Raw genomic sequence first — 54,597 nt, 5'->3', positions numbered from 1 at the left:
AAGACAAAGAGCATCTTGGCCTCTTCGATCCCCTTCTCCGTCAGCTCCACCCTTCGTTTGCCGGAGCGTTCGATAAGGCCCAACTCCTCAAGACTTGAGAGGTGATAGCGGACTGTCCTCGGGTCAAGGGGCATGTCCCGCATGGCCAGGGTGTTCTGGAGGTCTACGGCGTTCTGGGAGCTTTCGGAGAAGTAGAGAACCCGCAGGATCTCCACCTGCGTCGGCGGATAGCTCTGTTTCATCGGTCTTCCTCCGTTATACGAATTCGTTGTGGGCATGACAGGCAGAAAGGATGCTCGCTGCAGAGCCTCCAATCAATGGAGGTAGTGTACCCGATTCCCAACGGTTTGAACAGCCAAAACAAGGAAACGGACTTCCGAAATGCAAGGCACACCCCTCATGCAGCACCCATTTCGGCTTTTCCTGCAATCTGCTACTCACCAAAAGAAAAACCACCCGAACAACCAAAAAGAGCCCATTTTGAAGTGGATTTAATAAAAAAATGGCGATCGGGGCAAACGAAGCGCGATTTTTCTTCGGAAAACCCTTGACAGCCCACGAAAAGCGATGTACATTCGTTTCCAGAAAACGGAAATGGACTTCCGTTTTGACATGGATTCCGCAGCAAGGGGGCATAGAAGATGGACAAGATCTCGCTTCTTGTTTCTACAGGGAACCTCGGAGATAACATCATCGAGGAGAAATCATTCTACAAAGGCGTGCAGCACGATATCGACTGTTTCGCGGCAGACGCCGGTACGGCCGATGCCGGACCGACCTTCCTCGGCGCCGATATGGCGCATAACCCCATCGAATGGGAGCGTCACGATCTCAAGGTTTCCTTGATCGAGAGCCGGAAAAAGAACGTCCCCTTCATCGTCGGATCCTGCAGCACCACGGGGACGGACAGAGGTGTGGATCTCTACGCCGGATTGATCCGGGAGATCGCCGAAGAACATAAGCTGGCACCCTTTACCATGGCCTGCATCTACTCCCAGGTGGATATCGAGGCCATTCGGAAACGGATGTACCAGGGCAAAACGGAGCCTCTGGGTGCCGACTACGAGCTCACCGACGAGGTGCTGGACAGCACCAGCAACATGACAGCAAGCATGGGTGTCGAGCAGATCATCCACGCCCTCGAACAGGGGGCGGATGTCGTAATCGCCGGACGGGCCTGCGATGATGCGGTCCTGGCGGCCTATCCGATCTACAGGGGCTTCCCCCGAGGCATCAGCCTCCACATGGGCAAGGCAGCGGAGTGCGCCTCCCTGGTCTGTTGGCCCCAGATGGTCAAGGAGTCCGTTATCGCTACAGTCAAAGAAGACCATTTCACCATCGAACCCATGCATCCCCGGCAACGGGCCACCCCGCACAGCGTGGCCGCCCACTCCATGTACGAACGGACCGACCCGTTCATCCAGGGCGCCCCCGGCGGAACGCTGGACATGCACGGAACCCGGTATGTCGCCGAGACAGACCGTATCACCGGGGTCTACGACAGCGTCTTTGTCCCCTCCGAAGACGGGAGCTACAAGGTCAAGCTGGAAGGGGCCGGCCTGGTGGGATCCCGGGTCTACCACCTCGTAGGCATACGGGACACCCGGGCCATTGCCAACCTCGATGGGATCCTCGCGGACACCCGCACCAAGGTCTCGCAGATCATCGGCGCCGAAAGGGAAGGTCAGTACGAGCTCTTCCTCCATGTCTACGGGAAAAACGCCATCATGAAAGATCTCGAACCGGTGGAACGGACGGAAAGCCACGAGGCCGCCGTGGTGATCGAGGTGATCTCCATGGACGAGGAGCTGGCCACATCGGTGGCAAAGTGTGCCAAGTTCCGGCTCTTCTACATGAGCTACCCCGGCCAGATGAATTCCTCCGGCGGATCGGTGGGGCTGATCACCGACGAGCCGCTCTATCCCAGGAACAAGTGCTACAGGTGGACAGTGGACCATCTGCTCACTCTGGAAAACCCCCTGGACAGCGAGATCTTCCGCTACACCTTCGAGACGGTGAACGGGTAAGGGAATCCATCATGACAGCGACCGAGACTCGGGCCCCCTTCTATCTGCAGCGATTGGCAGGGTATTTCGAGGGAAGAAGCTATCTGTCGTTTCCGGAAGAGGTTCGGCGGAAAGCCCGTCGTGTTCTGGTGGACTTCCTGAGTGAGCTGGCTGTGGGATATCGGGAAGGCCCGCTGGCCAGGGTGCTCAACCCCTGGCTCATCGAGCAGGGCGGCCGCCCCGAAGCCACCCTGCTCGGCGAGGATGTCCTGCTGCCCGCCGGCAACGCCGCCCTGGGAATGGGGGTCATGGGGCACGCCATCGAACTGGACGACGGACACCGGTGGGGCACCAGCCATCCTGCCGTCGCGGTATGCCCTGCGGCCCTGGCGGCGGGCGAGCGGGACAGCGCCGCATTCCCGGAGATCCTTGGGGCCATCGTCACAGGCTACGAGGTGATGCTCCGGGCGGCCAGGGCGATCAACCCCTCCCACCTCCGGCGGGGATTCCACTCCACAGGCACCTGCGGGAGCCTCGGCGCGGCGGCCGCCGCCGCATCCATCGCCGGGCTGGACGCGGAACGGACCGCCTTCGCCATCTCCTTCGGCGGACTGCAGAGCGCCGGTCTCCAGGAGATGCTCCACGACCACCCCTCATCCAAGCCGCTTCAGCCGGGACGGTCCGCCCAGTCGGGAATCCTGGCGGCGGAGCTGGCCCGCCGCGGCGCGGGGAGCCCCCGCTCCCTCTTCGAGGGGGAACATGGGTGGCTCAAGGCCATGTCGGGAAGCGAATACAGCGAGTCCGCCCTGGTCGGCGAACTGGGCGAGCGGTGGGAGATCCTCCAGACCTACACCAAACTCTACCCCACCTGCAGGCACTGCCACGCCACCATCGATCTTGCCAGAGAGGCCTACAGGGAACTGCAACCAACCCTGGAGGATATCGCAGGCGTGACCGTATGGACCTACAGTCTCGGAGCCGCGGAGGTGGGACATATCCACTGCCCCCAGAGCTACGAGCAGGCCATGTTCAGCCTCCCCTTTTCGGTGGCCCTCGCCTTCGACCGGGGGAATGTCACCCTCTCCGACTACGGAGAGGCTACGCTCGCAGATCCGTGGCTTCAGGCGGTGGCGGAAAAAGTAGAGATCCGCATCGACGCGGAGATGGACGCCCGGTATCCGGAAGAACGGGGAGCGAGGATCGACGTCGTCCTCCGTGACGGCAGACGTTTTCAAAAAGCGATCCCCGTGGCGAAGGGAGAGCCGGAGAACCCCGTGGACGACAACGAACTCTACAACAAGCTGGGCGCCATGCTCGCCCACTGGTATCCCCCTTCTTTCCTGGCGGAACTCTGGGAACAGGTGGTGGAGGCCCCGCCGGAAAGCACGGACTACAAGGAGATTGTGACCCTGTTCGGGAGGTATTGCAGGCCATGAAGACCAAAAACATCTGCGAACTCGCACGGACCATCAGGAGCAAGAACGCCGGCAGTTTCATGGTAACGCTGGAGATCATCTTCGACGACCGGGAGATCTACAACCGGGTCAAGGAAAGCGGGGTTATCGACCGGAAGGCCGTGGCACAGGCCTATAACGTACCGGAGGAGAAGGTGCTCAACTTCATGTATTTCGACCCCGGCATGGGGATCAAGGCGAACTTCCGCCGTCCCCTGACCAGCGGAGGCCCCGGCGAGACCGACGTCTACGGCTGCCAGCAGTACGCCCCCCTGTTCAGCCTCGAGATCCCCTGGGAGGCGTAACGGCCGTGGCGACGATAGCCGAAGAACTCGCCGCCTTTGCGGAAGACCTGCAGCTGGACAGCCTTCCGCGGGACACCGTCGATCTGGGCAAACGCTGCCTCCTGGACACACTGGGGGCTTTGCTCGCCGGCTGCCACAAGTCGGAGACCGGCAGAATCGCGCGAAGCTATGCAGAAGACCTGGGAGAACGGGGACGCTGCACCGTCGCCGGGGTTGCCGGACAGACAAATGCAGCTACCGCCGCACTGGCAGGCGGAATGATGGCCCACGCTCTGGAACTGGACGACGGATCCAAGCACGCCACCTACCACCCCGGTTCGTCCATCGTACCTACAGCCCTCGCTCTCGCCGAGGAACGCTCCTTAAGCGGACGCGAACTCCTGGAAGCCATCATTGCCGGGTACGAGACGTCACTACGTATCGGCACCGCCATCAATCCTTCCCACTATCTTCGGGGTTTCCACCCCACGGGAACGGTGGCCGCCTTCGGCACCACCACCGCCGCTGGAAAGCTGCTGGGCCTGTCGGCCGAAGAGCTCGCCAACGCCTTTGGGCTGGCGGGAAGCCTGGCCTCGGGGATCAACCAGTACGAGATCGAGGGCTCGCTGGTCAAGCACCTCCACCCGGGCAACGCGGCGAAGAACGGGATCCTCGCCGCACGGCTCGCCGCCAAGGGATGCACGGGACCGAAGCAGGTCGTCGAAGGAAAGCTGGGATTCTGCCACTGCTTCGCCGACGAAGCACGGCCTGAAACGATCACCGATCAACTGGGAAGCGACTGGCATCTGCGGCGAATCTACGTCAAACCCTTCTGCTCCTGCCGCTACGTCCACTTCGCCGTGGAGGCCATGCAGCACATCCTGGACGAACAACCGCTCTTCCCGGAGGGGATCAAGGCCATCAGGATCCGGACCCACAGAAACGCAAAGCAGGGATCGGACATCCCGGAGGTCCACTCCGTACTCCACGCCCGTCTGAGCATCCAGTACGGCCTGGCGGCGGTGCTGCTCTGGGGCCACGCGGGACTCGACGCCTACGCCGAGGAGGCGGTCAGGGACCCCCGTATCCCGGAGATCGCAAAGAAGGTACAGATCGAGGTCGACCCGGAAATCCAGCGGAACTACCCAAATCCGCGCTCCATGGCCGTTGAGGTGGAGACAACCGAAGGAACGCGCTACCGCCACCGTGTGGACCATGCCAAGGGCTCTCCGGAAAACCCCATGAGCCGGGAAGAGCTCTTCGGGAAGTTCCGGGAGATCACGGCAGGACCGGTGACGGCGGACATCCAGGACAACCTGATCGAGCAAACCATGGCAATGGAAGAAGCCTCTTCCGTAACGCCGCTGACCGCTCTGCTCGCGCCTGGATCTCCCGATAGGGACACAACAAGAAGCGAAAGGAGCAGACATCATGGCACGGACCATCAATGAAGAGCTCTCCGCATTCGCGGCGAACCTGAAGTACGAGGACATCCCCGCAGAGGTACTGGACCATCTGAAGATCGTCCTGCTCGACGGATACGGCTGCGGCCTCTTCGGCTCCACCACACCGTGGATGCAGATCTACCGGGATACCCTGACGGCCACCACGGACCGAAAGGAATCCAGCATCTGGGGAACAGGAGACAAGACCTCTGTACTGATGGCCATGATGCTCAACGGTTCGGCCATCAACTCCTTCGAACTTGACGACACCCATACCGACGGCATCATCCACGTCTCCACCGGTGTCCTGGGCTGCATCACCGCCTTTGCCGAGATGATGGGGAATCTCTCCGGCAAGGACTTCCTCACCGCAGCAGCTCTGGCCTTCGAGATCTCCTGCCGCGTCGCGGCGCCGGTGGGCATGGAGATCGCCCACCAGGGATTCAACAACACCGGATCCTGCTGCCCCTTCGGCTCCACCGCAGGCGTGGGGCACATGCTTGGGCTGAACACCGAACAGATGATGAACGCCATGGGCATCGCCGGCAACTGGGCCGGCGGACTGCAGGCCGTTCAGTTTTCGGCCATGGCCAAACGAATCGTACCCTCCAAGAGCTCCGAAGGCGCCATCCTCGGTGCTCAGCTGGCGAAAAACGGCTTCACCGGGATCACCGATGTCTTTGAAAACAAGTTCGGCGGATTCTACAACTGCTTCACCGACGACGTCTACGACAAGGACCGGATATGCGGTGATCTGGGCACCCGCTGGGAACTGATGGGCATCGGCCTCAAGATGTACTCCACCTGCCGGAGCAAACACACCACCATCGGGGCTCTCAGGCGCTTCCGGGAGGAACACCCCGATATCGGTCCGGAGGATATCAAGAAGGTCACGGCCCACACTACCAGCATCACCAGAAAGTACTCCGTGGACGCCGACGCCATCACCAGCGTTGTGGCCGCCCAGCTGAGTCATCCCTATGTCTGCGCCGTCACCCTCCTTGAGGGAAATGCCTTCATCGACCAGTTCACCGAGGAAAAGATCAGGGATCCCAGAATCCTTGAGCTGGCCAGAAAGGTAGAGGTTGTGGACGACGAGGAGATCGAAAACCTGCCCCGGGCCTACCGCTATACCGTCAAGGTGGATGTGGAAACCGCGGACGGCCGGATCTTCAATCTCAGGGAGACCTACCCGAAGGGACACCCCAACAACCCCTTCACGGAGGCGGAACTGCGTTACAAGTTTACGTCACTGGCCGGCAGGGCCTTTCCGGAACCGGAGCGGCAGGAACGGATCATCACCACCGTGCGGAATATGGAAGAGCTCGATTCGGTCACGGCGTTCACGGGACTTCTCGGTACCGGATCGTAGGCTCCGGGCGGATCTGGAGGCAGGAGGGAAGAACATGGGGAAAACCGCGGTTGAACAGATCATCGGCGCCCACTGCGGACAGGATGTCGTCGCCGGAGACTACGCTGTGGTCTCGGTGGACCTTGCCATGAGTCACGACAGTACCGGACCGATCGCCATCAGGGCGTTCCGCGAATTCGGAACGGAACGCGTCAGCCACCCTGAGCGGATCGTTTTCATCCTGGATCACGCTACCCCCAGCCCGAACGAACGGGTCAGCGGGCTGCATTCCATGATCCGGGAGTTCGCCTCGGCGCAGGGCATCAGGCTCTACGACGTCGGCGAGGGCGTCTGCCATCAAATCGTGGTGGAAGAAGGCCTGGCGGCGCCGGGGCAGTTCGCCGTCGGTACGGACTCCCATACCTGTACCTACGGGGCGCTGAACGCCCTCTCCTTTGGTATCGGCTCCACCGACATGAGCGGCGTCTTCCTGACGGGGAAGCTGTGGCTGAAGGTACCCCAGACGATGAAACTCCGCTACCACGGGGAACCCCACCCGGTGGTTACGGGCAAGGATCTCATGCTGGCCACCATCGGCAGGATCGGTTCCGGCGGCGCCGATTATCTGGCCCTGGAGTTTTCCGGGGAAGCCATTGACTCCCTGCCCGTTCCCGAGCGGCTGACCATGGCCAACATGAGCATCGAGTGCGGTGCCAAGGCCGGCATCATGCCCGCCGACCGGGTACTCAGAGAGTGGCGGGCTTCGCTGGGACACAGAGGGGGCACACCGGTGGCAAGCGACCCCGACGCTGAGTACGCCGCGACCCTGGACCTCGATGCCGGCTCCATAGCGCCCCAGATCGCCAAACCACACACCGTGGACAATGTCGCCCCCGTCACAGATGTGGAGGGCACCCCGGTACAGCAGGTATTCATCGGGACCTGCACCAACGGACGCCTGGAAGACCTTCGGACGGCGGCACGCTATCTGGCATCCCGTCAGGTCGCGGAAGGGGTGCGGCTCCTGATCTGTCCTGCCTCGCGCAAGATCTTTCAGTCAGCCGCCGCGGAAGGTCTGTTGGAGACCTTCCTGAAGGCAGGGGCCGTCATAATGCCTCCCGGCTGCGGCCCCTGCCCGGGGACCCACCTGGGGATCCCCGGCGACGGCGAAACCGTGCTCTCCACCGCAAACCGGAACTTCAAAGGACGTATGGGCAACAACAAAGCCGCCATCTACCTGGCCTCGCCGGCCACCTGCGCCGCCTCGGCCGTAGAGGGCAGAATACGTGACCCGCGGGGCTTCGACGTCAAGGGGGTGCGGCACTGATGGCAAAACGGATTGTCGGTAACGCCCATATCTTCGGTGACGATATCAACACCGACTACATCATCGCCGGAAAGTACACGAAGACACTCGACTACTCCAGTCTCGCCGACCATCTCTTCGAGGATATCGATCCCGGGTTCGCCCGCAAATGCGGCGAAGGGGATCTGGTGGCGGCCGGGCGGAACTTCGGCTGCGGTTCCTCCAGGGAACAGGCACCCATCGCCCTGAAACACGCCGGCGTCGGTGCCGTTCTGGCCCGTTCCTTCGCCCGGATCTTCTTTCGCAACGCCATCAACCTCGGCCTGCCGGCCCTGCTCTGCGACACCCGGGATATCGAGGCCGGCGACAGGCTCAGCCTGGACATTGAAGCAGGAAATGTAACCAACCACAGCCAAAACAGGACCTACCGCGTGGAACCGCTCCCCCCCATCATGGTCGCCATCCTCGACGAAGGCGGACTGGTTCCATACCTCAAACGGCACGGCGACTTCGTTACAGGCCAGAGATTGCAAACATAGAGAGAGCGATGCCATGAAAGGAGTGATGCAGTGCCCGGTTTTCCAGTCGGATACAGAGGCGGTTGCGTGGTACGGACGGTTCTAAAGCACAGGTTTCCGACCAAAGACATGCAAGGAGGGTTACTCAGAATGACACGGAACAAGTTCCTATTGGCGCTGCTGGTTATTGTAGCGGTCTTCGCTTTGAGCGCTACGGCGGGAATGGCGCGGGATACCCAATATCTGAATATGGGCAGCACCTCGTCCACATCCGGCCTCTACTCCTGGTGTGTGGCCACGGCTTCGGTGATGAACAAGGCCGATATCGGCGTCAATGTCACCGTCGTCGAAAGCGGTGCAGCCCTGGACAATCTGCGGAGGATGCACGACGGCATCTTTGATTTTGCCCTCTGTGTCGACCTCCCCTCGGCCATGCAGATGTACAAGGGGATGGACACCTTCGAGGGCGAACAGTGGAAGGAAGTACGCTGGCTCTTCGTGCGGAATATCATCGCCGACCGTGTCTATGTCCGCAAGGATTCCGGCGTCGAGTATTTCTCCGATCTCGCAGGCAAGCGGTTCAGCCCCGGCATCCCCGGTTCGTCCGGTGCGGGGTACATGATGAAGATCGACGAGGTTCTGGGAACGGAGATCGACTTCCTTCCCGCGGCCTACGGGGACGCCATCAACCTTCTCAAGCAGGGCAGGATCGTGGGGCTCCAGAAGTCCAGCTCCATCAACGCCATCGACTCCTCGCTCATCGAAGTGAACCTCACCACACCCATTACCGCTATCGGATTCAAAAAGGAGAATATCGAGAAGGTCCGCGAGACCTACCCCTATCTCAACTTTCTGGAAACGCCCAAAGGCAAGATCAAGCAGCTCCCCGAGGTCGGCCCCATTTGGGAAGAGTGTCCCATTGTGGGCGCTGTGGCGACACCGCGGATCTCGCAGGAGACCGGCTACCACATGATCAAGACCTATGTGGAGAACTTCGACAAGATCGCCGACGCCTACTCCGGCGTAAAGGGCTGGAAGCCCGTGGAGGACTACTTCAAATACGCCGCACCGGGTGGAGAGATCCCGGCTCATGCCGGCCTGGTACAGTACGCGAAGGAACAGGGGATCGACGTTCCGGAACGCTTCATCCCGCCGGAATACGAACCGCAGCAGTAGAACAGATGCGTCCGGCCGGACACTCGGACACGGAGTGAACCCGGTGATCTGCGTATACGGCATCCCTCGGGGGCGGTCGGCACGCAGACAGACTGAATGAAACGGGAGATCAGATCATGTCGCAGGGTCTTGCAATCCTTCTGGAAAACCGTCACCGATTGCTTTTCTGGGGAGCGCTGGTCTTTGCTCTGGTGCAGCTTTCCGTCCCTATTTTCGTTCCTCTCCTCGACCTCCAGCTCAGGGCGATGCACGTGGCGCTGGGACTCTCGCTGGCGCTGCTCGCCTTCCCCTTCAGTAAAAAAGCGGAAGAAGACCGCCTTTCCTGGTGGGATCTCTTTACCATCGCCGTTGTCTTCGCCGCCAACATCAACATCTATTTCAACGCCACCAGCATCTATATGCGACCCGGAGAGGCCGGTACCTTCGATCTGGTTCTCGGCGTAGCACTGCTTCTCATTGTGCTCGATGCGGCACGCCGGACCGTGGGATGGGCGATCCCCATCATGGTGGTGCTGCTCTTCGTCTATATCATGGCTGGGGATCTGTTCCCGGGCATGTGGAAGCTCCGGGGGATCACACTGCGGTATGTTCTGAACACCAGCTACTACTCGCCGCTGGGACTCTTCGGCAGTGTCACCGGAATGTCGGCCACCTTCATCTCCATGTTCATCATCTTCGGAGCCCTTCTGACAGCCAGCGGCGGCGGACGCACCTTCATCGACATCGCCCTGGCGCTCACCGGGAGACTCCGGGGCGGACCGGCCAAGGCGGCGGTGGTGGCCAGCGCCCTCTTCGGCAGCATCTCCGGAAGCGGGGTCGCCAATGTCTCCGTCACGGGGAACTACACCATCCCCCTGATGAAGCGACTCGGCTACCATCCCAACTTCGCCGGGGCCGTAGAGGCGATCGCTTCCACTGGAGGCGGGATCACGCCCCCCATCATGAGCGTCACGGCGTTCATGATGGCCGAGTTCCTGGGCATCTCCTACCTCAAGATCATCGGCTACGCCAGCATCCCCTGCCTGATGTACTACATCGGGGTCTTCGGCGGGGTGCATTTCCGGACGGTCCGCGCCGGACTGGCGTCACTCCCCGAGGAGGAGATCCCCCGCTGGAAGGACGTGCTGACCTTCCGTCGGCTGTCGGTGCTGGTGATCCCCACGGGAACGCTGCTCGTTCTGATCGGAATCGGCAGGCCGCTTCTCTATGCGGGTTTCTACGCCTGTCTCTCCAGCGTAATCCTTACGCTCCTGCTGGACACGCCCGTGAAGGGCATCGCCACCACGCTGCACGATCTGGCCTACGCACTGAAGGACGGGAGCATCGGCCTCGCCCGGATCATCCCGATTCTGGTGGCCGTGAACGTGCTGGTCAACATGATCGGCATCACGGGGATCGCCCCCAAACTCAGCGGGCTGATCATGGCCATGGGGAGCGAGAGTCTCATCCTGGCGTTGCTCATAGCCAGCATCGTGCCCTTCCTCCTGGGGACATCCCTGCCTGTCGTACCCACCTACGTCCTCTGCCTCTCCATTCTCGTTCCGCCGCTGCTCCGTCTCGGCGTGGACCCGGTAGCGGCCCATCTCTTTTTCATCTACTGGGCCCTGCTGGGAGGGGTGACGCCACCAACCTGCACACAGGCCATCGTCGCAGCGGGCATCGCCGGCGGGGACTGGTTCCGAACCGGCCTCAACGCCGTCCGGCTCGGCGTGGTGGCCTTCATCGTTCCCTTCTGCTTTGTCCTCAATCCCGCCATGGTCGGCCGGGTGCCAAACCTGATCAGGATCCTCTACACGGCGGGAAGCGGCGCCCTGGGTGCATTCGTGATCTCCTACGGGTTCTTCGGCCATGCGGAGAGCAGGTTCAATCTCCCCATACGCATGCTGTTTGTTGCCGGTGGGATCTTCCTGCTCTTCCCCAGCAACATCTACGCTGTCATCGGCCTGGTCTGTACCGGAATCGGTCTTCTGGTCGAACGTCTCATCAAGCGCTCAGCCGCCGTATCCGTCGGACCGGCAGCGATGACAACACACGGGACAAACCACAGGACGGCACAGAGCCGTCCATCATCACCACAGGAAGAGGTGAAACGGTAATGCATCACGTTCGGTCAGGTATCACGGCAATCCTTGCCCTGTTCTGTGTCACACTGCTCTTCGGCACCGCCTTCGCCGCCGACGCACCGACGATCAAGGTGGATCCCCCGGAAGGAACGCCGGGAACAAAGCTGGTCTTCACCGGTACCGGCTTCAACGCCGGGGAGAAGGTGCGCGTGATTATGGATGTCGGCGACGTCAACTACTCCTTCGGCGAGGCGGGTACCGGAGGAATCGTAGAAGCGGACAGCGACGGCAGCTTCGTCCTCGAGCCGCGCGGCGGGATCCCGAAGGTCTATATCGATCCGGGGACATATACGATTACGGCAGTGGGGGAGCAGGGTTCAAAAGCCACCACAAGCCTCACGGTTCTCCCCAAGGAGTAACAACGGCGGGAGGGAGGATGTAACGCACCTTCCCTGAATGGAGAGTAGCGGACGGGAGGGGAGAGCGTAGCCGTTCTCCCCTCCCTTGTGGCGCAACAGAGAATACAGGTGAAAGCGGGGAAACCGATATGAGAATGACCACACAGCTCAAACAACTGGTGGAAGCGCGGCAGGCACTGGTCTGTCCCGGGGCACACGACGCGATCTCGGCCAAACTGATCGAGCAGTATGGCTTCAAGGCTCTTCAGGTCAGCGGGTTCGGGCTCGCCGCCTCCTATCTGGGCTTGCCCGACATGGCCTTTCTGTCGTTCAACGAAGCGTTGCAGTTTTCCAGGAATATCGTCGATGCCGTCTCCGTCCCTGTCATGTTCGATGCCGACACGGGCTTCGGCAACGCCATCAACGCCCGGCGGGTAACCCGGGAGTTCATCAAGGCAGGCGCCGGGGGCATGAACATCGAGGACCAGGTCTTCCCCAAGCGCTGCGGGCATATGGAGGGGAAACAGATTGTTCCCCCCGAGGAAATGGTGAAAAAGATCGTCGCCTGCCGCAGGGCCGCCGACGAACTGGACAGCGACTTCGTCATCAACGCCCGTACCGACGCTATCGCCGTGGAAGGGATCGAGGCAGCCATCGACCGCGGCAAGGCCTATGCCGAAGCCGGCGCCGATCTGATCTTTGTGGAGGCTCCCCGTTCGGAAGAACAGATCAAACGTGCCATCCGCGACATCGGGGCACCGGTAAGCATCAACCTCTTCGACGCCGTGGTGGGAGGCAAGACACCGCTTGTGGCCATCGAGACCCTTCGCGCCATGGGTGTCGGTCGCATCAGCATCCCCGTAGGGCCGCTCTTCGCCGCCATCAAGGGGATGCAAAACTATCTCCAGGCCATCACCGGCGACCGTCTGGCTGAAGGCCGGACCGACCTCGTCGCCGGTTTCGACGAATTCAAGGAGCTGATCGGCTACCACCACTACCGCTCTCTGGAACAGGAGTACCTCCCCAAATTTGTCGAATAATCAATCCCTCATCTGGATGTTCCCGGGAGCAAGCTCCCGGGAACATCGGCCTTCGTCAACCCCTCCAGCGACACCAACCTACTGGATAAACCCGAGCAGCCGCGGCAGAACCAGGGAGATCTGCTCCACGTAGGTGACGATCAGCAGAATCACCAGCATGACGGCGATGAACCGGAAGACCGCCTTGGAGATCTGCTCCAGGCTGAGGCCGGTGAGACCGCAGCTGACGAAGAGGCAGACCCCGACGGGCGGCGTGGCCATCCCGATGGCCAGGTTGAGCACCATCATGAAACCGAAATGCAGCGGGTTGATGCCCAGCTGCACGGCGATGGGTGCCAGGATCGGCGCCAGCAGGATGATCGCCGCGCCGGTCTCCATGATCATCCCCACCATGAGGAGAAAGATGTTGATGATAATGAGAAAGACATAGGGGTTGTCGGAGATGGAAAGAAAGACGCCCGCCAGCTTCTGGGGGATCATGTTGGCGGCGATCACCCAGGCGAAGATGTTGGCCATGGCGATGATCAGCAGCACCGCCGAGGTGGTGATGCCGCTGTTTTTGAGCACGGCGGGGATATCCCTCCAGGAGAGCTCCCGGTAGACGAATTTGCCGATGAAAAAGGAGTAGACCACCGCTACGGCGGCCGCCTCGGTAGGCGTGAAGACGCCGCCCAGGATCCCTCCGATGATGATCAGCGGCGCCAGCAGCGCCCAGATGGCACCCTTGAACTCGCTCCCCACCCGGGCGAGGGAGAAGCTCCCGAAGCTGGCGTAGTTGCGCTTCCGGGCCTCGAAGTAGACCACCACCATGAGTCCAAGTCCCATCATCACGCCGGGAATGAAGCCGGCCGCAAAGAGCCCGCCTACGGAGACCCCCACGGAGACACCGTAGATCACCATGATGATGCTGGGCGGGATGATCGGCCCGATGGTCGCCGCCGACGAGGTGAGGGCGGCGCTGAAATCCTTGTGGTACCCGTTTTTCTCCATGGCGGGGATCATGATGGAGCCGATGGCCGAGGCGTCGGCCACGGCGGAGCCGCTGATCCCGGCAAAGAGCATGTTGGCCACCACGTTGGCGTGGGCCAGCCCGCCGGTGATGTGCCCCACCAGGCTGTTGGCGAACTGGATGAGGCGCACCGTGGTGCCGCCGCGGTTCATCAGATCACCGGCGAGGATGAAAAAGGGCACCGCCATGAGCGGAAAAGAGTCAAGCCCGGTGAACATGCGCTGCGCCGCCAGCTGCATGGGCACCCCCATGGCGACGATCACCAGCAGCCCGGTGATCCCCAGCACCATGGCCAGCGGGATGCCGATGACGAAACAGACCACGAAGGTCACTACCATCAATGTCATCATGGCCTATCCTCCTCGTTGTCCTGCTCTGGTTCCCCGTAGTTCTGCCGCTCCAGCTCCGTATCCGCCGTGGAGAGCGCACCGGCGGAACGATCCAGGAAGAACTCCAGGATTGCCGTCATCAGGTAGAGCGCCCCCGCCGGCACGGCCAGATAGGGGATGATCATGGGGAAGTTCATGGCCGGCGAAACCTGTGTCCGCAGCTGGTAGGTGAGGTTCAGCCCCTGGTAGAGCAGCACGCCCATAAAGGCGATCATCACGATTTCGGCGAACATGTTGACGGTACGCTGGAGCGACGCCGGCAGGCGCTGGACCACGATGGTCACCCCGATATGCCGGCGCTGCCGCATGGCCAGCCCGGCGCCCATGAAGGTCACCCAGATCATCATGTACCGGGCCGACTCCTCGGTCCAGGTCAGGGGCGAATGGAGGACAAACCGGAAGACCACCGCCGTAAAGGCCACCACGCCCATCACGGCCATCAGCGAGATCACGAGCACCGACGCGATTCTGTCAAAGAGACGGTTCAGTCTCTGGAGGAACGCCACGGAGCCACCCCCTTACCATTGTAAAAAAGGGCGGGGAGACACCCCGCCCTGCAAGGTTTTTCGTATCAGGCTATTTCAACAGCTGCATCTCTTTGGCAGAGGCCTCGTCGACCGCTGCGATCACCTCGTCCACCCACTTGTCGCCGATCTGCTCCCGGACATAGGTCAGGACGGCGGGCTGGGAGAGCTCGCGGAACTGGGCCTTCTCCTCCGGTGTGGGGACATAGACTGCCATACCCTCGTCTTTCAGATGCTGGATGCCCGTCTGCACCTGGCGCTCCGTCAGGGCGCGCTGGGTGATCTTGAAGAGCTGGGCGCCCTCGAAGACCGCCTGCTGCTGGCTCTCGCTGAGGCTTTTCCAGACACCGTTGTTGATGAACATGATCAGCGGGTTGTACAGGTGGCCGTCGAGCACGGTGTTCTCCTGGACCTCGTAGAACTTCATGTTGTTGATCAGCGTGATGGGACATTCGGCACCGTCCACCACGTCCTGCTGGAGGGCCATGTAGAGCTCGCCGAAGGCGATGGGCGTCGGCGACGCGCCGAGGGCCTCCACCATCTTCATGTGGGCGGGGTTCTCCATGGTGCGGAGTTTGAGGCCCTCCATGTCCTCGGGGGAGTGGATCACGGCGTCGCCGGTGAAGAAGTGCCGGTAGCCGTTCTCGCTGATGGCCAGACTCCTGATGCCCGTCTCCTCGAGCATCTTGTCCATGAGTTTCTCGCCGAAGGGACCGTCCAGCACCTCCCAGGCCACGTACTTGTTGGGAAAGAGGTAGGGGATGTCGAAGACCATGATCGGTTTGAACAGCGTGGGGATCGGGCCGGTGGTGATGGTCCCCAGCTCGATGGTGCCCATCTTCAGACCTTCCAGGATCTCCTTCTCGTTGCCCAGCTGCGAGGCGTGGAAGGCCTGGACCTCCAGTTCGCCGTTGGTCTTGTTCTCCACGTAGTTCTTGAAGACATCGACGGCGATCACCGTGCGGTCCTTCGGGTCGGCGGGGCCGGCGTTGGCAAGCTTCAGCGTTTTCGCCGCAAAGGCGGCGCCGGAGAGACTCAGCACAAGGACAACAACCAGACCAATAAGCGCTATCCGTTTCATAGGGAAATCTCCTCCCTTCATCTTTCGGAGCCCGGCAGGCTCCGCACCACTCTCTTCCCTTATGACATTTCCGCCCTTCGCTTCCGAACCGCCGGGACCACCCCCTTCCACAGCGCAGTACCGCTCTGTCGCGCCAATGCCCTCTACGCCCCGGATACAGCTTCCCGGAGACGGACAAGCACATTGTCCAGATGCCGCACCATGACCTGCCGCGCCGACGAAGGAGCCCGTGCTTCCAGTGCGGCAAGGAGCTGCTGGTGTTCGTCAAGCGCCCTGCTGATCATGGCCTCCTCCAGGGTACCGCTGAGCACCAGGAAGAGCGTCACCTTGGTGCTGATCCGCCCCTGGAACTCCCCGAGCAGGGGATTGCCCGCCACCTTGGCCAGCGTCCCGTGGAAGAGCCTGTCCATGTTGAGGACAAAGCCTGTCTCCCCCGTACGGGCCGCCTCCTGCTCGTCGTCGATGTACTGACGCAGCCTGCGGAATTCCTCCGCCGTCGCGCGGTCCGCAGCCAGCTCGGCGATCTTCCCCTCCACCAGCCGGCGGGCCACAAAGGTCTCATCCATATCTTCCATGGTCATCCGGGGCACCCGGAGCACCCGCCCCTCTACCTGTTCGAGCAGGCCTTCCGACTCGAGACGTTTCAGCGCTGCCCGCACCGGTGTCCGGCTGGTGGCGAGATCGCGGGAGAGCGCCTCCTCACGGAGGGCCGTCCCCGAGGGATACTGCCCCGCCAGGATGCGGTTGCGGATTCTGCGGTAGGATTGTTCGGTCAGTGTCTGCGATCCTCTGGACATGACAGCCCCTTTAGTGTTTTAAAATAAATTGTACACAGACGATTTTCCCTTCTCGTCCCCGTCAACCCGCATTGAACCGGGATATCGCCCAAATTATCGCACAACTTCGCTGGACACAACTATAGCCCATGTTGTACTATTTTGCAACGACAGTCGAACCACTGGGATACGGTACCCCATCCGGGGAGAAGCATGGAGGTGACGCATGCACATCGCCGTACTGATCAAACAGGTCCCCGACACCGACGAGGTCCGGATGGACCCGGAACGGGGAACAATGATCCGGGAGGGTGTGGGCAATATCATCAACCCTCTGGATCTCAACGCCCTGGAGGCAGGGCTGCAGCTGAAACGGGGAAAAGGCGCGCAACTCTCGGTCTATTCCATGGGGCCGCCCCAGGCGGAGACCGCCCTTCGGGAGGCGACGGCCCTCGGCGCCGACCGGGCGGTGCTTCTGAGCGACCGCGCCTTCGCCGGATCGGACACCTGGTCCACGAGCTTCGCCCTGGCCGCGGCGCTCCGCCGTGACGGTCCCTTCGATCTGATCCTGGCCGGAGAGAAGGCCACCGACGGCGAGACGGGGCAGGTGGGCCCCGAGGTGGCCACCATGCTGGACCTGCCCTTCGCCACCTTCGTGAGCGGTCTCGCCCTGGAGGGAAACCAGGTGGAGATCACCAGAAGCGTCGAGGAGGGCTTCCACCGGCAGAGCCTGCCGCTCCCCTGTCTGCTCACCGTCCTCCACGACCTCAACGACCCCTCCATGCCCACACTGGCCGGCAAGAAGCAGGCCCGGCGCTGCGACATCCCCAACCGCACGGCGGCGGGTCTGGGTCTCCAAACGGAGCAATCCGGACTGAAAGGTTCGCCCACCAGAGTCGTCCATATCGAGAAACCCACACTGACCCGGAGCACCGAATTCTACAGAGGCAGGGATCTCGACAGGGGCCTGGAGCGGGTGGTGGCCATCCTCCGGGAGAAGGCGCTGCTCTAGCAGCGGAAGGAGAGAGCTATGCGACGAAGGGAAGGACAACAGACATGCGGCGTGGCCGTGGTGGGCGAGGTGCGCCGGGGCCGGATCCACCCGGTCACCTTCGAGCTCGCCGGGAAGGGCCGGGAGCTCGCCGACACCCTGGGCGCCCCGTTGACGGTGGCGCTGGTCGGTCCGCCCCTGGAAGGCGATGGGGGCGAACCGCTCCGCTACGGCGCCGACAGCGTGCTGCTGGTGGAGGACGAACAGCTCGCCGCCTTCGATCCCCGGCGAACGGCACGTATCCTGCACCACCTCTTCGCCGCCGGGCCGCCGGAGATCCTCCTGGCGCCAGCCACCACCTCGGGGCGCTCCTTCATGCCGGCGCTGGCGGCGCTGCTGGATACGGGGCTCACGGCGGACTGCACGGGGCTCTCCATCGAAGGCGAAACGGGGCTGCTCCTCCAGACGTGCCCGACCATCGGCGGCAACGTGATGGCCACCATCAAGACCCCCGACCATCTCCCCCAGATGGCCACCGTGCGGCCCAGGACCTTTCGGGCCCCCCATCCGACGGAGCCGGCCGGCGACATCGAACGGCCGGAGCTGCCGGAAGGGCTGCTGGGAAGCCCCATCGCCGACCACGGCGTGGAGCAACTCGAAGCGGGCGAAACAGACATCCAGGATCTGGAGTGCGTCGTCGCCGGGGGGAAGGGCCTGCACGCCCCGGAACACTTCGCCCTGCTGGAACAGCTCGCCGGCGAGATCGGCGCCGGGATCGGGGCCTCCCGGCCGACGGTGGAATCCAAGTGGATCTCCTACCCCCACCAGGTGGGGCTCTCGGGCAAGGTGGTCTCCCCCCGGTTCTACCTCGCCGCGGGGATCTCCGGTTCGGTGCAGCACATGGCGGGCATGCAGACCGCCGAGACCATCGTGGCGGTCAACAAGGACCCTGAGGCACCGATCTTCCGGATCGCCGACGTGGGACTCTGCGGCGATCTCTTCGACATCCTCCCGCGGCTGACCGCCGCTATCCGCGCAAAGAGGGGTGAGGACCATGACAGCTAGAGGGTTCAACCCGGTGACGTCCCAGACGGAGGAGGAGCTGGGCCGGCTCATCGGAGCCCACAATGTGGCCACCGACCGGGAGAAGCTCCGGAGCTACTCTCTGGACGAGGTGGAGCCCACCGTCTGGACAGAGGACTACTGCGCCGACCTGCTGGTCTTCCCGGAATCCGCGGAGCACGTGGCGGCCATCCTGCGGTACGCCTCGGAGCACCGCATCCCCGTCACCCCCCGGGGCGCGGGGACGGGGCTCTCCGGCGGGGCGGTGCCACGCTACGGGGGGATCGTCCTCTCCTTCGAGAAGATGAACCGTATCCTCGAGGTGGACAGGGAGAACCTCACCGTCACGGCGGAACCCGGGGTGGTCACCGCCGAGATCACCGCCGCCGCGGCCCGGGAGGGACTCCTCTACGCCGGCGACCCCTGCAGCGGCGATGCCTCCTATATCGGCGGCAACGTGGCGGAGAACGCCGGCGGCAACAAGGTGATCAAGTACGGCGCCACCGGGGCCAACGTGCTGGGGCTGGAAGCGGTCCTCCCCGACGGGTCGGTCACCTGGTTCGGCGGCAAACGGCGGAAGGACGTGACGGGCTACGACTTCGTCCATCTCCTGGTGGGCTCCGAGGGGACGCTGGCGGTGGTCACCAAGGTGATCCTCAAGCTGCTGCCGCTTCCCCGGCATACGGTGGACCTGCTGGTGCCCTTCGCCGACATCCGAAGCGCCATGGCCTTCGCTCCGCAGATCATGACCGAGGGGCGGGTGCTCCCCTCGTCCATCGAATTCATCGACGGGCGGTCGCTGCGGATCACCGAGGACTACCTCAATACGCCCATCCCCTACAGCGAGGCCGGCGCGCACCTGATCATCCAGCTGGAGGGCAACGACAGCGAATCGCTGGCCGACGAGTACGAGCGGATCGGCGACCTCTGCCTGGCCCAGGGGGCGCTGGAGGTCTACGTGGCGGACAACAAAAACACCCGGGACAAGCTCTGGAAGACCCGCAAGAGCGTCCCCGAGGCGGTCTGGGCCATCCGCCCGAAGGACAACCTCAACGAGGACCTGGTGGTCCCCTCCAGCCGGATCCCGGAACTCATGGCAGCCATCGAGGAGGTAACCGCAGCGCACGGACAGTCCTTCGTCTCCTACGGCCACGTTGGCGACGGCAACATCCACATCACCGTCTTCGACACCGAGCAGCATGCCGGCTGGAAGGAACGGCTGGCGGCGACCCGCACCGAGCTCTACGGGATCACCAGGGAGCTCGGCGGCACCCTCACCGGCGAACACGGCGTGGGGCTCAAACGGAGCGGCGCGCTGCCCTTCTTCCTCGACGGGGCCCAGATCGACCTGATCCGCAGGGTCAAGGCCGCCTTCGACCCCCAGGGCATCCTCAACCCCGGAAAGATCGCCCCGGAGGACTGACGGCGTCCGCTTGCCTTCCAAAACCGGGGAGAGGGATGCCTGGAGCGCACCCCTCTCCCCGGTTGCCCTGCTTTCCCTGAGGGGCAGGGCAACCGCACCAAGGAGACCAACCTTCCGCAGGCGGACCTCCTCAGAAGACCCGGAGGCTGCGCTCCTCCGAGAGCAACTCGAGGGCCCGCATGCCGCTCACGGAGTTCCCCCGCCCATCGAGCGCCGGCCCGCAGACGGCGATCCCCATACGTTCCGGCACCACAGCGACGATCCCTCCGGCCACGCCGCTCTTCGCCGGGAGCCCGACCCGTACGGCGAACTCCCCGGAGCCATCGTAGAGGCCGCAGGTGACCATCAGGGCAAGCGCGATCCGGCAGGCCCGCGGGGCGACCACCCGCTCCCCCGTGGCGGGACAGACGCCGCCGGAAGCAAGGGTGGCCCCGAGCATCGCCAGGTCCTCCGTGGTCACCAGGATGCTGCACTGCCTGAAATAGGCCTCCAGCACCTCACAGGGATCCCCTTCCAGATTCCCCAGACTCTTCAGGAAATAGGCAAGCGACCGGTTTCTGTCGCCGGTCTCCCGCTCGGACCGGAAGGTCCCGTCGTCGACGGCGAGCGCGGGATTGCCGGTCAGACGGCGGGCAAAGGAGAGGATGGCCCGGGAGCGCTCCTCCGCACCGGGGAAGGGCAGCAGGGAGGTGACCGCGATCGCCCCGGCGTTGATCAGCGGATTCTGGGGCCGGTGGGGATCAGCCATCTCCAGACGCATGATGGAGTTGAAGGGATCCGACGAGGGGTTGCGCCCCACATGTCGGAAGACCTCTTCCTCGCCCAGCTCGGTCAGAGCCAGAAGGAGGGTCACCACCTTGGAGATGGACTGCATCGTAAAGGGATGCTCAAACCGGCCTGCGGACCAGCGCTCCCCCGAGACATCCGCCGCGGAGAGCGCAAAGAGATCGGCAGGAGCCTTGGCCAGTTCGGGGATGTACCGTGCGACCGTGCCTTGCCGGTGCAGCCCCCGGCACCGGTCGGCTATGGAATGGAGTGTTTCCTGCATGATTGTCGCCACCTCGTTCCTCTCGTGATGCACGGCAATCTACCCAAGGCACCCCCTGCTGTCAAGTATGCTTATGCGAGCATCGCTGGAATGTCAAACCAAATGCCGGCACTGAGCGATACCACCGACGACGTGCACCACTCGATAACGTTCCCGCAATCTCTTCGATATATGGTATTCTAACGAATACTGGAGACTGTGTTTGTTGCATAACGCAAAGGGGTGGAACGGTATGCGGAGGTTTTTTGAGCACCTGGGAGGCGTACCCAGTCGTCTCTGGTTCGACAACCGTTCCACCATCGTTACCGCCGTTCTCAAGGAGCAGTGGGCGGGAGCTGACGGAGGACTTCCTGCACTTCAAGGAATCTTACGGCTTCAAGGCAGCCATCATCAACAGGTCGACACACCACAGTTATCTGCTGCTTTTCGATGGCCCAAGCAACCGGGTGCGGGATTCGCTCATTCGCACCGAGATGCGCACCAAGACGTAGGTAGAAATCCCCATCCAACCACTGGGGAAAACCTTTGCAACCTGGGGATTTGGGGGTAGCACAAGACACAGCGACGCAGGCTACTCCAACAACAGCATGAAGATCAGCGTCGAACAATTTTTCAAGGCACTCTCCCCTTCCACCGAGGTGAAAACGCTATGACCGCCGAAGAAAGCGAAAAAAAACTGATCCGCAACAGTACGGCCGAGTTTCTGACCTTCACCGCCCAGGCCGGTTCCGAGAGCATCGAGGTCCGCTGCCAGGACAAGACCATCTGGCTGACCCAGAAACTCATGGCCACACTGTTCGATGTGAATGTCCGCACCATCAGCGAGCACCTCAAAAACATTTACGCATCGGGGGAATTGACGGAGGAGTCAACTATCCGGAAATTCCGGACAGTTCGACAGGAGGGCGCCCGGGAAGTTGCAAGGAAGGTGACCTACTACAACCTGGACGTCATCATCTCTGTGGGCTATCGCGTCAATTCGATACGGGCAACACAGTTCCGGCAGTGGGCCACCAAGGTACTGAGCGCCTTCGCTATCCGGGGGTATGTCCTGGACAGAGAAAGGATGGAGAACGGGGCTTTTCTGGGAGAGGACTACTTCGAACGACTGCTGGAAGAGATTCGGGAAATCCGGCTCAGCGAACGGCGATTCTACCAGAAGATCACCGATATCTACGCCACCAGTGTGGACTACAATAAGGATGCCCCGACGACCCGAGAGTTCTTTGCCAAAGTGCAGAATAAACTCCATTTCGCCATTCACGGGCATACCGCAGCAGAACTCATCGCAGAACGGGCAGACCGCAACAAAGAACACATGGGGCTCACCTCCTGGAAGAATGCCCCTGACGGTAAAATCCTGAAATCCGACGTCTCGGTTGCCAAGAATTACCTGAATCGTGAAGAACTGGCATCCCTGGGACGTATTGTCAATGCCTACCTTGACCTCGCCGAGGAACGTGCCCGGCGGAAGATCCCCATGACCATGGAGGATTGGGCTCAACGTCTTGATCTGTTTCTCGAGTTCGACAATCGGGACATCCTTTACAACAGCGGCAAAATAACAGCTCGTATCGCCAAAGAAAAGGCGGAAACAGAATTTGAGGCCTATCGCTTCGTCCAGGACCAGCTCTTCGAAAGCGACTTCGACCGGGTAATCAAGGAGATCGAAGAGGGGAAAGAATGAAGCTGAAATTAAACCTCAGGATTTACAGACCCGAGCCGTCAATGCTGTGGTGGACTGCTTCAAGTGCCAGCCTTGCATTTCCGAAAGCACCCACATCCTCGACCCCGGTCAGGCAACGACAGCAAAGGGGGCACCCTTCGAGCCCAAACGGCTTTCCCGCATGGAAGATCTAAGGTGGGCCTATGGGCCGAAACCGAGACATCGAAGAGAGGAATTACAGTCAGATTGCTATCGTCCCTCTGTGTACATAGCGGGCCTTCTCTGGTCTTTGGTTGATCAGCGTGAGCTGTGACATCGGCAAAGGTTCAGGGCAACGGCGGCGGTGACCTTGAAAGTATCGAACGCACCGCACGCCGTATCGAGCAATCCCCCACATGTCACCGGTTGCAACCCCGAAGAACCACATCCGGAGACAACAGTTGCTTCTTATCTTTCTGGGTATGCCTCCAGAACGCCCAGCACGCTGTCGATATCGGCCTCGGTGTGGTCGGCGCAGACCTGGAAGCGGATCTCCTCGTCGCCGGCGGGGACCACGGGGTAGTTGAGCCCCGTGGCCAGGACGCCGTGGTCGGTGAGCCACTTGACCAGTTCGGCGGTCTTCCGCGTGTCCCGCACCATCAGCGGCACCACCGGGTGCTCCCCTTCGATGACCTCGAAGCCCAGCTTCTGCAGCCCCGCCTCGAAGCGCCCGGTCATGGCCTTGAGATGGTCGAGCACCGCCTGGCCTCTGTCGCTGTCCAGGAGATCGATGGCGGTGGTCGCCGCGGCGGCCTCGCCGGGAGAAACGGGGTTGGAGTAGATGTACATGGGCGCCTTCTCGCGGAGGTAGGTGACCACCGTCTCTGAGGCGGCGAGATAGCCGCCGTTGACGCCGAAGGCCTTGCCCAGGGTCCCCACCAGCAGGTCCACCCGTGCGCCGGTGTGCTCCTCGGTGCCCCGTCCGGTGGCCCCGAAGGCGCCCACGCCGTGGGAATCGTCCACCATGAGCAGCGCGCCCTCGGGAAAGCCGTCGCTGTAGCTGTCCACCATGCGCTGGAGCTCCGCCAGCGGCGCGTGGTCGCCCCGCATGCTGAAGATGCCGTCGGTGACCACCACCAGACGCCGGGCTCCTTCGGCCTCCCTGATCTTCTCTTCCAGTTCGGCCACGCTGTTGTGGCGGTAGATGGCCTTGCTCCCGGGCCGGGCCATCCGGATGGCGTTGATGATGCAGTTGTGGTTGAGCTCGTCGCTGATGACCGCCGTCTCCTTGTCCAGCAGCGAGGTCAGCACGCCGCCGACGGTGGTGTAGGCGGCGTTGAAGATGATGGCCTCCTCCCGGCCGTGGAAGGCGGCGATCCTTTTCTCCAGCCGCCGGTGGGCCTCGAAGGTACCGGAGATGAACCGCACGGCCCCGGGGCCGACACCGGATCGGGCCGCTTCCTCGGATTCCGCGGTGTGCAGCTCCTCGCGGAGACCCATCCCCAGATAGGCGTTGGCGTTCATCCGGATGAAGGGACGGTCGCCGTAGCCCTCGATGAGGTACCGCGGGCCGCTGGGACCCTCGGGCTTTCTGACGCCCACGATCACCGCTTCCGCGCCCTTGTCGCGTCCCTCCTCGCGGAGGGCCGCGAGATCCTGCCGCAAACGCTGTTCCAGTCTGTCCAGCATCCTACGCACCTCCCTGTGGGTTCCCATCAATCGGGATGTCGAGCTTCGCGGAAAGCCGCCTGAGCATGTCGTCGGTCATGGCCTCCAGGTCGTACCGGGGATTCCAGCCCCACTCCTCGCGGGCGGCGCTGTCGTCCAGCGAGTCCGGCCAGGAATCGGCGATGGCCTGGCGGGCCGGGTCTACGTCATAGTCCATGACGAATTCCGGGAGGCGGCGCCGGATCGCCGCGGCCAGCTCCTCGGGAGCGAAGCTCATGGCGGTGACGTTGAAGGCGTTCCGGTGGACCAGCCCCGAGGGATCCGCCTCCATCAGCTGGATGACGCTGTCCAGGGCGTCGGGCATGTACATCATGTCCATGGAGGTCCCCGGCGCGATAAAGGAGCTGTACCGCCCCCTTTGCAAGGCCTCGTAGAAGATCCACACGGCGTAGTCGGTGGTGCCCCCGCCCGGGGGCGTGACGCAGGAGATCAGTCCCGGGAAGCGCACCCCCCGGGTGTCCACGCCGTATCTGCTGTGGTAGTAGTCACAGAGCAGTTCGCCGGTCAGTTTGGCGATCCCGTAGATGGTGGAGGGCCGCTGGATGGTATCCTGCGGGGTCCTGCGCTTCGGCGTGGCGCCGCCGAAGGCGGCGATGGAGCTGGGGAAAAAGAGGGAACAGTCCTCCCGGCGGGCCACCTCCAGGGCAACCTTCAGCCCGTTGACATTCACATCCCAGGCCGGCTGGGGCTGCTCTTCGGCCCTGGCCGAGAGGATGCCGGCAAGATGGATGATGGTATCCGCCCTGTGGCGCTGCACCAGCTCGGCCATCCGGGATGGGTCCCGGACATCCAGCAGCGCGAAGGGACCGTCCCCCAGATCGATCCCCTTGTCCCGGATGCTGGTGGCCAGCACACCGGAAGCCCCGTAGACCTCCCGCAACCTCCGGACCAGCTCGACGCCGATCTGCCCGAAGGCCCCGTCAACAAGAATCCGTTTCATCGGCTCACCCCTTTCCGTGCACAGATCAGATCAACCGGTTGCGACAAAAAGCTCGCTTCTCCATCCTTATTATAGTATATCTCTGGACTATTTTCCAAACTATACCAAAAACGACAACACTACGTGTTGCCGCAGGGTCCATCTGTATTCGCGATTCCGGCGCAATCCCCGGCAAAGCCCTGCAGCCCGTCATCGCCGCTCCACCAGGTCAAGCGCCCGATCCACAAGGATCGCCAGCAGCGCCGCCAGCAGGGCCCCCTGGAGGATCAGGGCGGGGTTGTCGTTCACCAGACCGGAGATGATGGGAACGCCCAGTCCGCCGGCACCCACCGTGGCGCCCAGGGTGGCCGTCCCCACGTTGATGATCGCCGCGGTCCGCACGCCCGCCATGATGATCCCCAGGGAGAGCGGCAGCTCCACCCTGGCCAGCACCTGCCAGGGCCCCATCCCCAGGCCCCGGGCCGCCTCCGTCAGCACCGGGTCGACGCTCTCGATCCCGGCGATGGTGTTGCGGACCACCGGCAGCACACTGTAGAGCACCAGCGCCAGCAGCAGCGGCGGCGTGCCGAAACCCAGGAGGGGAACGCTGAGGGCCAGCACCGCCACGGGGGGAAAGGTCTGCCCCATGGAGGCGGCGCTGTTCACCAGATCCCGGAAGTCGCTGCCGAAGGGACGGGTCACCACAACCCCCAGGGTCATCCCCACGGCCACCGCCGCTCCGCAGGAGAGCAGCACATAGAAGAGATGCTGCCGGACCAGCACGGCCGCACTCTCCCGCTGGTAGAGATAGCGCGCTTCTCCGGGGAAGAGCCATCGGCCGAGGTGTTCCCAGAATCCCGGGAAGACCAAAAGCAGCGACAGGACGGCCGCAACCAGGAAAAGGCCGAAGAGACAGCTGGATCGGCGCCCCGTCATCTCATTCACCCCCCGGCCGCACCCGCGGCGAGACCAGACGTGTCGCCAGCTGCATCCCCCGGTCGACCAGCACCGCCAGAAGGATGATGGGCAACGCCCCCAGGAGGATCAGATCCGGCGCGGCCTCGCCGAGCCCCTGGAAGATGAAGCTGCCCAGTCCGCCGGCTCCGATGAGCGCCGCCACGGCGGTGTTGCCCACCGCCTGGACCGCCGAGGTCCGCACTCCCGCCAGGACCACCGGCAGCGCCAGCGGCACCTCCACCCTCCCAAAAAGCTGGACCACGTTCATCCCCATGCCTCTGCCGGCCTGCTTGAGAAAGGGCGGCACGCTGTCGAAGGCGGCGTAGGTGTTCCGGACAATGGGTAAAAGCGAATAGAGCGCCAGGGCAAGGAAGGCCGGCGCCCAGCCGATGCCGCCGACATTCAGACTCCGGAGCAGCGGCCAGGCCGCCGCCGCGAGCGCCAGCGGCGTCATGAACAGCCCGAAGAGGGCCAGGCTGGGGACGGTCTGGACAAGATGGACGGCGGGAAGCACCACCCGGCGGAAACGGGGGCGGCGCTGCACCAGAATCCCCAGCGGCACCCCCACAGTGGTTCCCGCACTCACCGCACCGCCCACCAGGGCGAGATGGCGCCGCAGCTCCGCCAGGAAGCGCGCTTCCTTGTTGGCCAGCTCCCGCATGATCGACAGCCCCTCCATGGCCCCGGAGAGAAAGAGCAGCACCACACCGGCGGCGAGCATCCCCTTGAGGAACAGACAGGCCCGGTCGTTCCCCAGACGGGTGCAGGCCGAAAAGACGAAGACCACCCCCGCCGCAAGCTGCAGCCACCCGCCGGAGGCGATGGAGACCCGGGTGTAGGGCCGGTCCGGCGGGATCAGCGACGACGCCCACTCCCCCAACAGCAACAGTGTCCCCAGCACCATCAGCACCGCTGCCAGCTGGGCCCTCCGGGACCAGCCGCGACTGTGGTGGCGGTGGTTCACGTGCAGCAGCAGGATCCCCCACCCGGCGCAGAGCAACATGATGGAGGGGAGCCCCGCGACCTCCCGCAGGAACAGCGGTTCCCCCGCCGAGAGCCGGGAGGCCCTGACGGTCAGCACCGGGAGGGACAACAGCGAGAGGATCCCCAGCGCAACCGCAGAGAGAGCCACCTTGTCGATCCGGAAACGACGCTGGGCATTCGGCACAGGGACCGCCCTTCTTCCCGCCACAGGATTCATCGAGAGGCTACAGTGGACAAAGGGTTAGGGAAGAAACCCTTCCTGCCGGAGGTACTCCCGGGCCACCGCTTCGGGATCCCTGCCCTGCACGGCGATGGCGGCGTTGAGCCGTTGCAGCGTGGTGAGGTCCAGCGAGGCGAAGACCGGCGCGAAGAGCTCCTCCAGCTGCGGATAGGCCTCCAGCGTTTCGGCCCGTACCAGCGGCGCCGGTTCGTAGACAGGCTGGACATTCCTGTTGTCCTCCAGCACCCGCAGGTTCAGTGCCGACAGGGCGCCGTCGGTGCCGTAGGCCATGGCGGCGTTGACGCCGCTGGTCCCCCGCGCTGCGGCCTGTTCGGTCTGGGCGGTGTTGCCTCCGGAGAGGATCAGCAGCTGCTCCTTGTCCAGCGAGAAGCCGTAGGTCTTCTCGAAGGCCGGCAGCGTCCCGGGGCGGGTGACGAACTCCTCGGAACAGGCCAGTTTGAACCGGCCTCCCTCGTTGATGTAGGCGGCCAGGTCGTCCAGCGTCTCCAGCCCTTCCCGTTCCGCCAGGTCCATCCGGACGGCGATGGCCCAGGTGTTGTTCGACGGCGCCGGCTCAAGCCAGACCAGATCGTTGGCCTCGGCGTCGAGCCGCTTCACCGTCCGGTAGCCCTGCTCGGGATCCTTCCAGACCTCCGTACCGGTGTCGTTGAAAAAGTAGGCCCCGTTGCCGGTGTACTCCGGGTAGAGATCGATCTCCCCGGTGCGGATCGCCTTGCGCACCACATTGGTGGGGCCCAGGGAGATCCGGTTCTCCACCGGGATCCCCGCGTCCTCCATAAGAAGCTTCATCATGTTGCCCAGCAACGCCCCCTCGGTGTCGATCTTCGACGCCAGCACCACCGGCTCCCCGGCAGCCTGGACCACGCCGGCCGGGCACGCCGTTATCATCGCCACCGCAATAACAAAAGCAACCATACTCCGTTTCATTCTGTGCACCCCTTCCCGACACTCTTCTGTAACGACTTTAACGAACCACCGCGCTTATTAAAGCACAAGCAACCCTGGAATGCAAAAGGCGCGGCTCCCCCGCCACCGGGGGATACCGCGCCATCCGTCACAACCCCTGCTGCCTCCTACCAGATGTCCTCCCGGCGGGTCTCCGGGCAGACAGAGGCCCCCAGCACGCCGGCGATGAGCATGATCACCGCCACCACGATCAGCGGAACGGCGATGCCGCCCCCCTGATCCAGGATCCATCCCGTAAAGAGCGGCGCCACGATGCCCGTGGCCCGGGCCGACGCCCCGGTGATCCCCGCGGCGCTCCCCCGGAGATGGGTGGGGAAGAGCTCGGGCGTGTAGGCGTAGAGCACGCCCCAGGTTCCCAGACAGAAGACGGAGATCACCAGCGCCGCCGCCAAAAAGGCCCAGGAGCTCTCAACACTGAGGAAGAGCAGCGCCGCCAGGCCGGTCCCCACGGCGTAGACACCGAGGGAGCGCTTGCGGCCGAAGCGTTCGATGGACCAGGCGGCGGTGAGGTACCCCGGCAGCTGGGCCACCATCACGAAGAAGGTGAACCATTTGGCGGTGGTGATGGTGACGCCCGAGGTCGCGAAGATATTGGGCAGCCAGAGGAAGAGCGCATAGTAGGAAAAGGAGATCGCCGCCCATCCGTAGAGCAGCACCAGGAAGACCCTGACATACCGACCCCGGAAGAGCTCCAGCGCCGAGCCCCCCTGCCCGGTGTCGCCCTCGTCCGGGACGGCGCCGTACCGGCGCTCCAGCAGCACGTTCCGCCCCTTCATAAAGAGATAGCGCGGACTCTCCGGTCCGGTGAAAAAGGGGAGGGCCACCACGGCCAGCGCCGCCGGAAAGAGCATCGCCACCCGCCATCCCCAGAGCGCACCGGCCGAGAGCGTCCAGAGACCCACGGCGATGGAACCCAAGGCCCAGCAGGACTCGAGCAGTACCAGGATACGCCCCCGGTTCTCCCGACCGCTGAGATCGCAGAGATAGGCGAAGAGCACCGGTCCCAGACCGCCGAAGGCGATCCCCGCCGCAAAGCGCCACCAGCCCAGTGCGTCGGGAGAAGGCGCCAGAGCGGCGCCAAGGCTGGCCAGACCGCCGAGCAGGGAGAAGAGCCCCGCCACGAAGCGACGCCCCCAGCGGTCCGCCGCCGCGCCGCCGGTGAGGGCCCCCACCAGCATCCCCAGGAAGGTACGCCCGACGATCTCCCCGGCCCGGGCGCCCTTGAGCTGCCACTCGTCGATGATATCGGGCAGCGTGAAGGCGAAGATCATCACCCCGGCGGCGACAAACCCCCAGGCAAACCCCGTGACCATCCGGGCCCGTTTCCCCTCACGCTGTGCAACATAGCTGTCGATATAGCTGTCGATCTTCACTCGCTGTCACCCCTTCCTTGACCGTGGAGCAGAATGCCCATCTCGTCGAGCCGCCGCTCCACTCCATCGAGCGTCTCCTCGCTGTCCGCCTCCAGGGTGTGCAGATGCACCCCGCCGGAGAGGGTCAGCAACGGGTTGTTGCCGCCGGCTTCGAGCAGCGAGAGAAAACGCAGCACATCCTCCCGGTCGGCTACGTCGATGTTGCCCCGCAGCTCACCGTAGATCTGATGCTCCACCAGGACATCCACCACCTTCGCCCCCATTCCCACAATGGCCATCAGTTCTTCGCCGATCTCGTCGGTACCGTGCCGGACGGCAATCAGCCGTTTGGGGGTCCCGCCGGAGCGGTCGTAGCGGTAGCCCCGCGGCGTGGTCCGGACCGGTTCGCCCCGGCTTTTCAACAGCGCTACATCCTGCACGATGGCCTGCCGGCTCACGTCGAGATACCTCGCCAACGCCGCCCCCGAAACCGGTTCCTCACGCTCCTGGAGCATCTGCTTCAACTGTTGCAGGCGTTGCTCCCGTCCCATCCTCCATCCCACCCTGTGCTATGTCTGCTACTAGCAAGTATAGCACAGGGTGGGGGCGGGAAGCGAACATCAAAGATCAGTGTAGATCAACCGCTCCACCCACAAACTGGGGCTCCTCTGTCGGAATCGTCACCACACATCCCTCCCGACCGTGTGAGATATGCCGGTACAACGCGGGAGGCCCCGGGAATCAACGTCTGGATACCCGGGGCCTCCCGTCATGTACCGCGCCTCCCCTCCTCAGGGGAGACGCGGATTCTCTATTGGTCCAGGACAAAGGAAACAGGAAGGGTGATGGTCTGTTCGGTTTCAGGCGGGGCAAAGGCCCACCGGCGCACCGCCTTGACGGCGGCCCTGTCCAGAGCCTTGTGGCCGCTGCTCTCGGTGACGGAGACCCGGCTGACCGCGCCGTCTCCGGCGATATGGATCTCCAGCAACACCGTTCCCTCCTGCCCCATCCGCCGGGCCAGCGGCGGATAGGAGGGTTCCGGGGCCTGGAGCGGTTCGGCGGACCAGGCGTCGCCGTCGGCACCACCGCCGCTCCCGGCCGCATCGCCGCTTCCGCCGCTCCCCTTCGTGTCGCTTTCGGAGGATTCCTGGTCGGCGCCGCCCTGCGTTCCGGATTCCTTCCCCTCTGTTGCCCCATCCTGCAGCAGGGGGTCATCACCCGTCTGCGGCGTGTCCTGGGGCGCCAACGGCACCACCGAGGGGATCGGTACCGCCGTAATGCCGGGCCGGGGTGTCGGTACCGGGGTGGCTGTGGGGACCGGCGTCGCCGTGGGCTGCGGGGTGGCTGTCGGCGCCGGTGTCGGTTGCGGCGCGGCAGTGGGTACCGGTGTCGGCGATGGTTGCGGCGTAGGTGTCGGCGAGGGCACAGGCGTGGGCGTGGCGGTGGGAACAGGCGTAGCCGTCGGCGCCGGTGTCGGGGTGGGCATTGCTGTCGGTGTGGGTGTCGGCATCGCTGTGGGGCTCGGCATCATGGTCGGTGTGGGCGGATGGTCCGGGCTGGCGTCGGTCAGGGCCGCGCCAGGCAACAGCGGCGTCTCCGGCGTCTCCTGCCGGGGAGCCGGCTGTTCCGGGGCAGGGGGTGCCTGCTCCCGGGGTTCAGGCGGCTCCGGCGACGCTAGTCGTCGCGTCGCCGCCACGAGACGCATCGTCGCGCCGGCGGGGCTCTGTTCCGGAGAGGGAGCGGGCCAATGGAGAAACAGTATGCCGTGGAGGGACAGCGAGATGGCAAGGCAGAGCAGAAAGAGACGCACAGCTCAGTCCACGTCCTCCACCACGAGCAGCACGGTGCCCCGCCCGCTGTGCTGCAACACGTGGAAGACCTCCATGACCCTGCCGTAGGGGACGGCTCCATCGGCCCGGAGGCGGAGGGTTGTCTCTGCCGTCGCCCCGCCGATACGGCCGGCCAGTGCGGCCGTATCCAGGGGATCGCCGTCCAGATAGAGCTGCCCAGCCGCGTCGAGGGTCACCGTGGTCACATCCTCCGGCGCCCGTTCTTCGGGGCTTCCGCCGGGCAGCGACACGGGAACGCCGCCCTGGGCGAAGGTGGTGGTGAGTACAAAGAAGATGATCAGCAGAAAGAGCACATCCACCAGGGAGGTCAGTTCGATGGCCGGTTCCAGCCGTCTCCGCCTGCGCACGTCACGCCTCCTCGTCAGCGGCGGTGCGCACCAGTGTCCGCCAGAGGGTCCGCGAGAGGGCGCCCAGATCCTCGCTGATCCGTTCCACCCGACTGCCGAGAAAGGCGTGGCCCAGCATGACGGGGATCGCCACCGAGAGACCGGCCGCTGTGGTGAGCAGCGCCTTCCAGATGCCCGCCGCCAGTTCGTTGTAGTTCCCCATGCCGCTCTCGGGGAGCTGCATGAAGACATCGATCATCCCAAGCACCGTTCCCAGGAGTCCGAGCAGCGGCGTGATCCTGGCCAGGGTGGCCAGGAGGTCGAGCCCCTTTTCCCAGGAGGTCAGCGCCGCCTCCCTGTACTGGTCCATCAGCTCGCGCAAGGCCTCGGGACTCACCGACCGGTGGTCTGCCAGGGCCGCGCGGAGCAGCCAGCAGAGCCAGTGGGAGCGGCCCTCCGGCATCGCCGCGAGCGTCCGTTCCACCTCCTCCCGCGTCACCGCACCGTCGATCCAGGCGGTACGCAGCGCGCGGACCTGACGGCCTTCGCGGGTCAAAACCCAGAGGCGTTCCAAAAAGAGGGCCAGGGCGAGGACGCTGCAGAGGGCGATCCCCCACATGGTCCAGCCCCCCAGGGCAAGCAATTCCGGCATCGTTGTATGCGCTCCTTCGTTTTCAGGTGTCGAGTCGGTGCAGATTCCCGCCACAGGATTGTATCATCCGCCGATCATCCCTATACCACAAATCGTCTTTGATGAGTGCGTTGCGCAATCGCCCCCCTTGCCTCACAGTAGGGCCATCACATGGGCAACGGAAAAGGAGGGGACCCTATGGACGAACTGACGCAGCAGGAATTCGAAACCCTCCAGGTCCTGAAGGCATCGAAGGCACCCATTGGCGCAGGGGCACTCCAGGCGGCCCTGGCCGGGAAGAAGAGGAAGGTCAGCATCGCCACCGCCGGAAGGATCCTCTGGGAGCTCGAGCAGAAGGGCTTCGCCCGGCGGGAGGGCAACCGTGGACGCCGCCTCACCGATGCGGGAAGCGAGAAGCTCCGGGAGCTGCAGAGCCTCAGCGAACGCAACAGCCTGGCCCAGGAGCTGCTGGACCGACTCAACACCAGGGGGCCGAAGAAGATCCTCGATTCGCTGGTGGCCCGCCGTGCCATCGAGCGGGAGTGCGCCCGCCTCGCCGCACTGCAGGCGGACAGCGAGGACATCACCGAGATCCGCAGCTTCGTGGAGCTCCTGAACGGTCAGGAAGACGAGGACCGGATCACCTTTCTGGACAGGAAGTTCCACGAAGCCGTCGCCAAGGCGGGGAAAAACCTCATCCTGCTGGCGTCCATGAGGCTGGTGCGCCAGGACGGAGAGCTCCAGCAGGCCATCGCCCACATCCGGCGGTTCGGCTCCACCCGTATCGGCGGGGACCACGGCCCCATCCTCCAGGCCATCATCCAGCGGAACCCCGAAGGGGCCGAACAGGCCATGCTGCGCCATATCGACAATCTCGCCAGCGACGTGGAGCACCACTACCGCAGGGCCGAAGAGCTGGGAGACGGCACACCCCGGGTCATCCCCCGCTGACCGGAAGGAGCTCCCCCACCAGCGGCAGATGGTCCGAGAGCCGCCGGGAGAGACGCGATCGGTGGGCGTAACACCGCAGACGGTAGCGCTGGGAGCGGAGGTAGATCCGGTCCAGAGGCAACAGCGGCAGGCGCGCCGGGAAGGTCCGCCGGAGGGAACGCTCGGTGAACCAGGTGGTCAGGCGCTGCAGTCCGCCCTTGGTGGGGTGCCAGCCGTTGCAGTCCCCCATGAGCAGCGTCGGATCGCCGGAACCGCTCCGGAGGATCTCCAGCAGCATCTCCACCTGTTCCGCCCGTTCCCCGGCGCGCAGTCCCAGGTGGGTCACCACCACCCGGACGGTCTGGCCCTCCGTGTCGACCAACGCGTCGATGGCCCCCCGCGGCTCCCTGGTCCTGACGCTGATATCGTAACGCTTCACCTCCCGCACCGGATAGGCCGAGACCAGCACATTGCCGAATCCGCTGCGCCGCCAGAGGATGGTGGGGCCGAAGATCACCTCCATGCCCGGCAGCGCCTCCAGAAAGTGGGGCAGCTCGGCGGTCTCCCAGCCGTGGAGCTCCACCTCCTGCAGCCCGATGATCCCGGCACGGATCTCCCTGAGCACCTCGGGAACCTGCTCCACGCTGTATCGGCCTTCCCTGCGGATCGTCTGATAGAGGTTGTAGGTCACCGTCCGCAGCACCGGGGCGCGCACCTCGTCGGCACTCATCGCATCCCCCGGGCCTCACGGGCGCGCTTCTTCTCCTCCCGGCGGTTCAGCAGGCGCCGCAGCAGATATCCCATCCCGCCGACACCGAAGGCGATGCCCAGCAGGCCGAGGATATTCCCGGGGGTGGGATGCATCATCACATTCCGGAGCTGCTCGGTGAAGATCGTCATGGCCGCCACACCCGGCACCAACCCCAGCAGACTGCCGAGCATGAAGTCCCGGAGGTTGATGTGCGACGCCCCGGCCACCACATTGATGATCGTGAAGGGAGCGAGAGGAAGCAGCCGGATGACCGCCACGGCGGCGATGCCCTGCCGCGCCAGCCTTCGGCTCAGCCGGTTGATCCGCTGTCCGGCCAGCCGGCGGACCATGTCCCGGCCCATCTTGTGCCCCAGCATATAGCTGGCGTAGGCCCCCGCCAGGCTGCCCGTCATGGCCAGCGTGAAGGCATGGAAGGAATCGAAGACGAAGGCGGTGGCGACGATCAGCAGGGTCAGCGGAAAGGCCGTCAGGCTGCCCAGCAGGAAGACCCCGATCACCGCGGCATTGGAGCCGGGCAACCCCTGCGCCCGCTGTACCCAGCGGATCACCTCCTCCAGGTTGACAACCTCCTGGAGTCCCGTATAGCGCCAGGCCAGGGCCATCCCCCCAAGCAGGGCGGCGAAGAGCAGAAGCTGCAGCAACGGGCCCCGCTGCGCCCCTTCCCGCCCAGGTTCGGGCAGGAATTTCTCGAGGATCTCCTCCTTGGTCACCGGCCGCTCGGGATCGAGAAGCTCCTCGTTCAGCGGCACCACATCGAACCAGCGGGGAACGTCGACCTCCATGGGGTAGACATACTTGCGCTCCCCCCAGGGCAGCGAGGCGATCCCCCGCAGCAGCGATCCCTCGCGCTCCACCGCCTTCTGGAGCGCCTCCGGGGAGACATCGAGATGTTCACCGATCAGACGGTTCCGGAACGCCCGGATCGACTCCTCCAGCCGCGGATCGCTCCAGGCCTCCAGCGCCAGATCGCACTCCGTGTCGAGCCCCATGGAGCGGTTGTTCATGTTGGAGGTCCCTACCCGCAGCAGGGCATCGTCGACGATGAGCACCTTGGAGTGCACCTTGATCGCCGCCTCCTGTCCTTCACCGCCCCGGACTACGGGGAAGCAGACCTTCAATCGGCCATAGCGGTCGGCCTCCAGGAGGCGCTGGAGAAGACGCGAACCCAGACCGCCCATGGCCCCCTGTTCGAGAAGACCGAAATCGTGCTGCGCCAGCATCAGGAGGATATCCGGACCCTGGGGCGACTGGAGATGGTCGGTGAGGATCTCCTCCACCAGGGTGGAGGTGAGATACTGGTTCTCGATATAGATATACCCCTTCGCGGCACGGAGGATATCCCCACAGAGGGCCTCCACCTCGCGGATTTCGGGATATGCGCTGTGCGCCGGCATGGTCCGCGCTACGGCAACGCCGGCGTCGGTGATCTCCGGTTCGATCCGGCGGGGCCAGATGTCCCTGCCGGTGGGCCCCATCCGCCTGGGGCGCTCCCCCGTAGCCCGGTACCACCGCTCCCGGGCCAGCTCCTCCAGATGACGGGCCACCTCGCCGTCGGCCATGGCCTGGACATCGTGGAAGGGGCCATAGGTCTTCCCGCCGGGATCCCTCCGGAGGGGCTGCTCGAAAGGGTGCTCCGGCGTGTCCCAGCGGCGGCGGGTGAGGTCCAGTCCGCCGGTGAAGGCCACGGCGCCATCGGCCACGACGATCTTCTGGTGGTGCGAGGCCCCCACGGGGTGTTCGCCGTCGAGGTGGAAGTGCACCCTGCGGTGGGTCTTCCAGCCCAGACGGAAGACGGGGAAATTCTCCCGCTCCAGGGCGTAGATCATGGAGAAATCCCAGAGCAGCACATAGATATGGAGTTCCGGCTTTTTCGCCGCCAGGGTGTTGAGGAATTCGCTCAGCCGGTAGCGGGACCGTCCGGCCTCCGGGCCTCGCAACAGCGGCACCCGGCTGTCCATCTCCCAGCCGACGATGAAGATGGAGCGTCTGGCGCGCTGCAGCACCGAGACAACGGCCGAGAAGTAGGCATCGCCATCCACCAGAAAGGCCAGGCGGTGGGCGAAGGCTCGCTTCCAGCAGTTCCGGCCCTCTACGAAGAATGGATCCTCTGTGGTCATCACGGTCCTCCCGGCACCCCCTTCCTCGGGAACGGAGAAACGCCGTCCCTCTCCATCAGCGGTCGCAGTCCCAGTGCGGTTCGTCCCGTGTCAGAACCCGTGACGCTGTGGTACCTCCCAGCAGCGACACCACCCGGCGCTCCAGTTCCGCCAGGGTTTCGGGGAGCTCCGTACCGCCGCCGGGGGATTCCGCCACCAGCACGGCATCGGTGGTTTCGGGGGTCAGCCTGGTGCGCTCCGCCTCACGCCAGTTCCAGCAGCGGCAGACGGCACCGGCTTCATCCCGGTAGATCACCTCGCCCGGGGCGGGCGGGTCGTTCTCCTTTTCGCCCAGCGGAACAAAGGGTTCGTCGCCCCTGGCCCTGGCGAGCTCCAGACTTCCCTGCAGGGCGTCCAGATCCTCGCCGCCGCAGGGAAGCCGGTATTCCAGGGATACGGCATTGTAGATATCCACCAGCGGATTGATGGAGGGAATGGGCTTTCCTTTGCGAACCCTCCTGAGCAGGCTCTCGATGGAGGATCGGACCCCCTTTGGCGCCCCGAAGGCCCTGTAGGCCTCCCTCCAGGGGGCGATGTGCGGGTCTTCGGCCAGGGGGACACCCCTGTACTGCGCGCCTACCCGTTCGCAGGCCTCCCGCAGCATGGCCGCCGCAGGGTCCGATGCATGATTGGCGATACCCCGCACAACCACGACACCTATATGGGCTTCCGGGAAGAGCTCCCGGAATGTTTGCGCAATGTGGCATTCCATCGTTCCTGCACCCCTTCCGCAGGACGGTCATCTTGCATCCCGCTCCTGTATTGTAATACAGCGCGGGCTTCCTGTGAAAAGCTGTTTGTCAACGTTGCCGGATTGTCATACAATGCCCCGGAAGAGAGTAGAGCATTCCGCGCCCTCCTCCTCCACAGATGGAGAGGGCCGAAAGGTGGCTGACCATGACCGACAACAGGGTGACAGAGGACACACCCGGCGGGAAGCAGTGGCAACGACTCTATCAGCTGACGGAACAGCTGCGTGAAGCAGCCCCCTGGGAGTGGATGGCCGACGGCGACATCTTCGGTGTTCATTCGCCGGTGTCCGATCAAGTCAACTACTGCACCTTCCTGGGGAAGGCAGGCAAGATCTTCGGCTTCGCCGTCTACAGAGGCGACCGCGGACTGGTCAACTACATGCTGGCACAGCGGGGGCATACCCGCCAGACCCTGGAGTTCCAGCTCACGCTGGACCATCTGCTGCTCCTCTTCGCACCGGAGCGCATGCTCTCCGAGCGGGACCGGGCCACGCTGGTGGAACACGGAAGCGGTGGAGAGAGCGAACTGGGCATCCCCCAGTTCCGCTCCCAGCTGCCGCTGCAGAGTGACCGCTGGCTGAACTCGCAGGAGGCCGAGGACCTGGCGCTCACCCTGGAGGAAGCGCTGGCGGTGGCCGGAAGGGTGCGCAACGAGGAGCTCTCGCTCCGCGGCGAATCGGCCGAATACCTCCTGGTAATGCAGCAGGAGAAAGAAACGGGGCAATGGAAAGAAACGCGGCGGCGCGGCGCCGTTGACGCCGGCCCCTATCTCGCTCCGGAAACCGTACTGACCGACCAGGCGAAGAAGGCGCTGAACCTCTTCCCGGAAGGGACGGGGAGCTGGCAGGTCGACACCTTCGTCACCCCCGCGCAGATCAACGAGGACCCCCTGCGCCCCTACTCCCCGCTCACGATGATCGCTATCGACAGGGAGGACGGGGCACTCGTCGGTGCCGACATGGTCGGCCCCGACGAGGAGATCGGTCAACGTATCCTCGAGCGCTTCGCCGGTTTCTGCATCGAACAGGAGGCGTGCCCGGCAAGCATCGAGGTGACCTCACCGCTGCTGGCCTCCAGTCTGAAGCCCCTCATCACGGAGAAGGGGATCACCGTGGACAAGCTGAGCGATCAGGGGGACAAGCTGAAGGAAGCCCGCAACGCCCTCATCCGGCGCTTGATCGGAGAGGATTTCGCCTGTCTTGTTATCCGCATGGGAGCCGTTCGGGGACTACTCCTCGCCTTCGACCTCGACGACCTTGCCGACCTGCTCCTCTTTCTTGGGGAGACGTACAGATACAACACCGTTTTTCACAGTGGCCTTCACATTGTCGGGGTTGACCTCCAGCGGAAGATTGATGCTGTAGTTCAACGCCGAACGGCGTTTCCGGCAGTGGTAGGTCCGCGCCTCGCTTTCGTCGCACTCCTCTTCGACTTCCTCTTTCGCCTTCACGAAGAGCTTGTCGGCGAAGGAACGGATCTCGATATCCTCGGGCTTGTACCCAGGCGCATCGATGGAGACAACGAGTGCATTGTCCTCCTCGTACATCTCCATGGGGAACTCCCTGTTCGCCATGGAGAACACATCCGAAACGCTCTTGAACATATCCTCCACTTCCGGAATGGTAAACATCGACGGTCTACGATACCTCTGCAGCTGTCTCATCTTGGAACTCCCTCCTTGATCGCTGTTTTGCGAAGGAGCTCTCTCCTTCGTTTGCAGGGTCATCATAGCCTATTGGTTAGTTTTAGTCAAAGATCAGATAAGGTCAATTTCAGGCGCTGGCGGCTTGTTATGGACAGATAATGCCGTTTTCGGGCGGAATTCGTACCGAATGCCCCTTATTTGACCTACTGACCAATCCGGCCACATGACGTCACAGAGACAACGTAGAAGGTCGCACGGCGCACCACACCGGCTGCCGGACGACCTTCCGCCGTATCCGCACAGGCTCTCTCGAACAGCGCCGGGATACCCCGCGCTATACAGTCTCCGCCGTTCCCTTCAAGGCGTCCGCAATCTCCTGTGCACGCAAAGGATGCACCCCGATGGCGGCGAGCTCGCGGCGGTCCTTTTCCTCCATCCGGGAGAGGCCGTCCGTCACGGCGGCGATCCGAAAATCCCGTTCGCTGGCCTCATAGAGGGTCGTACGGGGGCAGTTGGGATAGTTGGAGCCGCAGACCGCCAGGGTAGTCACCCCGAGACGGCCCAGCAGCCCCTCCAGGGGCGTTCTGTAGAAGGCGCCGAAGCGCGGCTTGAAGACCACGAACTCCTTCGCTCCCAGCCGCTGGACGCCGCCCCGCAGCAGGAGCCCCTCCTCCAGCCGCACCTCTCGACGGGGCTGCAGCTCCTCGATCAGCCGGACACCCTCCGTCCCCGGCTCCAGATAGACCTCCCCCCGACGGAGGGCATCCCTCCGACAGCGGTCGGCGTTGCTCCCGTCGGGCAGATAGAGCCGCACCACATGGACAACGGGCAGCCCCGCCGACCGGAAGGCCTCCACAAGCAGCCCCAGAACCGCACGGAGCGGTTCGTTCTCCGGACGGGCACGCTTCCCGTCCCGGAAGAACTCCCGCTGCACATCCACCGTCAACATGGCGGCACGGTGCCATACAGGCATTGTGGCTTCATCCACGGCAAGACACCTCCTGCAATAGAACAAGCATAGCGTTCGCCCCCGCAACCAGGACAGCTCGACGGACGTTTCTCCAGGCTCTACAGGGACTCCCCTTCCAGGAGAAGCGGAAGGCGCTTCCGGGCCTCCCGGTAGCCTTCTTCGACCAGCTGCGGGAGCTGGTCGGTGTCGAAGGCGTTGAAATCGGAGAGATCCGGGGCGATCAGCAGATCCACCGGCGACCGCTCCAGTGTGGAGGCGTGGATCAGCTTGACGCTGGCGACATTGTGCAGCAGCTCGATGATATTGCCCGGTTTGCTCAGCCGGTGGCGGGCGTAGAGGTCCACACCGATGGTCCTGTCAACGCAGAGCCGCCGGAGGGAGTGGACCGGCACATTCTCCACCAGGCCGCCGTCGATGAGCATCCTGTCGTTCATGGTCACCGGGGCGAAGACCCCGGGGATACAGGTACTGGCCATGACGGCGTCGCCCACGTCGCCCTGGCGGAGCACCACCTTCTCCCCCGAACCGATGTCGGCGGCCACAATGGCCATGGGAATCGGAGCCTCCTCGATGGTCACCTCGCCGAGAGCGCGGTGCATGACATCGCGGATCCGTTCGTTGGAGAGCAACCCGTACTGGGAGGGCGCGAAGCGGGAGACGGAAAACCAGTCGATCTCTTCGGCGATCTCCAGCAGCTCTTCCCAGCTCTTGCCAAAGGCATAGAGCGCGCCGACCAGGGCGCCGATGCTCGTTCCGGCCAGGGCGTGTATGGGGATCGACGCCTCCTCCAGCGCACGGATCACGCCGATATGGGCCCCACCCAGCACCGCGCCGCCTCCCAGCGCCAGTCCGATGCGTTTCTGTCTGCCATTCATGTCCCCCTGTCACCTCCCGGCGGGCAATCACACACCCGCTTTCCTGCTGTATTGTCCCACGACAGCGGAGAAGAGGAAAGCGCTGGGGCCGATCCCTTCGGGAAGGACAGCAGCGCGCCCGCGACGTAGTACGTCGCGGGCGCGCCGTGGTGCGTGCATCTCTTCGACTGTTGCCTACCGGAGACTCAGGGGCACACCCAGCATGAGCTCGCGGCCCAGGGCGGTGTCGGTGTAGCCCTTGAAGCGGAGGAGCCGGTAGCGTTCCGCCTCCAGGGTGAGCACAAACTCCTGCACCTGCCGGCCCTCCTCCAGATCGCGCCGGCCGTGGCCGACCCGTTCGCTGCCGCCGACGCCCTCGGCGTAGATCTCCCAGTCCAGGCGCATCGGCATCGGGCTGTCCAGCTCCAGCGCGACGGTGTACTCCTGTCTGCCCACCTCATCGGAGAGGGCGGTTTCCGGGATCTCCGGGGGCAGAAGACGCTGATCCCGGAGGGTCACTCCCATACCGGCCACATCGACATTGAGCATGGGCAGGCCGCCGACCCGGACTGGGTAGCTCCCCGTGGCAACCCGGTGGGGGAGATAGAAGGCATAGGTGCCGGAGCCCTCCGCAGAGAGCGGAACCCGGGCTTCCCCTTCGAAGAGCGGGCTCTCCAGCAACACCGCCGAATCCGGCTTCCCGTTGAGAAACAGCGTCACCTCTTCACCGGATTCGTAGCGCTGTCGGTCGCTCCGGATGCGGATGCCCGTGGCGGGATTCACGTAGAGGGCGTCCAGCACGATGGCGCTGCCGTTCTCATAGTAGAGGCCGTAGACAAGCTTGCTCCCCCTGAAGGAGACGGGGATCTCCGGCACCGTCACCGTGGTGTCCTCGGAGGTCAGGACAAAGGATCCCCTGTCGGTGAAGCCGCCGAAGGTCACCCGCCAGAAGAGGGGAATCGGCTCGCTGTTGTCCTCCAGGTGGACGGCGAGCTCCAGCGAGGCCGTCTCCCCGGGTCGGTAGAAGGGCTTGTCCAGCCTGGGGGTCACCTCGACGGGCCTGGCGTCCACGACGACCGTGAAGGTCCGTTCCACCCCGCCCACGGAGAAGCGCAGCGGCAGATTGCCGCCCGGGGCGTCGGCCGGGATCTCCAGGTTGAAGAGGAGCTCCCGGCTCTCGCCGGGACGGAGCGACAGAGGGCGCTCCTGCCTGGGGATGCCCGGCGCCTCCAGGACACAGCGGGGGTGCCCGGAGAGGTCGCCGCGGTTCTCCACCACCAGCCGGCAGCGTCCTGTCTCGCCGGCGCGCAGCGTTGCAGGGCCCTCCAGGGCCGCGATAACCGGGGTGAAGGGCTCCGGACGCCCACTGGCCTCCAGGGCTTCCAGCCGCAGCGACACCCTGGGTCGGCGCTCCGGCCGCAGCGCCACCCTCCGGCTCTCCGGCAGGTAGCCCTCACGGCTCACCGAAAGGGTGTAGATCCCCGTCTCGATGTCGCTGAAGCTCGCCTGTCCCGCTGAGGTGGAAAGCGAGGTGTGCGTGTCGGACCCCTTCCTGAGGGTCACCTCGGCCTGGTCCAGCGCCGCGCCCCCGGATGCAGCCACCGAAACGGCCACGGAGCCCTTGCCCCGGCCGATCCGTTCGTCCAGGGGGATGGTCACCAGCACCGATTCCTGATTTCCCGCCACATTGGCGGTGAGGTCGCGGCGGTGGTAGCCCTCGGCCTCGGCCCGGTAGCGCCGGCGGTCGAAGCGCGTTTCTGTGGTGAGGCGCACCTCGCCGTCAAAGCCGGTGCGCCCCCGGAGGTCGCCCCCCTCGTAGACCCGGGCGCCCGCCAGCGGCTTGCCGGTAACGCTGTCTGTGACCTTCACGGTGACCCGGCTCTCCTGTTTTTCGGGAACGAGATAGAGCTCCCGCAGGAGTTCCCGACCGCCGAAGATCGGGGGATGCCAGTCCCCCGCATCGAGGTAGCCCGGCGCCACCACATTGAGCCGCCGGTTGCCGTCGCCCAGCGCGGCCGTCGTTCCGCCGCCGAAGAGCCGCCAGCCGCCCTGCCCGTAGAGATCGGCCCCGGCGTTTTCCACCGGTTCGCCTGTCAGGAGGTCCAGCACCCGGATATGCTGGGCGCCGCGGCTCGGCCAGAGGGCGTAGGTGCGGGTGACATCCTTGCCGGGATAGGCCCTGGGATAGAAGGCCCCGATGCCGTGGTGACCCGGCATGTTGATCTCCATCCGCTCGTTGTCGTCACCGCCCTCCACGGTAAAGACGCCGGTGGCGCGCCGCCAGTTCCGGGGATCCCAGAAGGAGCTCACCGGACCGATGACCTTCCCTGTCAGGGCGTCCACCGGACGGACGGTGACGGTCCCCAGACGCGGCCAGAGAGCGATGTCCCTGCTGACCAGACGGCCCGGATAGGGCCGGGGGTAGAAGGCGCCGGTGTCGTGGTAGTCCACGTGGTTGATCTCCGTCCGGTGGTTGTCGTCGTCGCCCTCTTCCGTAAAGGCCGCCGGCGAATCGCCCCAGTCCCGGCGGTCGAAGTAGGTGGAGACCGGCTCGACAGGGTCGCCGGTGAGGGCGTCGTGCACCGTAAAACGGATCGCTCCGGTGGTGGGCCAGAGGTAGATGGAGCGCTCCAGCGTCCTTCCCGGCACGGTCTCCGGGTAGAAGGCGCCTGTCCCATGGTACCCGGTGGCGTTGAAGTCGGTCCGCTTGTGGCCGGGCTCGGCGGTGACGGTCATGACGCCGCCCTCCACGGGACGCCAGTCGCCCCGCTGGTGGTAGCCCGCAAAGAGGGGGAGCCGTTCCAGGGTGAGGGCGTCGTAGAGGTGGTAGATGATACGCCCCTCCTTCGGCGTGAGATAGATCTGGCGGGCCACCCTCCGACCCGGATACCCGGCGGGGTAGAAATAGTCCGTCCCGTGGTAGCCCGGGGCGTTGATCTGCAGCCGCTCCTTCCCGTAGTCCGCCGGACGGCGCAGGATGCCGCCCACACGGATCCGCCACTTGTCCCGTTCGGTGAAGCCCCAGAAGCGGTCCAGCTTGTTGCCGGTAAGGGCGTCCCGCACGGTGTAGACTGTCTCGCCGTCTTTGGGCCAGAGGAAGATGCGGCGGCGGCAGGTCATCCCGGGATAGGTGGCGGGGTAGAAGGTGCCGCTGTCGTGGTAGCCCGGGGCGTTGAACTGGGTCCGGTGGTTGCCCCCGTCCGCCTCGAGACGCACCGTGGCGCCCGCTGCGCTGTGCCAGCCGCCGTGGCGGTAGCTGAATCCCTCCAGCGGCTCCCCGGTGACGGCGTCGTAGAGGTGGTAGATCACGTTGCCCCTGCCCTCCCGGGGCTCGGCGTCCTTCCGCTCCAGCACAAAGCGCCACTCGCCGGGCTCCTGGGCCCGGCCAGCATAGATCTGGGTCTTCCCCGGGAGATAGCCTTCAGCCGACAGCTGCACCTCGTAGCGACCGAGGAGCAGCTCCTCGGTAAAGCCCCCGTCGGGGCCGGTGCGGATCAGCTTCTTCTCGTCCTTCCCCTGCTGCAGCAGCACCTCCACGTCCGGAATGGGGGTGCCGGCATGGTCCACCACCCGTCCGACAAAGGGTGTGCGGTGTTCGATGAGGTAGACCCGCCGGCGCTCCGGCGGGGGAGAGGCGCTCTGGAGGAAGAACTCCGTCTCCTGCTGGATAAAGCCCTCCTTGAGGAAGCGAAGCTGCTGCCGTCCGTTGGCAAGCCGCAGGGTCACCCTCCCGTCTGCGTCGGTGGCGCCCCGGGAGACCCACTCGTTCCCGCTGCGGACCAGGACCTGCACCCCCTCCAGCGGCTCCTCGGTCTGGAGATGCGCCACCTGCAGCGGAAGCGTCCGCTCCGCGGGATGCAGGTAGAAGGTGCGCAGCGTCTCGTCACGGTGGCTGTAGAAACACTCCGTCTCCAGCTTGCGGTAGCCCTCCCGGTCGAAGACCAGGGAGATCCGCCCTTCGGAGGTGTCGAACGCCGCCCTCCCTTCGACGTCGCTCTTTGTGATCTCCTCCTGGTCGTTCCACCGATGCCGCAGGGCGATCTGCACATCCGGCAGCAACTCGCCGGTCACCAGATCCCGGACCTCCAGCGGCAGCGTGCCGGTGCGCTCCTCCAGGAGATAGTAGGTGTCGGTGCGTCCCCGGGCATTGGCGCTGTGGAAGAACTCGGTCTCCTGCTGTCGGTAGCCGTCGCGTTCGAAGGCGATCTTCCAGCGGCCCGGGGCGAGATCGAAGCCGGCCTCGCCGTCCACGCCGGTGGTCGCCTCCCTCTCTCCGTCGCCGCGGGCCTGCTCCAGACTGAGGGAGACACCGCTCACCGTTTCGCCGGATTCGTAGCCCAGCACCCTGACGGTGCAGGGGAAGCGCTCCCGGCGGAGGTAGTGATTCTGGGGCGCGTCGCTCCAGGGACCGTGGCGGAGCTCCGTCTCCAGCGTCCGGTAGCCCCGCTTCTCGGCCCTGAGCACCCACCGCCCCTCGGGGAGCTCGCCCGTTACTCGCCCCTGGTCGTCGGTGGCGAGGCTCCGGCGCTCCTTGCCGCGCTTCTCCTCCACCGTGAGGGAGACCCCTTCCAGGGGCAGATCGCCGAGGAATGAGCGGAAGACAAGGGTGAAGGGGTATGCCTTCTTCCGGAGGTAGAAGCTGTGGGTGGTGGGACGCCGGCTGGCGTAGAGCTCCGTTTCCAGCTCCCGGTAGCCCTCCCGGCGCACCCGGGCCTTCCACTCGCCCCGGGCGGCCACCCGGAAGACCCGCTCCGCCGAAGGGATGTGGTCGAAGGAGACCCGGTCGCGCCGGTGTTCCAGCACCACTGTGGCTCCAGGGAGCGGTTCGCCGGTGACGGCGTCCCGCACGTCGAAACGCAGGGCGTCGCGGCGGACCACCAGATCGGAGCGCAGCGAGAGCCCCTCCAGAACCTCCAGCCGGAACTGTTCGCCCGAGGGGACCCCCTCGGTGACCACGCGGACATCGTATCTCCCCGCAGGCAGGGCCATGCTGTAGCGCCCGCTCCGGTCGGCCGTGACGGAGAGGTCCCGCTTGCCGTGGACCGCCAGCTCGGCGAAGGGAACGGGCTGTCCGGTCACCTTGTCGCGGACCACGCCGTGGACCCGCCCCGTTCCGGCGCTCTCGCCCCTGGGCACCAGCTGCCAGAGACCGGCCTGTCCGGAGGCGGAGTCCAGTGTCGCGGCCGTTGCGAAGGTGTTGTAGCCGGGGGCGGTGATCTCCAGGTTGAAGGCGCCGGCGGGGAGCCGCACGGCGAAGTCGCCCCCGGCGTCCGTCACCGCCTCGTAGACCATCTCTCCCAGGTGGAAGGCCAGACGGGCCTCCGGCACAGCCTCGCCGCTGAAGAGATCAACCACCCGGCCCGAACAGTCGTGCGTCGGCCCGAGGAGAGGAAAGTGGGCCTGTCCCCGGCCGATCACCCGTCCGGCGGACTCCACGAAACACTGCACCGTGGCCTGTCCGGAGAAGGCCTCATCCGGGAGCGCCAGCGTCACCTCCTCCTCGAAACGTTCCTCCACCCGGGCGGACCGCTCCGTCTCGGCCAGGACCCCGCCCGCGCTGTCCACCACCTGGAAGCGGAGCGTGGCGTTCACCGGCTCGCCGTAGGGGTTCGCCCAGGCGAAGGTGAAGGGCAGTGCGCCGCCGGTGCGGAGGGGCCCGTCGCCGATATCCGGGGACAGGACGGCCGTCGTCTCCGGCTCCTCGGTGTAGAAGCCCTTGGAGCCGGCGGCCAGCTGCTCGCCGCTCCCGGCGTCGTAGACCTTGACCCAGAGCCGGTCGATGCCGTCCTTGTTCACCACCGGCAGCGTGAGGGTGATCTGCTCCTCCCCGTCTGCGGCCACGGTACGCTCCACACTCTGCTGATAGAGGCCGCGGTCCTCGGCGTAGCGACGGTTGTGCGGGAAGCGGTAGTCCACACGGAGGTTCCGGTCCGTGTCGCCGTGGTTCCACAGATGGATGGTGAAGGTCCCCTCCATACCGAGCAGATAGGTATCCAGATCGCTCTGAACGGAGAGGTCCACCCCCCTCCTGTCGATCTCCGCCAGGGGCTGGACATTCCGGCAGGCCACGTAGCCCTGGTAGTGGTCCCCGGCGTGGATCCCGTCGGCGGTCTCCACCGAGTAGGAGAGTCTGAAGTACCCGGGACGGGGGAGAGGGACCCCGCCCAGATCCACCCGGGCCGTCTCCATGGGCGGAATCTCCGCCTCCTGCACGGGCAGGGCGGTCTGCACGCCTTCAGCGTCGGTGATCCGGGCCTGCACCCGTACGGAGGGGTCGAAGAAGAGGTTGCGCACCTCCAGGGTGAGGGGGATGGTCTCCCCGCCGGCGACGGGCACCTCTCCCGCCAGTGCCGCGTCCACCGTATCCCGGAAGAGGAGGTACTCGCTCTCCGTCCCCTGGTGGTTCACCTCCGCCCAGTCCAGAAAGAGCGTGGAGGCCACCACCCGCCCTGCACCGAGGGGATAGGCCAGCATGCAGGGCTGGCCGTTCTTCGTTCTGGTGAGCCAGATCTCCGCCGCCAGGGGATAGCGGAGGAAGTAGCCGTCTACGCTGACGTCGGGGTGTTCCTCCTCCTGGGAGGCGAAGGCCCCGGCAGTATGGGTGATGGCGGCGGAAGCGAAGTGACAGCTCTGGTCCTCCGCCCAGCCGTACCCCTCCAGACCGCCGGGGAGCATCCCGAAGAGCCTCCCCCGGGGCTGGGTGAAGGAGACCAGCGTGCCGCCCTGCTCCACATAGGCCGCCAGCCTTCCGGCCAGAACGGGTGAGGTGGACCAGTGGTCCAGTGCGCCGGAGGGGATGATCAGGAGGGGGAACCGCGCCAGCAGCGAGGGGTCCGTCCAGCCCCGGACCAGCGTCGCCGGGTGTCCCGTCTGCGAGAGCAGCGCCAACACCCCGCGGGCCGAGCCGCCGCCCAGGACGGCGATATCCGGTGCGGTGGCCATCTGCAGCATGATCTCCCGGTAGGATGCCTTGCTCTCCCGCCACTCCTCGGCACTGAAGGCGGCGTCCTCCGGCATGGCCATGCCGTCGAGGACGCCGATCATGTCCAGCATGAACCCCCGGGCCACCGGGTCGAGCTCCGGCACCTGGTAGGCCCTGTGTCCCTCCAGCGCCCGGTCCGCTGCCAGCAGCCAGGTCATCACGTCGTAGCCCTTCCGGCGCGCCCCGGCGTAGAGGGCCCGCTCCCCCCGGCCGGTGAAGACCACGCCGGGGGCCACGTTCCGTGTGTCGTCGGGATGGTCCGCTCCGGGGCGGGAACCGCCGAGATCGCAGTTCATGGGGTCCTCGATGCAGTTGTCCACCCGCTGGTGGCGCTCGGCCCAGGCCATGAACCCGCCGAAGATGGCGTCGGCGCAGCTGTCGAGAAAGCCCTTGACCTTGGAACCCACCACCGGCACATTCCCCAGTTTCGTCACCTTCAGACCGATCCGGGTGACGCTCTTGTAGGCCGTGGCGCCGAAGATCACCCCGCGCATGGCCCTGGTCCGCCCCTCGCTGAGCTGGGCCTCTTCGATCTCCTTGTCCTTCTTCTGGACATCCACGTAGAGCCCCGCCGCGTCCATCACGTCGTCCAGGGTGGAGACATGCTGGGCGTACTGGCCGAGCACCGCCTGGGCCTCGTCGCCCTGGGTCAGCCCCCTGTAGAGATCCACCCCCTTCACGGCCTCGTCGAAGAAGGTCTTGAGGTTCACCCCCACAAAGGTGACGCCGTTCTTCCCGTCCACCGTGACGCCGACCTCTTCCAGCGCCGCCGGGTCGATCCCCTTCAGCGCCTCCCGCAGCTCCTCCGCCATCTGGGGGGTGAGCATACGCCCGGGGAGCAGCAACGGCGCGTCCACCGGGGCGTCGGGATACTGGCGCCGCCACTGCTGGAGCCTTTCGTAGAGCGCGTCGGCGTCGCTCCCCAGACGAACCAGATACGTGGAGGGCTTGCTGTAGAAATCCACGATGCCCCCCACCAGTCCGGGCCCGGCCGCCGCAGCGGGCAGCACCGACCCCACCAGAACCGCTATCGTCATACAGACCACCAGCAGACGCTTTGCCATATGGAGCACCCCTCTCTTCGCGTTCCTCCCGGATGACCCTATCGCTCGATGCTTTCATTGTAGCAAATTATCGCCGCTTTGCATCAGACAGAAAGGCGGGATTTTCGCAACAGGAACCGTCACACCGCGGGGAAACCGGGGAATCCGGGGAAAACGCAACACAGCCTGCGTCACAAAGGAGTATGATAGGAGCACCTCCGAGCCGCGGAACCGGCGACCGGGAGGCTCCGGGGAACACACCGGGACACCTTCCCTGTGGCAACCTGTACCGCACTGCCGGGGATGCCCGGGCACATCATGCTCTACGTGGGCGCCTACCGCGGCAGGGCGCTGGCGCTCCACAATCTCTGGGGGATCAAAACGGAAGACAGGGGGAGGGAGGGACGGCATATCATCGGGCGCTGCGTCATCAGTACCCTGGATGTAGGCAGGAGCCTCCCCGACCATATGCCGGGGAGGCTCCTCATGGACCGGATCGACAGAATGGCCTTCCCGACGGAACCGTAACGCCGGGACGGAAACGGTCTACCGGAAGACCGCCCACATCCGCGCCAGCTCGTCCTCCTCGGCGCGGATCTCGGTGTGGTGCGTCGCAACGCCGTCACGCACCAGGGTGAGCCCCGCACCATCGGCGACCTTCCCCACATCTGCGGCGGGGATGCCGAGCGCTTCCAGACGTTGCAGCGTATCGTCCACATGATCCGCCGGCACGGCAGCCACCAGAGACCCGGAGGAAAGCATCCCCAGAGGATCGAACCCGAAGGCCTCGGCGAAGCGCGCAATGATGGGACGCTCCGGCAGCCGCTCTACCTGGAGCTCCAGGTGGACCCCCGAGAGGGTGGCCATCTCCAGGGCCGTCTCCCGCACCCCACCGCGGGTCACATCATGCATGGCGGTGGCGCCCTCCTCGGCGAGCACCATGGCCGAGGCCACCACGCTGATCTCCTCCACCAGCGCCGCGCCCTGGGCCAGCTCCTGTTCGGTGAGGCCGAACCGCCTTCCCTCATCGGCGAAATCCGCCGCCAGGATGGAGGTCCCCTCCACGCCGGCGCCGCGGGTGACGACGACACGGTCGCCGGGACGGGCGCCGCCGGTGCGCACCACCCGACGCCCCTCCGCCGGGGCCATGGCCGTCACCGCCACCACCGGCCTGGTCACCCCGGAGGAATACCCCGTGTGCCCGCCGACGATGGAAACGCCGATCTCCGTGGCGGCGCCTTCCGCCTCACCCATGATCCGGCCCACCAGCTCTGTGTCTTCCTTTCCCGGCACCAGCACAAGAATCTGGGCCCACCGGGGCGGCACGCCGGAGGCGGCGATATCGTTGCAGGCCACATGCATGGCGAGCCATCCGATGCCGGTCACCGCACCGACAATGGGGTCTACGTGGGAGAGCAGCAGATCGCCGCCCACCTGTGTCATCGCCACATCCTCGCCGAAGGCTGCCCCGAGGAGCACCGCCGGATCATGGGCCCCCTGGTCCGTATAGGGAAACACAACCTCTTCCAGGGTCTTGAGAGAAAACTTCGACATCGCGCCCACCTTCTGCTTCAGAATGATCAACTGCTTCCTTCTATGGCAATAAACACCGTCACAGCCGGATTGAACAGTACCAGAGGGAGGAGACCCGCCGGGCATTCTGGCACAGCTCCACGCCGCTCTCCCGAGGATTGCGGGGAAGCGGACGCTCTGGTAGGCTTTGTCCATCCAGAAGCGGCGGCACGCAGCGCGACCACAGCGGGGATTTGCATGGCCATTCACGCCAGGGAAGACGTGCGTGAGGATTGTCGCCTTCCACTCTTGAAGGGGGGGTCCTCTGTGGGCCCAGACTGGATCAGAAGCACCACCCGCCGACTCTTCGATTCGCTCATGCGGATCGACACCGACGAGGAGACCCTGCTCTCTGTGGACCAGCGGTTCGCCCTCTGGCGGGAACGCATCCTCCGTGTCGTCTACACCGTCATGATCGTCGCGGGACTCCCTGCCTACCTTCTCGGCATCTACGCCGCGCTCAACAACGGGATGTTCGCCAATGCAGCCGTCTACACCGCCGTCTACATCACGCTCGCCGTCCTGGCCTTCCGCCGGACGCTCCCGCTGTCGCTGCGCATCTACGGGGGGCTGGGGATCTTCCTCCTGCTGGCCTCCGTGGCCTTCCTGAAGGTCGGCCCCACAGGCAGCGGCCGAGTCTGGTTCTTCGCCTTCACCATCGCCACCACCGTCTTTCTGGGCCTCAGGAAGGGACTGGCCGCCGTAGGCGCCGGCGCGCTGCTGTTCCTGCTCCTGGGGTGGCACTTTTCCGTCCGGCCGCCGGCCTGGCCGAGCGGCGCCGCCTTCCTCCCCGACGAATGGTTCGCCACCGGGGCGACCTTCCTCCTTGTAGAGATCCTCTCTGTCTTCTCCGTGGGCTGCCTGATCTCGCTCCTGATACAGCAGCTGAACAGGGAAAATGCGCTGACCGAGGAGCTCCGTCACTCCCTGGACGACCGGGAGATGCTGCTCAAGGAGGTCCACCACCGGGTGCGGAACAACCTCCAGGTCATCTCCAGCCTGCTCACCCTCCAGACGGACACCACGCTGTCCCCGGAGGCCCAGGCGGCACTCCGGGAGAGCCGCCAACGCATCCTCGCCATGGCCTCGATCCACAACCTGCTCTACCAGAACCCCTCCTTTTCCAGCATCGATATGGACCGCTTCGTCGACGAGCTGGTGCAACGCCTGCGGCAGAGCCGTCTGGGTCCGCAACAGCATATCTCCGTCACCCGGAGGATCGATACGGCCTCCGTACCCGTCGGCATCGCCGTCCCCTGCGGTCTGATCCTCAACGAGCTGGTCTCCAACGCCTTCCGGCACGCCTTTGCGGAGCGGACCGAGGGGCAGATCCGGATATCCCTGCTGGAAGAAGGCGACAGCTACATCCTCGAGATCCGGGACAACGGAAGGGGATTCCCCGAAGAGGGCTTCGAAGAACATCTCGGGCTGACCATCGTCCACGCTCTGGCCGAACAGCTGCGGGGGACGGTCCACCTGTATTCCGAAGAAGGGGCGGAGGTACACATCGCCTTCCCCCGGGCGGATCAGCAACGGCCGACCCATCTGCGACAGCCAGCCCCATAAAACCGCAAAGGAGAGACCCCATGCACACAGACCCCGTACCGATCATCCTCGATGTCGATCCCGGCCACGACGACGCCGTGGCCATGATGCTGGCCCGGGCCGACCCGGCCGTGGACCTCCGGGCCGTCACCGCGGTGGCGGGCAACCAGACGCTGGACAAAACGGAGGCGAATACGCTGCGCCTCGCCTCCGTCCTCGGCCTGGGGGATATCCCTGTAGCCGCCGGTATGGACCGGCCGCTGGTGCGGGAGCAGATCACCGCCGGGGAGGTCCACGGCGACGGCGGCCTGGACGGCGCCGATCTCGACAGACCGGCCTGCGGCCTCGACCGGCGCCACGCCGTGGATCTCATCATCGAGCTGCTTCTCACAAGCTCCGAGCGGCTCACCCTGGTGCCCACCGGACCGCTGACCAACATCGCGGCGGCCATCCGCAGGGAGCCCGGGATCGTCGAGCGGATCGAACAGATCGTCCTCATGGGCGGGGCCTACGGGCTGGGGAACGCCACGCCCTCGGCGGAGTTCAACATCCATGCCGACCCCGAAGCGGCCCATATCGTCTTCTCCTGCGGCAGGCCGCTGGTGATGATGGGGCTGGACATCACCCGGCAGGCCCAGGCGACCCCGGCGGTGGTGGCACGCATGCGCGCCCTGGGGAACCCTGTGGCCGAGCTCTTCGGCGACCTGGTGACCTTCATGGACGACCGGATGCGGCACCGCTTCGGCTGGGAGGGACCGCCGCTGCACGACCCCGTCCCCCTGGCCTGGCTCATCGACCCCGCCGTGGCCGAACTCGCCCCTGCCGCGGTGGAGGTGGAACTCCGGGGGGAACACACCTACGGCCGGACCTGCTGCGACCTCTTCGGCGTCACCGAAAAGGAGCCCAACGCCGAGGTAGGCGTCTCCCTCGATACGGAACGCTTCTGGGGGATCATGGAGCGGGCGCTGCGCTTCTACGGCTGATCGCCCGCCACAGCTACCCCAGATGCTGCCGGGCCGCTCCGACCAGGAAAAAGAGGAGGACGGCGCCGGCGATCCGGAGGGCGCCGACCCGGCCGTGCTCCACAGTGAAGTCCTCCTCCCTATCCCAGGAGGTCTCCCCGTTGCGCTGCAGCCTCCGGTAGGCCACGACGCAGGTGAAAATCGGCACAAATGGCAGCCCGAAGCCCAGCCCCCGGAACCAGACCTTGAAGCTCCGGGCGAAGGCATTGGCCGGAACGACATCGCCCCCCCGGGCGGCCAGCCTCACCCGGAAAAGCCACTTCCCCGGCGTGGTCCCCCAGGTTCCGATCATCCAGGCCTCCACCGGAACGTAGACACCGAGAAAGAGCACGTTGACGAGCACGGGGTGGAGCCGGGCCGTCCACAGCGCGAAGGGCCCCCACAGGAGCAGGAGAAAGAAGACCATGGAAAAGAGCGAGTAGTCCGCGCAGCGGGCCCAGAAGCGCACCCAGGGGCGCGGCCGGGCGGGATCGAAGGCCTTCCTCCGTCCCATCACGCCTCCCGGCCGTTCCCGCCGGCCAGGGCGGCGATAGCTCCGGCCATGATCCTGGTGCTGGTAACCATACTCTCCACAGACCAGCATTCGTCGGCCTCGTGCATGTTGGAGGGCTCGCCGGGCATCAGGGGACCGAAGGCCAGGATGCCCGGCATCGCCTTGGCGTAGGTCCCCCCGCCGATACACATGGGCCGGTCGTCGGTCCGGCCGGTCTCGGTCCGGTAGGCCGCCAGCAGCTTCCGGACCAGCTCGGCGTCTTCCGGCACGTAGAGCGGTTCGTCGACACGCCGGAAGTCGATGGAAAAGCCTGCTTCCCCGGCGGACCGCTCCAGGATGGGCACCATCTCGGCGGTGCTGTGGCTGACGGGGAAGCGGGGGTTGATGGAGACCTGCAGTTCCCCTTCCTCCATCCGGGCCATCCCCATGCAGACCGAGGTGTAGCCGGAGCTGTCGTCGTAGCGGCAGACCCCCAGGCTCTCGCCATGGTGCTCCGTACCGACAAGCCGGTCCAGACCGTCCAGGGCCCTCCGCTGCTCCCCCTCGACACCGAGGGTACGCAGCACCCGCACCAGCTGGGCGATGGCGTTGACGCCCTGCCCGGGACGGCTCCCGTGGGAGGGGACCCCCTGCATATGGAGACGGGAACGGCCTTCCCCGAGCTCCTCCGCGGCGAGCTTCGCTCCTTCGGGGCCCCTCCAGCTCTCCACGGTGTGGCGCAGACGGCCCTCCCAGCCTTCGGGGAGACACACCACCGCCTCCGCCGTATCGGGAACGGAGTTGGCGGCCACGCCCCCCTGCAGCGACTCTACCTGAACGCCCTCGCCAGGCCGGAAGGGGGCGGCGATCCCGGCGATGATGATGCCCTTCTCGCCGTTGATCAGGGGGTACTCGGCGTCGGGGGTGAAGCCCGCAACA

At 64.9% G+C, this 54,597-nt stretch carries 46 protein-coding genes; 20 read left to right on the top strand and 26 right to left on the bottom strand.

Going from position 1 to position 54,597, the window contains the following annotated elements; genetic code table 11:
- The coding region (locus K9L28_02495; protein ID MCF7935201.1) for a ribonuclease R at positions 1 to 242 on the bottom strand (242 nt) is incomplete at its 3' end.
- Between the two features lie 75 nt (positions 243 to 317).
- Between K9L28_02495 and K9L28_02490 the strand changes: the two genes are divergently transcribed.
- The 12 genes from K9L28_02490 (at position 318) to K9L28_02435 (ending at position 13,041) form a co-directional block, all read left to right on the top strand.
- Positions 318 to 551 carry a hypothetical protein gene (locus K9L28_02490; GenBank protein ID MCF7935200.1) on the top strand — a complete coding sequence of 78 codons (234 nt, stop codon included), beginning with the start codon at positions 318 to 320 and terminating at the stop codon, positions 549 to 551.
- A gap of 90 nt (positions 552 to 641) precedes the next feature.
- Complete coding sequence (locus tag K9L28_02485; GenBank protein ID MCF7935199.1) at positions 642 to 2,027, top strand: DUF1446 domain-containing protein; 1,386 nt, start codon at positions 642 to 644, stop codon at positions 2,025 to 2,027.
- Between the two features lie 11 nt (positions 2,028 to 2,038).
- A complete protein-coding gene (locus K9L28_02480; protein ID MCF7935198.1) occupies positions 2,039 to 3,442 on the top strand; it encodes an MmgE/PrpD family protein in 1,404 nt (467 codons plus the stop codon).
- Positions 3,439 to 3,765 (top strand): DUF4387 domain-containing protein, encoded by a 327-nt coding sequence (locus K9L28_02475; protein ID MCF7935197.1) that lies wholly within the window; start codon positions 3,439 to 3,441, stop codon positions 3,763 to 3,765. The genes K9L28_02480 and K9L28_02475 overlap by 4 nt, the downstream gene beginning before the upstream one ends.
- A 5-nt stretch (positions 3,766 to 3,770) precedes the next feature.
- Positions 3,771 to 5,195 carry an MmgE/PrpD family protein gene (locus tag K9L28_02470; protein MCF7935196.1) on the top strand — a complete coding sequence of 475 codons (1,425 nt, stop codon included), beginning with the start codon at positions 3,771 to 3,773 and terminating at the stop codon, positions 5,193 to 5,195.
- Positions 5,176 to 6,561: an MmgE/PrpD family protein gene (locus tag K9L28_02465; GenBank protein MCF7935195.1), complete on the top strand. Its 1,386-nt coding sequence runs from the start codon at positions 5,176 to 5,178 to the stop codon at positions 6,559 to 6,561. The genes K9L28_02470 and K9L28_02465 overlap by 20 nt, the downstream gene beginning before the upstream one ends.
- A gap of 34 nt (positions 6,562 to 6,595) precedes the next feature.
- The gene (locus K9L28_02460; protein ID MCF7935194.1) at positions 6,596 to 7,867 is read left to right on the top strand and encodes a 3-isopropylmalate dehydratase large subunit; all 1,272 of its coding nucleotides are present in this window, start codon (positions 6,596 to 6,598) and stop codon (positions 7,865 to 7,867) included.
- Positions 7,867 to 8,385 (top strand): 3-isopropylmalate dehydratase small subunit, encoded by a 519-nt coding sequence (locus K9L28_02455; GenBank protein MCF7935193.1) that lies wholly within the window; start codon positions 7,867 to 7,869, stop codon positions 8,383 to 8,385. Before K9L28_02460 ends, K9L28_02455 begins: the two co-directional genes overlap by 1 nt.
- A 129-nt stretch (positions 8,386 to 8,514) precedes the next feature.
- Complete coding sequence (locus tag K9L28_02450; GenBank protein ID MCF7935192.1) at positions 8,515 to 9,540, top strand: TAXI family TRAP transporter solute-binding subunit; 1,026 nt, start codon at positions 8,515 to 8,517, stop codon at positions 9,538 to 9,540.
- A gap of 116 nt (positions 9,541 to 9,656) precedes the next feature.
- Complete coding sequence (locus K9L28_02445; protein ID MCF7935191.1) at positions 9,657 to 11,636, top strand: TRAP transporter fused permease subunit; 1,980 nt, start codon at positions 9,657 to 9,659, stop codon at positions 11,634 to 11,636.
- Positions 11,636 to 12,022 carry a hypothetical protein gene (locus tag K9L28_02440; GenBank protein MCF7935190.1) on the top strand — a complete coding sequence of 129 codons (387 nt, stop codon included), beginning with the start codon at positions 11,636 to 11,638 and terminating at the stop codon, positions 12,020 to 12,022. The genes K9L28_02445 and K9L28_02440 overlap by 1 nt, the downstream gene beginning before the upstream one ends.
- Positions 12,023 to 12,150: 128 nt before the next feature.
- Positions 12,151 to 13,041, top strand: coding sequence for an isocitrate lyase/PEP mutase family protein (locus K9L28_02435; protein MCF7935189.1), 891 nt, complete (start codon positions 12,151 to 12,153; stop codon positions 13,039 to 13,041).
- A 78-nt stretch (positions 13,042 to 13,119) separates the two neighbouring features.
- Here K9L28_02435 and K9L28_02430 read toward each other — a convergent pair whose 3' ends face one another.
- The 4 genes from K9L28_02430 to K9L28_02415 form a co-directional block, all read right to left on the bottom strand.
- Positions 13,120 to 14,400: a TRAP transporter large permease gene (locus K9L28_02430; GenBank protein ID MCF7935188.1), complete on the bottom strand. Its 1,281-nt coding sequence runs from the start codon at positions 14,398 to 14,400 to the stop codon at positions 13,120 to 13,122.
- Positions 14,397 to 14,945: a TRAP transporter small permease gene (locus tag K9L28_02425; protein MCF7935187.1), complete on the bottom strand. Its 549-nt coding sequence runs from the start codon at positions 14,943 to 14,945 to the stop codon at positions 14,397 to 14,399. The genes K9L28_02430 and K9L28_02425 overlap by 4 nt, the downstream gene beginning before the upstream one ends.
- A gap of 70 nt (positions 14,946 to 15,015) precedes the next feature.
- Positions 15,016 to 16,044 carry a DctP family TRAP transporter solute-binding subunit gene (locus K9L28_02420; protein ID MCF7935186.1) on the bottom strand — a complete coding sequence of 343 codons (1,029 nt, stop codon included), beginning with the start codon at positions 16,042 to 16,044 and terminating at the stop codon, positions 15,016 to 15,018.
- Between the two features lie 143 nt (positions 16,045 to 16,187).
- Positions 16,188 to 16,841 (bottom strand): GntR family transcriptional regulator, encoded by a 654-nt coding sequence (locus K9L28_02415; protein ID MCF7935185.1) that lies wholly within the window; start codon positions 16,839 to 16,841, stop codon positions 16,188 to 16,190.
- A gap of 205 nt (positions 16,842 to 17,046) precedes the next feature.
- On the opposite strand from K9L28_02415, the gene K9L28_02410 reads away from it, so the two are divergent.
- The 3 genes from K9L28_02410 to K9L28_02400 are packed head-to-tail and all read left to right on the top strand — an operon-like array spanning position 17,047 to position 20,296.
- Positions 17,047 to 17,832, top strand: coding sequence for an electron transfer flavoprotein subunit beta/FixA family protein (locus K9L28_02410; protein MCF7935184.1), 786 nt, complete (start codon positions 17,047 to 17,049; stop codon positions 17,830 to 17,832).
- Positions 17,833 to 17,850: 18 nt separating this feature from the next.
- Positions 17,851 to 18,876 (top strand): electron transfer flavoprotein subunit alpha/FixB family protein, encoded by a 1,026-nt coding sequence (locus K9L28_02405; GenBank protein MCF7935183.1) that lies wholly within the window; start codon positions 17,851 to 17,853, stop codon positions 18,874 to 18,876.
- The gene (locus K9L28_02400) at positions 18,866 to 20,296 is read left to right on the top strand and encodes an FAD-binding protein (GenBank protein ID MCF7935182.1); all 1,431 of its coding nucleotides are present in this window, start codon (positions 18,866 to 18,868) and stop codon (positions 20,294 to 20,296) included. The genes K9L28_02405 and K9L28_02400 overlap by 11 nt, the downstream gene beginning before the upstream one ends.
- A gap of 130 nt (positions 20,297 to 20,426) precedes the next feature.
- Here K9L28_02400 and glsA read toward each other — a convergent pair whose 3' ends face one another.
- Positions 20,427 to 21,344, bottom strand: coding sequence for a glutaminase A (gene glsA, locus K9L28_02395; protein ID MCF7935181.1), 918 nt, complete (start codon positions 21,342 to 21,344; stop codon positions 20,427 to 20,429).
- 649 nt (positions 21,345 to 21,993) lie between these two features.
- Between glsA and K9L28_02390 the strand changes: the two genes are divergently transcribed.
- Complete coding sequence (locus K9L28_02390) at positions 21,994 to 23,031, top strand: virulence RhuM family protein (protein ID MCF7935180.1); 1,038 nt, start codon at positions 21,994 to 21,996, stop codon at positions 23,029 to 23,031.
- Positions 23,032 to 23,457: 426 nt separating this feature from the next.
- Here the strand turns inward: K9L28_02390 and K9L28_02385 are convergent, their stop codons facing one another.
- The 10 genes from K9L28_02385 to K9L28_02340 all read right to left on the bottom strand — a co-directional run bounded on the left by K9L28_02385 (position 23,458) and on the right by K9L28_02340 (position 32,964).
- Positions 23,458 to 24,678: an aminotransferase class I/II-fold pyridoxal phosphate-dependent enzyme gene (locus K9L28_02385; GenBank protein ID MCF7935179.1), complete on the bottom strand. Its 1,221-nt coding sequence runs from the start codon at positions 24,676 to 24,678 to the stop codon at positions 23,458 to 23,460.
- 1 nt (position 24,679) lies between these two features.
- Positions 24,680 to 25,657 (bottom strand): NAD-dependent epimerase/dehydratase family protein, encoded by a 978-nt coding sequence (locus K9L28_02380; GenBank protein ID MCF7935178.1) that lies wholly within the window; start codon positions 25,655 to 25,657, stop codon positions 24,680 to 24,682.
- 189 nt (positions 25,658 to 25,846) lie between these two features.
- The gene (locus K9L28_02375) at positions 25,847 to 26,572 is read right to left on the bottom strand and encodes an ABC transporter permease (protein MCF7935177.1); all 726 of its coding nucleotides are present in this window, start codon (positions 26,570 to 26,572) and stop codon (positions 25,847 to 25,849) included.
- Position 26,573: 1 nt separating this feature from the next.
- Positions 26,574 to 27,761, bottom strand: coding sequence for an ABC transporter permease (locus tag K9L28_02370; protein MCF7935176.1), 1,188 nt, complete (start codon positions 27,759 to 27,761; stop codon positions 26,574 to 26,576).
- Positions 27,762 to 27,818: 57 nt separating this feature from the next.
- Positions 27,819 to 28,733: an ABC transporter substrate-binding protein gene (locus K9L28_02365; GenBank protein ID MCF7935175.1), complete on the bottom strand. Its 915-nt coding sequence runs from the start codon at positions 28,731 to 28,733 to the stop codon at positions 27,819 to 27,821.
- A gap of 158 nt (positions 28,734 to 28,891) precedes the next feature.
- Positions 28,892 to 30,157, bottom strand: a complete 1,266-nt coding sequence (locus K9L28_02360; GenBank protein MCF7935174.1) for an MFS transporter — start codon at positions 30,155 to 30,157, stop codon at positions 28,892 to 28,894.
- Positions 30,154 to 30,687: a transcription repressor NadR gene (locus K9L28_02355; GenBank protein MCF7935173.1), complete on the bottom strand. Its 534-nt coding sequence runs from the start codon at positions 30,685 to 30,687 to the stop codon at positions 30,154 to 30,156. The genes K9L28_02360 and K9L28_02355 overlap by 4 nt, the downstream gene beginning before the upstream one ends.
- Before the next feature lie 260 nt (positions 30,688 to 30,947).
- Complete coding sequence (locus K9L28_02350) at positions 30,948 to 31,946, bottom strand: energy transducer TonB (protein MCF7935172.1); 999 nt, start codon at positions 31,944 to 31,946, stop codon at positions 30,948 to 30,950.
- A gap of 3 nt (positions 31,947 to 31,949) precedes the next feature.
- Positions 31,950 to 32,333: a biopolymer transporter ExbD gene (locus K9L28_02345; GenBank protein MCF7935171.1), complete on the bottom strand. Its 384-nt coding sequence runs from the start codon at positions 32,331 to 32,333 to the stop codon at positions 31,950 to 31,952.
- A 1-nt stretch (position 32,334) separates the two neighbouring features.
- Positions 32,335 to 32,964: a MotA/TolQ/ExbB proton channel family protein gene (locus tag K9L28_02340; GenBank protein MCF7935170.1), complete on the bottom strand. Its 630-nt coding sequence runs from the start codon at positions 32,962 to 32,964 to the stop codon at positions 32,335 to 32,337.
- Positions 32,965 to 33,141: 177 nt separating this feature from the next.
- On the opposite strand from K9L28_02340, the gene K9L28_02335 reads away from it, so the two are divergent.
- Positions 33,142 to 33,894, top strand: a complete 753-nt coding sequence (locus tag K9L28_02335; protein ID MCF7935169.1) for an FCD domain-containing protein — start codon at positions 33,142 to 33,144, stop codon at positions 33,892 to 33,894.
- On the opposite strand, the gene K9L28_02330 is transcribed toward K9L28_02335, so the two are convergent.
- The 7 genes from K9L28_02330 to K9L28_02300 form a co-directional block, all read right to left on the bottom strand.
- The gene (locus tag K9L28_02330; GenBank protein ID MCF7935168.1) at positions 33,881 to 34,603 is read right to left on the bottom strand and encodes an endonuclease/exonuclease/phosphatase family protein; all 723 of its coding nucleotides are present in this window, start codon (positions 34,601 to 34,603) and stop codon (positions 33,881 to 33,883) included. The genes K9L28_02335 and K9L28_02330 overlap by 14 nt on opposite strands.
- The gene (locus K9L28_02325; GenBank protein MCF7935167.1) at positions 34,600 to 36,762 is read right to left on the bottom strand and encodes a VTT domain-containing protein; all 2,163 of its coding nucleotides are present in this window, start codon (positions 36,760 to 36,762) and stop codon (positions 34,600 to 34,602) included. The genes K9L28_02330 and K9L28_02325 overlap by 4 nt, the downstream gene beginning before the upstream one ends.
- A 55-nt stretch (positions 36,763 to 36,817) precedes the next feature.
- Positions 36,818 to 37,513 (bottom strand): hypothetical protein, encoded by a 696-nt coding sequence (locus tag K9L28_02320; GenBank protein MCF7935166.1) that lies wholly within the window; start codon positions 37,511 to 37,513, stop codon positions 36,818 to 36,820.
- A 1,268-nt stretch (positions 37,514 to 38,781) separates the two neighbouring features.
- Positions 38,782 to 39,216: an Hsp20/alpha crystallin family protein gene (locus K9L28_02315; GenBank protein ID MCF7935165.1), complete on the bottom strand. Its 435-nt coding sequence runs from the start codon at positions 39,214 to 39,216 to the stop codon at positions 38,782 to 38,784.
- 316 nt (positions 39,217 to 39,532) lie between these two features.
- Positions 39,533 to 40,186, bottom strand: coding sequence for a cysteine hydrolase (locus tag K9L28_02310; GenBank protein MCF7935164.1), 654 nt, complete (start codon positions 40,184 to 40,186; stop codon positions 39,533 to 39,535).
- 80 nt (positions 40,187 to 40,266) lie between these two features.
- Positions 40,267 to 41,043 (bottom strand): patatin-like phospholipase family protein, encoded by a 777-nt coding sequence (locus tag K9L28_02305; protein MCF7935163.1) that lies wholly within the window; start codon positions 41,041 to 41,043, stop codon positions 40,267 to 40,269.
- A 174-nt stretch (positions 41,044 to 41,217) separates the two neighbouring features.
- Positions 41,218 to 49,068: a carboxypeptidase-like regulatory domain-containing protein gene (locus K9L28_02300; GenBank protein ID MCF7935162.1), complete on the bottom strand. Its 7,851-nt coding sequence runs from the start codon at positions 49,066 to 49,068 to the stop codon at positions 41,218 to 41,220.
- A gap of 255 nt (positions 49,069 to 49,323) precedes the next feature.
- Here K9L28_02300 and K9L28_02295 point away from each other — a divergent pair, with 255 nt between their 5' ends.
- On the top strand, positions 49,324 to 49,575 hold the full coding sequence (locus K9L28_02295; GenBank protein ID MCF7935161.1) for a hypothetical protein: 252 nt from the start codon (positions 49,324 to 49,326) through the stop codon (positions 49,573 to 49,575).
- An 18-nt stretch (positions 49,576 to 49,593) separates the two neighbouring features.
- Here K9L28_02295 and K9L28_02290 read toward each other — a convergent pair whose 3' ends face one another.
- Positions 49,594 to 50,601 carry a hypothetical protein gene (locus K9L28_02290; protein ID MCF7935160.1) on the bottom strand — a complete coding sequence of 336 codons (1,008 nt, stop codon included), beginning with the start codon at positions 50,599 to 50,601 and terminating at the stop codon, positions 49,594 to 49,596.
- 285 nt (positions 50,602 to 50,886) lie between these two features.
- Here K9L28_02290 and K9L28_02285 point away from each other — a divergent pair, with 285 nt between their 5' ends.
- The gene (locus tag K9L28_02285; protein ID MCF7935159.1) at positions 50,887 to 52,185 is read left to right on the top strand and encodes a sensor histidine kinase; all 1,299 of its coding nucleotides are present in this window, start codon (positions 50,887 to 50,889) and stop codon (positions 52,183 to 52,185) included.
- 20 nt (positions 52,186 to 52,205) lie between these two features.
- On the top strand, positions 52,206 to 53,147 hold the full coding sequence (locus K9L28_02280; protein ID MCF7935158.1) for a nucleoside hydrolase: 942 nt from the start codon (positions 52,206 to 52,208) through the stop codon (positions 53,145 to 53,147).
- Between the two features lie 13 nt (positions 53,148 to 53,160).
- Here the strand turns inward: K9L28_02280 and K9L28_02275 are convergent, their stop codons facing one another.
- Together K9L28_02275 and K9L28_02270 are read right to left on the bottom strand one after the other, a co-directional pair.
- Positions 53,161 to 53,679: an RDD family protein gene (locus tag K9L28_02275; protein ID MCF7935157.1), complete on the bottom strand. Its 519-nt coding sequence runs from the start codon at positions 53,677 to 53,679 to the stop codon at positions 53,161 to 53,163.
- The coding region (locus K9L28_02270; protein MCF7935156.1) for a M20/M25/M40 family metallo-hydrolase at positions 53,679 to 54,597 on the bottom strand (919 nt) is incomplete at its 5' end. The genes K9L28_02275 and K9L28_02270, both read right to left, overlap by 1 nt.

It is taken from the genome of Synergistales bacterium, from assembly GCA_021736445.1.
Taxonomy (GTDB): domain Bacteria; phylum Synergistota; class Synergistia; order Synergistales; family Aminiphilaceae; genus JAIPGA01.
The sequence above is the reverse complement of the archived record's forward strand: the minus strand, read 5'-3'. Positions and strand labels throughout refer to the sequence as shown.

Coding starts and splice junctions, on each gene's coding strand:
- K9L28_02400 (MCF7935182.1), top strand. CDS start 18,866: ATGACAGCTAGAGGGTTCAACCCGGTGACGTCCCAGACGGAGGAGGAG.
- K9L28_02325 (MCF7935167.1), bottom strand. CDS start 36,762: ATGACCACAGAGGATCCATTCTTCGTAGAGGGCCGGAACTGCTGGAAG.
- K9L28_02490 (MCF7935200.1), top strand. CDS start 318: ATGGAGGTAGTGTACCCGATTCCCAACGGTTTGAACAGCCAAAACAAG.
- K9L28_02275 (MCF7935157.1), bottom strand. CDS start 53,679: ATGGGACGGAGGAAGGCCTTCGATCCCGCCCGGCCGCGCCCCTGGGTG.
- K9L28_02290 (MCF7935160.1), bottom strand. CDS start 50,601: ATGTCGAAGTTTTCTCTCAAGACCCTGGAAGAGGTTGTGTTTCCCTAT.
- K9L28_02355 (MCF7935173.1), bottom strand. CDS start 30,687: ATGGGACGGGAGCAACGCCTGCAACAGTTGAAGCAGATGCTCCAGGAG.
- K9L28_02380 (MCF7935178.1), bottom strand. CDS start 25,657: ATGAAACGGATTCTTGTTGACGGGGCCTTCGGGCAGATCGGCGTCGAG.
- K9L28_02435 (MCF7935189.1), top strand. CDS start 12,151: ATGAGAATGACCACACAGCTCAAACAACTGGTGGAAGCGCGGCAGGCA.
- K9L28_02335 (MCF7935169.1), top strand. CDS start 33,142: ATGGACGAACTGACGCAGCAGGAATTCGAAACCCTCCAGGTCCTGAAG.
- K9L28_02280 (MCF7935158.1), top strand. CDS start 52,206: ATGCACACAGACCCCGTACCGATCATCCTCGATGTCGATCCCGGCCAC.
- K9L28_02415 (MCF7935185.1), bottom strand. CDS start 16,841: ATGTCCAGAGGATCGCAGACACTGACCGAACAATCCTACCGCAGAATC.
- K9L28_02385 (MCF7935179.1), bottom strand. CDS start 24,678: ATGCTGGACAGACTGGAACAGCGTTTGCGGCAGGATCTCGCGGCCCTC.
- K9L28_02330 (MCF7935168.1), bottom strand. CDS start 34,603: ATGAGTGCCGACGAGGTGCGCGCCCCGGTGCTGCGGACGGTGACCTAC.
- K9L28_02340 (MCF7935170.1), bottom strand. CDS start 32,964: ATGCCGGAATTGCTTGCCCTGGGGGGCTGGACCATGTGGGGGATCGCC.
- K9L28_02390 (MCF7935180.1), top strand. CDS start 21,994: ATGACCGCCGAAGAAAGCGAAAAAAAACTGATCCGCAACAGTACGGCC.
- K9L28_02320 (MCF7935166.1), bottom strand. CDS start 37,513: ATGGAATGCCACATTGCGCAAACATTCCGGGAGCTCTTCCCGGAAGCC.
- K9L28_02455 (MCF7935193.1), top strand. CDS start 7,867: ATGGCAAAACGGATTGTCGGTAACGCCCATATCTTCGGTGACGATATC.
- K9L28_02460 (MCF7935194.1), top strand. CDS start 6,596: ATGGGGAAAACCGCGGTTGAACAGATCATCGGCGCCCACTGCGGACAG.
- K9L28_02485 (MCF7935199.1), top strand. CDS start 642: ATGGACAAGATCTCGCTTCTTGTTTCTACAGGGAACCTCGGAGATAAC.
- K9L28_02305 (MCF7935163.1), bottom strand. CDS start 41,043: ATGAATGGCAGACAGAAACGCATCGGACTGGCGCTGGGAGGCGGCGCG.
- K9L28_02480 (MCF7935198.1), top strand. CDS start 2,039: ATGACAGCGACCGAGACTCGGGCCCCCTTCTATCTGCAGCGATTGGCA.
- K9L28_02440 (MCF7935190.1), top strand. CDS start 11,636: ATGCATCACGTTCGGTCAGGTATCACGGCAATCCTTGCCCTGTTCTGT.
- K9L28_02430 (MCF7935188.1), bottom strand. CDS start 14,400: ATGATGACATTGATGGTAGTGACCTTCGTGGTCTGTTTCGTCATCGGC.
- K9L28_02450 (MCF7935192.1), top strand. CDS start 8,515: ATGACACGGAACAAGTTCCTATTGGCGCTGCTGGTTATTGTAGCGGTC.
- K9L28_02410 (MCF7935184.1), top strand. CDS start 17,047: ATGCACATCGCCGTACTGATCAAACAGGTCCCCGACACCGACGAGGTC.
- K9L28_02405 (MCF7935183.1), top strand. CDS start 17,851: ATGCGACGAAGGGAAGGACAACAGACATGCGGCGTGGCCGTGGTGGGC.
- K9L28_02300 (MCF7935162.1), bottom strand. CDS start 49,068: ATGGCAAAGCGTCTGCTGGTGGTCTGTATGACGATAGCGGTTCTGGTG.
- K9L28_02365 (MCF7935175.1), bottom strand. CDS start 28,733: ATGGTTGCTTTTGTTATTGCGGTGGCGATGATAACGGCGTGCCCGGCC.
- glsA (MCF7935181.1), bottom strand. CDS start 21,344: ATGCAGGAAACACTCCATTCCATAGCCGACCGGTGCCGGGGGCTGCAC.
- K9L28_02420 (MCF7935186.1), bottom strand. CDS start 16,044: ATGAAACGGATAGCGCTTATTGGTCTGGTTGTTGTCCTTGTGCTGAGT.
- K9L28_02465 (MCF7935195.1), top strand. CDS start 5,176: ATGGCACGGACCATCAATGAAGAGCTCTCCGCATTCGCGGCGAACCTG.
- K9L28_02445 (MCF7935191.1), top strand. CDS start 9,657: ATGTCGCAGGGTCTTGCAATCCTTCTGGAAAACCGTCACCGATTGCTT.
- K9L28_02375 (MCF7935177.1), bottom strand. CDS start 26,572: ATGACGGGGCGCCGATCCAGCTGTCTCTTCGGCCTTTTCCTGGTTGCG.
- K9L28_02475 (MCF7935197.1), top strand. CDS start 3,439: ATGAAGACCAAAAACATCTGCGAACTCGCACGGACCATCAGGAGCAAG.
- K9L28_02315 (MCF7935165.1), bottom strand. CDS start 39,216: ATGAGACAGCTGCAGAGGTATCGTAGACCGTCGATGTTTACCATTCCG.